The organism is Bacillus sp. AY18-3 (assembly GCF_008042305.1).
GTDB lineage: Bacteria > Bacillota > Bacilli > Bacillales > Bacillaceae_G > Bacillus_A > Bacillus_A wiedmannii.
Map to the genome: position 1 here is coordinate 1 of NZ_QKQR01000015.1, position 57,010 is coordinate 57,010.

Here is a 57,010-nt window from a genome sequence, read left to right on the forward strand (position 1 = left end):
GGTTTTTTTACTTTGTTCTCTACTTATTATACATTCTCTAAATAGAAGGATGCGTAGAGAGAATAGTTTTTATTGTAAGCATGTTAATGGATCAGTTAAGAGAGGGAATAACATTGGTAGGATTGTTGGAGTACATTAATAATAGAATGGTTGTTGACAAGGTCCGCCAAAACAAGGATAAGGTGTTGGCGGTGGGAAAGGTGGTGGATATGGTGGGTAATACGGTCTAGGACCGAAAGCTAATGCTCCACCGAGCAGTCCACCAGCAATCCCAGCTAGAAATGGAACACCAAAAAACGGAAAGAAGCGTGAGTCGCCTACTGGACCAATAGGTGCTGAACGGACTGGGATTGGTTGATAATATGGATACATGAACAAACCTCCTTTATTGGACTCATTTTTATCATATGGTAAATGAAACGTGGATGAGCGCGTACAAGAAAGGATATGTAAGAAAATAGGCGAATTATTACGAATGTTGGAGCGTAAAAATTGTAATTTCAGGTTTTGCCATAAATCGGAATGGGACGCGTGTTCTGCCAAGACCTCGATTGACATAGAGAGCTAAATCTTGAATCGTATAGAAACCTTCAACATAGTTTTTAGCAAGTGATGGGGTAATAATAGCACCTAAAAAGGGAATTTGTACTTGTCCGCCATGGCTATGACCAGAAAGTTGTAAGTTAACTGGATATTTAGCGATTTGTGGTGCAATATCTGGCTCGTGAACAAGAACAATGTTATAAGTGTTTTGCCTCGCGTGCTGTAGTGTTTTCTCTATTTTGGGTTTGCCTAGTAGTATATCATCAAGACCGAAAATTGAAATTTCACTATTATCCAGTAGACGAATTCTCTTTTCGCTATTTAGTAGTAGTTCAAATCCAGATTCACGCATGATGTGCTCGTAGTATTCCGTTCCATATCCGCCGTGATCATGGTTACCATAAATAGAAAATTTACCGAAGGGTGCTTGTATATTTTTTAAAATAGATGGAACGAAAGGAGTGTCAGTATATGTTTGATAATTATCAATGAGATCACCAGTGAAAAGAACAATGTCAGGTTTTACAGCATTAATTTTAGAAACAATTTGAGATAAATGTTGGAGAGAGAAATAGTATCCGAGATGTAAATCGCTAAATTGAAGAATCTTCATACCATGAAAACTTTTGGGTATGAGTTGTGATTTAAGTGTATGCTCTGTAAAAGAGAGTAAATGAGGCTCAATATATTTAGCGTAATAGTATCCGATGCTAGTGGTTATAAATGAATATAGACAAGTGCGCATTCCAGCTTTAAAAAAATCTCTTCTTGTAATTTTCTTCATAAAAATATGAGTATACCTATTTAACTTATATCACATGTTTTCGTTACATTTATAGGTTACTCAAATCTCCTTTCAGTTTATTTAAAATATATTTTAAATAATAAAAAAGTAGTATAGATTACGAAAAAAACGAATAAAAAGAAACCTCTTTACGTTAAAATATCAGAAAAGTTTAAAAATATAAAGATTTCTATTAAATAAAATGATAAAATGAATGTGTATTCATTTTTGGGAGGGGATGTATGTGAAAGAAAAGGTAGTTATTATAACAGGTGGATCGAGCGGAATGGGAAAAGGAATGGCGACCCGTTTTGCAAAAGAAGGGGCACGAGTTGTTATTACAGGACGTACAAAGGAAAAACTAGAGGAAACAAAGTTGGAAATTGAACAATTTCCGGGGCAAGTATTACCCGTACAAATGGATGTAAGAAATACTGATGACATTCAGAAAATGATTGAAGAGATTGATGAGAAGTTTGGTCGAATTGATGTTTTAATAAACAATGCAGCTGGAAACTTTATTTGTCCAGCAGAAGATTTATCCGTGAATGGCTGGAATTCAGTCATTAATATTGTATTAAACGGTACATTTTACTGCAGCCATGCTGTCGGAAAATATTGGATTGAAAAAGGCATAAAAGGGAATATCATTAACATGGTAGCAACATATGCATGGGATGCAGGTCCGGGAGTTATTCATTCGGCTGCTGCGAAGGCTGGAGTATTAGCAATGACGAAGACACTCGCTGTTGAGTGGGGCCGTAAATATGGAATACGAGTTAATGCTATCGCGCCAGGACCAATTGAACGTACGGGCGGTGCTGATAAATTATGGATTTCAGAAGAAATGGCTAAGCGTACGATACAAAGTGTTCCGCTTGGAAGACTGGGCACGCCAGAAGAAATTGCAGGTCTAGCTTATTATTTATGTTCAGATGAAGCTGCGTACATAAATGGAACTTGCATGACAATGGATGGAGGACAACATTTACATCAATATCCATTTTAAAAGGGATAAGAAAATGAATGTTTGATTCATATTCTCACGGTTAAATGTGACGGAATTGTGACATGTGAAAGAAAAGTATTTACAAGAGGTCATATATACGTTATATTTAAGACCTCTTTTTTCTTCATAGTAGAATTGCTAATTCCCCTTAGCATTTTACCCCTCTAATCCCTTCAGGAAAACTGAAGGGATTTTTTATTATTTTTCCGTAAATATCATGTTATAATTTTTGAAAAGTAAAGGGAGGGAAGTACATTGATAGATGCATTAGATGTAATGAGTAACTTGGATAAAGTCCTTCCTTATTATCAAGCTATTTTTAGTGCTGATGAGCATACTGTAATTGGATATGAGGTAGTAGGACGTATTCAAACAGAAGAGGGCATACAAAGTTTAGCTTCTTTCTTTCATGATGATTCTATTCCGAGTGAGTTTCAACTGGAAGCGGATAACATTATAGTAGAAAAAGCTTTAAATCGTTATTTAGAAAGTGATCAAAAACTATTATTATTTATACATCGGAATGCTAACGTATTAATGAACGATGATGATGAAAGTTTACTTCAACTTTTATTGATGTATGAAGAGCAAGGTTTAAATTTGAAACACATTGTTTTAGAAATTACAGAACATGAATGTAAAGAAGATATAGAGCAATTTAATCATTTGCTTATGTATTATCGTACATATGGTATTCAAATTTCGATTAATAAAGTTGGAACGGGTACAAGTAATTTAGAACGTATTAGCGTGTTAGCACCGGATATTTTAAAAGTAGATTTAACAAACTTAAGGCAAACTGCACTTTTACAATCTTATCAAGATATTTTATATTCTTTATCATTACTTGCTAGAAGAATTGGTGCAACATTGTTATATGAAGAAATAGATGCTTTTTATCAACTACAATATGCTTGGAAAAACGGTGGTAGATATTATCAAGGGAATTATTTGAAAGAGTGCTTACCTGATTTTATTGAAACGAATGTTTTGAAAGAACGACTTGGTAATGAGTGTCATCAATTTATTCAACATGAGAAGAAGAAATTACAAAAAATTTATAATTTAACAGAAATGTTACGTGATCGAATTGGTGATGTTCTAGCCAAACAGAAAAAGAATGAAGATATAAATGATTGGTTATTACAATTTAGCCAAAGTGTATCACAGTGTAGTTTCCGCATATTTATTTGTAACGAAGATGGTTTCCAACAATCAGGAAACGTTATGAAAAAAGATGGGGAATGGATTGTGATGCCTGAGTATTATATGAAGAACTGGAGTTGGCGTCCGTATTTTCTAGAAAATATTATGAAAATGCGTTTTGAGAATAAGGCAAGACTTTCAGATTTATATGCTGATATTGAAACCGGTGAGATGGTACGAACATTTTCCTTCCCAATTGATGATGAAAACTTTTTATTTATAGATTTATCGTATGAATATTTATATGAAGAAGATGTTTTATTTTAATGCACGAAGAGATTCGTGCATTTTTTGTTTGTTTTTATCATAAATTGGTAATAGTGAAAATGGTGATGAAAATGCTGTCTATCGTTGTAAAGATTTTACGAACGAAACCACCCCTGTCTTTGCATAATCATTGTTACAATGAATACTACAAAGACAAGTTTTCTTAAAAGGAAGGTGAAAAAATGAGGAAATATGGAATATGGTTAGTTCTATTTGTATGCGTTGCCTTTCTAGTTGGTTATAGTGTCACAACTGTTTTAGGAAAAGAGGAAGTGAAAGTCGATCGGGAAGAGGTGTTTACAACGATACAAAAGGGCTATGAAACCCAATTTTCAATTCGTGGGAAGCATTTGCCGATGAATAAGATGATAGAAACGTTATCACCATATTTTACAGAGAATTTCCTTCAAGTATTTACAGATGAAAATAGTAGAAGTGATAAACAAAGTGGTGAATATTTACTTCCAGCAAAAGAAGCGCCGTTTTCTTTTCATTCAGAAACGAAAATGTCATATGATGAAGAGCATAAAATTTTATATGTATATGAGCGGGCGAAAAGTGGACAATATCAAATTGTAACATTGCAAAGAGATCAAGGGAAATGGAAATTGGCCGGATATCATGAAAGCCAAGAACTTTTAACTGAAATAAAACGATTACAACAATTATAAAGTGAAACTGTAATTGGTGGGGATGTTCATCTCTCACTGAGTAATAGCTCGCACCAATCGGGCTATTACTGCCCACAAATAGTGGGATAAAAATAAGAATAGGTCTTTACCTATTCTTATTCAATATTGAGTAGCTGTTGTAATTTTTCAATTTGAAAACCAGCAACAACTTCTCCATCAATTACAACTGTTGGAGTTGAATACGAATCATAGCCGTATAAAAGACGATTGCGTGCAGCAGCGTCTTTTTTTACGTCAAATTCTTCATATACAACGTTATTATGCTTTAAAAATTCTTTCACAATGACACATGGCGGACAATCAGGTTGTGTGTAAACCTCAATTTTTCTCATTGTAATTCCTCCTTTTTTCTGTTTTTTATTATATTCTTCCAGTATAAAAATCGCAATAAAGAAGGGAAAAGATGTTCTTTCTGTTTTTTCCTTCGCATTTCGACAAATTTTTAGTTGAGTTTCTGGCCAATAACCTTTATCCTAGACTGTGGAACATTTTTTCTGTTATGACGGATAGAATGAGTATAGCTGTAAAACCTATTGGTAGGAAGATCAGAGAAAGGAGAGATTTCATGTCTCTACTCCAAGGAATTTTAACTCGACTTGTTAGTCTACAAGAACAAGCTGAAAGCGGTGAAGTAGCACAACGCTATTTTGAAGTGAACGGTGAGCGCAAATGTAGCGTGAAATTTTTCGATAAAAGTGAAATGTATGAGTTAGAAGTGTATCAACAAGGTGAAAAACCTCAAGTGTATCAATTCGATAATATCGATATGGTTGCAATTGAGATTTACGATATCATTTCTTGATACATATAAAAAAGGTGTTGCCATATGGCAACACCTTTTTTAGTTCTATTACTTTTTAGCATATATGTATAGGGAGTTTTCATTTTTCCTACAATGGTAATAAAGTGAAATTGTAATCAGTGGGGCTTCTTCGTCCTATACTGAATATTAGTCATCACCAATTGGTTGTTTACAGATAGCAAAAGCGAGATAAAAATAACGAGGAGGTGTGTTGTATGGAACGTTTACCAGTTGTGCTTTGTCCTAAATGTCACAATTCTGCTGAGATTATTCATGTATTAACAGCTCAATCGAATCAAAATGTAATTTATACGTGCCAAGTTTGCCATTATGTAATTCGAAATATTGAAACGAATAAAGGATAGGAAGTTATAATTTTTATTTTTGTCCCATACAATGAGAATACGAAAAGTCTGTCTAATTGAAAGGACGTGACTATGTGGCCGGTGAACATACATTTTATAATGTTTCAGAGAGACATTTAAATTTTGATATGGTCTTTAGCCGTATTTGTAGTTTCATTGAAAAGGATCCACGAAATTTATATCGCTTATCCATTGGGACAGACTCACAAGCACATCAAAAGGATACGAGGTTTATTACGGCAATTCATATTCATCGCGTTGGAAAAGGTGCCTGGGGGTGTTTACACCATAAATCAGTGAAAGATAAGCCAGCAACTTTACGTGAGAAAATATATTTAGAAACGCAGTTTAGCCAAGAGATCGCATGCCTATTTACTCCAAATCATATACAAACAATATGGGATTTATTGCATCCATATGCTCAAGAGGGAGCTGGATTTATAATGGAAATTCACTTGGATATCGGAAATGATGGTTTAACAAAAGAATTTATTCTAGATATGACAGCGAAAATTCAAGCGATGGGATTAACTGCAAAAATTAAGCCAGATGCTTATGCGGCGTTTAGTTATGCAAATCGATATACGAAATAAAAAACAATTTTTATATATCCTTTGCTAAAAACTGAATATTACATCTATTAAATAGGTTGGAAATTATATATAATAAGAGTAACGATGCGAGTATAAGGAGAGGGGTATATGAAAAGGGAATTTGTTTTAACAGAAGAAGAAGAGAGTTTGTTACTAGATATTCTATTTCAGCAAAATTATGCGAGTGAAATTTTAGCTGTGGAAATTACAGATATTGAGAATGGTTTAAAACAGACAGATGTGACACAATATAAAAAAATCACAAGGTTATTTTACAGATTAAAAAATAAGGGGTATTAAGCGCTACCGGGATGGTAGTCTTTTTTTTGTGTTGTATGCTAAAATAGCTGTGTAATTTTGTTTTTATTGAAATAAAGTAAGGACAAAATAATAATATGAAAACGCTGTCATAAAATATGAATAGATTCGGTGATTAAAAGTAGGAAAATGGGGGATGTAATATGATTAGTATTCCGAAAGACGAGTTTCAACAAATTTTTGTGAAAGATTTAATGATTTCATCAGAAAAAGTAGCACATGTCCAAATGGGGAATGGTTTAGAGCATGCTTTACTCGTTCTTGTGAAATCTGGATATTCGGCGATACCTGTTTTGGACCCGATGTATAAATTGCATGGGTTAATTAGTACTGCTATGATTTTAGATGGTATGTTAGGGTTAGAACGTATTGAGTTTGAAAGACTTGACGAAATGAAAGTAGAACAGGTGATGAAGGAAGACATTCCGGTTCTTAAGTTAGAAGATTCGTTTGCAAAAGCTTTAGAAATGACAATTGATCATCCTTTTATTTGCGCTGTCAATGAAGATGGGTATTTTGAGGGGATTTTAACACGTCGGGCTATTTTAAAATTGTTGAATAAAAAAGTAAGGCAACATAATCGATAATGTGAGAAAAGTGACTTCATAGAAGCGGAGAAGTCACTTTTTTTTCGTGCATATCAGTTGTGTATGTATTATATTTAAAAAGATAAAAAATATAAGAGTATATAGTTAAATTAAGGATGAAAAGCTTATTGAGATAAGGTGTATGGAAGCTAAGGAAAGAGGGAGAAAGTTGCAAATTGATGATTTTCAAATGATGGTTGTGTTAGCTCAGGAATCAAATATGAGAAAAGCGGCGGAACGTTTATTTGTTTCACAACCTGCGCTTAGTCAACGATTACAATCTATGGAGAAACAATGGGGAATGAAGTTTTTTATTCGCTCACAAAAAGGATTGACAATTACACCTGAAGGGGAAAAAGTCGCAAATTATGCAAAAGAAATGCTGCAAAAGGAAGAGGATATTAAAAGTGAGCTAGCTGTTTTTAGAACAGAAACTCACGGAACGTTAAAAATAGCTGTTGCATCAGTTATTGGTCAATATTGGCTTCCTCCTGTTTTGAAGAAGTTTGTACATAAATACCCTTCTGTGAAAATATCGCTGTTTACTGGCTGGAGTAGTGAAGTACAAAAGCAATTTTATGAAGGGGACGTTCATGTTGCTATATTGAGAGGAACACAAGAATATAAAGGTCAGAAGCAACAATTATTTGAAGATGAACTTTATTTAGTGGATAAAGAAATAAAAGATATTACGATGTTAAAAGAAACAAATAGACCATTTATTCAATTTAAAAGTGATTCGACTTATTATGGACAAATACAAAATTGGTGGTATGGTTTATTTTCTAATCCACCTAAGAGAACAATTGTGGTTGATCAAATTGAGACTTGCAAGCAACTCGTTTTAAATGGTATAGGTTATGCTCTTTTACCTTCTACTGTTTTAAAAGAAGTACAGGAAAATATGTATAAAACACCTGTTCAATTAACGAGAGAAACATGGTTATTGACGAGTGAATCGGCCAGACAATTGAAGCAAGTAAGGGCATTTTTAGAAATTATAGAAGAAATTCAAATGGAAAAATAGGATTATTATCTTGCTACTCGCTCTATCGTTTGGTAGAGTAACATTATAAATGGATTTAGGAGGCAACAAGAATGAAAATGATGGACGCTAACGAAATTATTTCGTTTATTCAAAAAAGTGAAAAGAAAACTCCTGTAAAGGTATACATAAAAGGGGATTTAAAAGAAGTAACATTCCCTGAAACGGTACAAGCATTTGTAAATAAAAAGTCTGGTGTATTATTTGGAGAATGGTCTGAAATTAAGACAATTCTTGATGAAAATAGCAAGCACATCGTTGATTACGTTGTTGAAAATGACCGTCGTAATTCTGCAATTCCAATGCTTGATTTAAAAGGTATTAAAGCTCGTATTGAGCCAGGCGCGATTATTCGTGATCACGTTGAAATCGGCGACAACGCTGTTATTATGATGAATGCAACAATTAATATCGGTGCTGTAATTGGTGAAGGTACTATGATTGACATGAACGCGGTACTTGGTGGACGTGCAACTGTTGGTAAGAACTGTCACGTAGGTGCAGGTGCAGTACTTGCAGGTGTTATTGAGCCGCCTTCAGCAAAACCAGTTATCGTTGAAGATGATGTTGTAATTGGTGCAAACGTAGTTGTGTTAGAGGGAGTTACAGTAGGTAAGGGTGCAGTTGTAGCAGCAGGAGCTGTTGTAACAGAAGATGTACCTCCATATACAGTTGTTGCCGGTACTCCAGCACGTGTAATTAAAGAGATTGATGAGAAGACAAAAGCAAAAACTGAAATTAAACAAGAGCTTCGTCAATTAAACCCAGAGAAATAAACACAAAAAAAAGCGTAAGAGCATAACAGGCTCTTGCGCTTTTTATAGATAGAGGTGCAAAAATGGCAGTAAGCAAATTCGTTCAAATTCGTAGAGACTTACACAAAATACCGGAAATTGGATTTAAAGAGTGGAAAACACAACAGTATATTTTAGATTACATAGGAACGCTTTCGAATGAATATGTGGAAGTGAAAGTATGGAAAACGGGTGTCATTGTTAAAGTAAATGGAAAAAATCCAGAAAAAATTATCGGTTATCGCGCAGATATAGACGGTTTACCAATTACCGAAGAAACTGGATATGAGTTTGCTTCTATTCATGAAGGAATGATGCATGCATGTGGACACGATTTACATACAACAATCGGTTTAGGCCTTCTAACAGCAGCTGTAACAGAAAGAATAGATGATGACCTTGTGTTTCTATTCCAACCAGCTGAAGAAGGGCCAGGAGGGGCTCTTCCTATGTTAGAGAGTGAAGAGTTAAAAGAATGGAAGCCGAATATAATTCTTGGTCTTCATATTGCACCTGAATACGCTGTAGGAACAATTGCCACAAAAGAGGGGCTATTATTTGCAAATACATCAGAGTTATATGTTGATTTGAAAGGGAAAGGTGGACATGCAGCCTACCCGCATACTGCAAATGATATGATTGTAGCGGCAAGTCACCTTGTTACACAACTTCAATCCGTTATTAGTCGTAATGTGAATCCTCTTGATAGTGCAGTGATTACAATCGGAAAAATAACAGGTGGTACAGTTCAAAATATCATAGCAGAAAAGTCTCGGTTAGAAGGAACGATTCGAACTTTATCAGTGGAATCAATGAGGCGTGTTAAAAGTAGGATTGAGGCAATTGTTGCAGGTATAGAAGCTTCCTTCCAATGTGAAGCTGTTATTGACTATGGAGCGATGTATCATCAAGTATATAACCATGAAGTATTAACGAGAGAGTTTATGCAGTTTGTAAGTGAACAAACTGATATGAATGTAATTACATGTACTGAGGCAATGACAGGGGAAGATTTTGGTTATATGCTTCAAGAGATTCCTGGATTTATGTTTTGGCTTGGGGTAAATTCAGAATATGGTTTACATCATGCAAAATTAAAACCAGATGAAGAGGTTATTGAGAAAGCTATCGCATTTTTAGATCAATATGTAAAGTGGAAAGGAACTAGAAAGTAAACTCGCTCGCCAACTTTGAAAAAACTTACAGTGGGTACTTGTTAGTTCCAAGACGAAAACATCTTTCATATTTGTTTTGGATACACATGGGCATACAAATGGATAAAGTAATGAGCAGCGGTTTTGAGCCGCTGCTCATTATTCATTATCGCTTATTGAGAAGATGATTAGTTAACTAGCTTATATATGTTTACATTTCGTGTAGAAAGTGTGTAAAATCAAGGTGAAACATAGAAAAAAGGGTGGGGAATTACGTGCAAATTAGCAGTGCAATGTTGTGTTTCGTCTTATATGCGTATGTTATTATTGCGGCGGTGTATTTTGGGATAAGTTTTTATGCCTACCGTTTAGTAGATAATCACGAATATGACGAAACATATAAATGGGTGAAAAGATATTTATCACCTGTATTAGAAATTATGAATGGGTTTGTGCTCTTTTTATTTATTGGATTAATTGCTTTCTCGACGAGTTTAGTAGGGAATAAAACGACATTATTTGTACTAGGTATCATTATTTTTATGTTGTTAGGGATACGGATTGGTAACACAGTGTTTTGGAATGAAAGAAAAGTAGATGGTTGGACTGGAATGTTAATCCCGTGTATGTTAGCGGCTATCGTGACAAACATAGAGCATGAGTATTATCAATTACATTTTTGGCTTATTATCGTTTTAACAATTCTTTCAGTTTTGTACATAAGTACGGTAGTACTCACATACATTGCACATGAAAAAGGTGATGTTAAAGGAACGCGCTTCTTTAGAGGGCGAGCATTATTTTGGAGTGTGCCAACGATGGCTGTTATAGGAATTATTGCGATATTAGTAAATGGATATCAATTTACTAATTGGCAACTGTTTTTAGAAAATTGGTGGATTTTCATTATTTCGTTTATCGCTTTTTTAGTTGCAACACATTATTTATTCCATCAACATCATTATATATTGGCATTGCTATTCGCATTTACACAACTATTATTTGCTTTCTTCGGACAAGAAACGTTATTATTCGTTTTTGAAACATTTAGTTCATTTGGAAATATATTTGTATTTGGTATGTTAATTTTCAGTATCGCATTTTATTTACAACAGTATTTTTATATGCAAAAACAGAAATAAGAATGATATACAGGTTTTTGTAGCAAATCTAAAGTATGTTACAATAAAAATACATAGTATTCGATGTTATTGGAGGAATTCCTGTGGGTGAAAAAGAGAAAGAATTTGCTGTCATTGGCCTTGGACGTTTTGGTGGAAGCATTTGCCGAGAACTCGCTCAATTAGGTATGGAAGTAATGGCAATTGATTCAGATGAAGATAAAATTAATGAGTTTGCAAATATAGCTTCACATGCTGTAATTGCAGATTCAACAGATGAGATGGTATTAAAAAGTCTTGGTATTCGTAATTTTGATCATGTAGTCGTTGCTATTGGAGACAATTTAAATTCAAGTATTTTAACAACATTAATTTTAAAAGAGTTAGGTGTAAAAAATATTACTGTAAAAGCTCAAAATGATTACCATGAAAAAGTGTTAAGTAAAATAGGGGCAGATCACATTGTGCACCCCGAGCGTGATATGGGAAAAAGGATTGCTAATAATATTGCATCAAGTAATGTATTAGACTATCTTGAGCTTTCAGATGAGCATAGTATTGTAGAGATTATTGCAAATAAAAAAATTGATGGTCATTCTTTAATCGAATTAGATATTCGTGCGAAGTTTGGATTGAATATTGTAGCGATTAAACGTGGTAAAGAAGTTATTGTATCTCCTCGAGCTACGGAAAATATTCAAGCGGGAGATATATTAATTGTAATTGGTCATGACGATGAAGTAGATCGTTTTAAACACTTTTTAAGATAAGAGAAAAGGACAATACCATGAAGGTATTGTCCTTTTTCTTATATTTCCATAATGATTGGTAAAATCATTGGGCGACGTTTCGTTTTCTCATATAGGAATGGTGCTAATGTGTCTGTAATTTCATTTTTAATTTCAGACCATTGTGTTGTTTTACGCTCCATTACTTTTTCTAAATGAGTTGTAATTAATGTTTGAGCATCATTAATTAAATCACTACTTTCGCGCATATACACAAAACCACGTGAGATAATATCAGGTCCTGCTGCAACTTTAAACTCTTTCATATCAATGCTTACAACTACAATAACAAGTCCTTCTTCAGAAAGAATACGACGATCGCGTAACACGATATTACCGATATCTCCAATACCATTTCCGTCAATATAGACAGATCCAGATGGTATTTTACCAGCTACGCTTGCTTCATCAGAACGAAGAGCAAGAACATCTCCATTATCCATGATGAAACAGTTTTCTTCTGGAATACCACAATCGTTTGCTAACTTCATATGCATACGTTGCATGCGGTATTCACCATGAATTGGCATGAAATACTTCGGTTTAATTAGACGAAGCATTAGTTTTTGTTCTTCTTGTCCACCGTGTCCACTCGTATGAATGTTTGACAGTTTTCCGTGGATTACATCAGCACCAGCACGATACAACATGTTAATTGTACGGCTTACACTAATTGTATTACCAGGGATTGGTGAAGAAGAGAAAACAACTGTGTCGCCAGGAATGATTTGAATTTGACGATGAGTACCATTAGCAATACGTGAAAGTGCCGCCATTGGCTCACCTTGACTACCTGTACATAAAATAACAACTTTATTAGCCGGTAGGCGGTTTAGTTGAGCTGTATCTATGAATGTATCCTTCGGACAGCGAATATAACCAAGGTTTTGTCCGATTTCAATCGCCGCTTCCATACTGCGACCGAACACAGCCACTTTACGATTGTTTTCAACAGCCGCTTCAACAACTTGTTGTAGACGATGGATATTTGATGCAAAGGTTGCAAAGATAATACGACCTTCTACTTTGCGGAAAATATCTTGAATACTATCACCAACACGGCGCTCAGACATTGTAAAGTTTGGAACTTCACTGTTTGTACTGTCAGATAAGAGACAAAGTACGCCGTCTTTTCCGATTTCAGCCATTTTTGTTAAGTCCGCTGGTTCACCGACTGGTGTGAAATCAAATTTGAAATCGCCAGTATGAACAACTTGTCCTTGAGGTGTTTTCACAACAACTCCGTATGAATCTGGGATACTGTGAGTTGTACGGAAGAAGGAAACAGATGTCTTTTTAAATTTAATAACATCATCTTCTTGAATTTCATAAAGTTTTGCTTTACGAAGTAATCCGTGCTCTTCTAATTTGTTTTTGATTAGTGCAATTGCTAATTTTCCGCCATAAATCGGGATGTTTACTTGACGTAATAAGTAAGGAATTCCACCGATATGATCTTCGTGACCATGTGTAATGAATAATCCTTTAATTTTATCTTCGTTTCGCACAAAATAAGTGTAATCTGGTATTACATAATCGATTCCGAGGAGTTCGTCTTCTGGAAATTTAATTCCAGCATCAATAATAATAATTTCATCTTGAAATTGAACAGCATATGTATTTTTACCGATTTCACCAAGTCCACCTAAAGCAAAAACGGCAGCTTGATCATTCTTTAGAAATTTCATATGACTATACGATTTCCGCTAATATTAAATCAGCGTTTTCTTTTTCATATTCAAGATGAGCACCAGTAACAGACTGAACGAACTCGATATTATATGCGAACTTATTTAATTTCTTACGAACATCCTTTTCAGACGTAGCCTCTAAATATAAAACTTTTGTATTTTCACGTACTGGAACCTCAGTCAATTTTACTTGATAAAATACTTTAAAAATCATTTGGAAAACCTCTCCTTGTCTATGTTTTGCATTATCTGTTACTTATTATAAAGCAAACAGTCACGATTTTCATGTTTTTTCGAATGAGAATGAAGAAAAAGCCCGAAATGGGCACAATTTAAGCGATTGTCTTTTTACGGACTAGATCTTTTAAATAACGCTTGAGCTTTTTCTTCATCTTCTTCAGCATGATTACTCCTTCCTTTCCTTATTTAAAACATGCATATTACTAGTGAAAACTCCGTCTCTGATATAAGAAAGAAGACAAAAGTGAATGTTGAATCTTGTCCTTTCTCATACAGGGAAAGTTATTCTATAGTAACGATTAGTAGCCGTTAGTTATAGGTATAGTATGAGAAAGAATAGAAAAGAAAATTCATACGAACAAGTATCCACATTTTTTACTAATATATATATGCAGGTTTCATAAATAAGGTCAGAAAGTGAACGCTTTCTTCACAGATGTTTAATATGTTATACTTTTTTTTAGAATTTGAAAAGCGATAATCAAAATAGGAATATAGAGTAACAGAAAGGATTTTGACAAATGAATGATAAAATTGTCTTTTTTGATATTGATGGAACATTATTAGATCATGATAAGAAGATTCCGCAATCTACACGAGATGCAGTAAGACATTTACAAGAGAAAGGTGTGCATGTAGCAATTGCGACAGGACGTGCGCCATTTATGTTTGAAGATATTCGTGAGGAACTCAATATACATAATTATGTTAGCTTTAATGGACAGTACGTTGTATTTGAAGATGAGGTAATATTTAATAACCCGTTACATCCAGCTGCCTTACATAAGTTTACTCAGTTTGCAAAACAAGAAGGATATCCACTTGTATATCTTGATCATCAAGAAATGAGAGCATCGGTGGAATATCATGATTATGTGAAAGAAGGTTTTGGAAGCTTAAATTTTGAGCATCCGGCATATGAACCTGATTTCTATGAGAAACGTAATATTTATCAAACACTTCTTTTCTGTGAAGTGAATGAAGAAGAAAAGTTTATTAATCATTATCCAGACTTTCATTTTATTCGCTGGCATGCATATTCAATGGATATTATTCCGAATGGTGGTTCGAAGGCAAAAGGAATTGAGAAATTCATTGAAAAATTAGGATTTAACCGTGAACAAGTGTATGCATTTGGAGATGGTTTAAATGATTTAGAAATGATCGAAGCAGTTGGGACAGGTATTGTGATGGGTAATGGTCATGAAGACTTGAAAAAACTTGCAAATCACGTGACAAAGGATGTTAGTGAAGACGGCATATATCATGGATTAAAATGGGCTGGATTGCTATAAGTGAATATGAAACCCATTTCATATAAAAAAAGGCGGAAGATTAACTTCCGCCTTTTTTTATTATCGCTCTAAAGGTTTTGAATCGTCAGGAGCAGCAAATGGATTTTCTTTATTAATGTGATCATAGAACATAACACCATTTAAATGGTCAATCTCATGCTGAAATACGATTGCTGGTAAACCTTTTAAACGTAATTTTACTTCTTCGCCGTTGATAGATGTTGCTTTCACTGTAATTCTTGTGTAACGAGGGACATAACCAGGTACTTCGCGGTCTACTGATAGACAGCCTTCCCCGCTTTGTAAATATGTACGTTCAACAGAATGACTAATGATTTTTGGGTTGAATAATGCATGACTATATAACGTACCGTCCGTATCAGTTACATGAACCGCAATCATTTTCTTCGAAATACCGATTTGTGGAGCCGCTAATCCGATTCCAGGGCGCAAACTATATTTTTCAGCCATTTCAGGATCTTGGCTATTTATTACAAATTCAATCATTTCTTTAAGGGTAGTTGTATCTTCTTCGCTCGCCGGCATTGATACCTCTTCTGCAACGTTTCGCAAAATAGAATCTCCTTCGCGAATTACATCTTTCATTGTAAGCATATGTAATCTCTCCTTTCTTCTTTAGTCTACCAAAGGAGGTGGAAAAAGTCATCGACAAGTAGGGAAGCACTTTGGAAAGTGTTTTACTATAGAATATTTATGTATGTAATAAAAAGAAAAGACGGCAAAGCCGTCTGTTTCTTTCCATAGTTGTTTCATTTTACATTAGCGAATGCAAGCGGCACCAACGATAATTAAAAGAATAAACAACACAACGATTAAGGCGAAGCCGCGTCCAGACCCGCCACAAGAACCGCCATAACCGTAGGAAGGATTTGAACAAGTTGGATAGCAATATGAGTATCCGTACATGAGATGACCTCCTTTATCATTTCCCGCTAACACTGCGGTTACTATAATGTATGGAGGGAAGGATAGAAATGTATGGGTAATTACCTATAAAAGGAAGAAGAGTTTGTATATTTTTGCTAAGAAGAGAGAAAAACTAAAGAGAATTAAATCGTTTACATATTATTCTAAGAGAAAAAATAAGTTGAAAAGGGAATAATATAACAGTAGGTTAATGCTTACTAATACAGATGTGAAAAATAAAAACACGTTTGTGTAGAAGAAACCTGCAGATTATTTATAAAAAAACGTATCCAAAGTAATTGACATCGTAATTAGAATAGTTGTAAACTAAAAAACGTGATCAAGATTGTATTAATATGTTTCTGAAAAAACATTAGTACAGATTGTTAGGTACACAAAATTATTCTCAACCGACAGATAAATTTGTTGGTTTACATTGTTGCGTTTTCAGTCTAGCTAATAGATAGTGAAAGCGTTTCAGAATATGGTTCAAGAGAGGAAGAGGTGAACGGAATGGGTACTAAAACAAAAAAGACCCTATTTAATGTTGATGAGCAAATGAAAGCTATCGCAGCTCAATTTGAGACATTACAAATTTTAAATGAAAAAGGCGAAGTTGTGAATGAAGCGGCTATGCCTGAATTATCTGATGATCAATTAAAAGAATTAATGCGCCGTATGGTGTATACTCGCGTACTAGATCAACGTTCTATTTCTTTAAACCGTCAAGGACGTTTAGGTTTCTACGCACCAACAGCTGGACAAGAGGCTTCTCAATTAGCAAGTCATTTCGCACTTGAAGCAGAAGATTTCATCTTACCAGGATATCGTGATGTGCCACAATTAGTATGGCACGGTTTACCATTATACCAAGCATTCTTATTCTCTCGTGGACATTTCATGGGTAACCAAATGCCTGAGAATGTAAATGCACTTGCTCCACAAATCATTATCGGTGCGCAAATCATCCAAACTGCTGGTGTTGCGTTAGGTATGAAACTACGTGGTAAAAAATCTGTTGCAATTACTTACACTGGTGACGGTGGTGCTTCACAAGGTGACTTCTACGAAGGTATGAACTTTGCGGGTGCATTCAAAGCTCCAGCAATCTTCGTTGTACAAAACAACCGTTATGCAATCTCTACTCCAGTAGAAAAGCAATCTGCAGCTAAAACTGTAGCACAAAAAGCAGTAGCAGCAGGTATTTACGGAATTCAAGTAGACGGTATGGATCCATTAGCTGTATACGCAGCAACTGCTTTCGCTCGTGAGCGTGCAGTAAACGGAGAAGGCCCTACTTTAATCGAGACTTTAACATTCCGTTACGGTCCACATACAATGGCTGGTGATGACCCAACTCGTTACCGTACAAAAGATATCGAGAACGAATGGGAACAAAAAGATCCAATCGTACGCTTCCGTGCATTCTTAGAAAACAAAGGCCTATGGTCTCAAGAAGTTGAAGAGAAAGTAATCGAAGAAGCAAAAGAAGATATCAAACAAGCAATTGCTAAGGCTGACCAAGCTCCAAAACAAAAAGTTACTGATTTAATGGAAATCATGTACGAAAAAATGCCTTACAACTTAGCTGAACAATATGAAATTTACAAAGAAAAGGAGTCGAAGTAAGCCATGGCTCAAATGACAATGATTCAAGCAATCACTGATGCTTTACGCGTTGAAATGAAAAATGACCCTAACGTACTTGTGTTTGGTGAAGACGTTGGTGTAAACGGCGGTGTATTCCGTGCTACTGAAGGTTTACAAGCTGAATTCGGTGAAGATCGTGTAATGGATACTCCACTTGCAGAGTCTGGTATTGGTGGACTTGCAGTTGGACTTGCATTAGAAGGCTTCCGTCCAGTTCCAGAAATCCAATTCTTCGGTTTCATTTATGAAGTAATGGATTCAGTTTCTGGTCAATTAGCTCGTATGCGTTACCGTTCTGGTGGACGTTGGACTGCTCCAGTAACAATTCGTTCTCCATTCGGTGGCGGTGTTCATACTCCTGAACTACATGCTGATAGCTTAGAAGGATTAGTGGCTCAACAACCTGGTCTAAAAGTTGTTATTCCATCTACTCCATACGATGCAAAAGGTCTTTTAATCTCTGCGATTCGTGACAACGATCCAGTTATCTACTTAGAGCATATGAAATTGTACCGTTCATTCCGTCAAGATGTACCAGAAGGCGATTACACAATTGATTTAGGTAAAGCTGATATCAAACGTGAAGGTACAGATGTATCTGTTATCGCTTACGGTGCTATGGTTCATGCTGCATTAAAAGCTGCTGAAGAACTTGAAAAAGAAGGTATCTCTTTAGAGGTAGTTGACTTACGTACAGTTCAACCATTAGATATCGAAACAATCATCGCTTCTGTTGAAAAAACAGGCCGCGTAGTTGTAGTTCAAGAAGCACAAAAACAAGCTGGTATTGCAGCTAACGTTGTAGCGGAAATTAACGACCGTGCAATCTTAAACTTAGAAGCTCCAGTTGTACGTGTTGCAGCTGCTGATACAGTATTCCCATTCTCTCAAGCTGAGAGCGTATGGTTACCAAACCATAAAGATATTGTTGAAGCTGTTAACAAAGTAATGAACTTCTAATTTTTAGCTTTTCATGTGCAAAAGAAATCAGCACATGCTGGTTTCTTTTGTACATATTCCATAATAATGAAATGAATCAGGGGGCTGAATTCCGTGGCATTTGAATTTAAACTACCAGATATCGGTGAAGGTATCCACGAAGGTGAAATCGTAAAATGGTTTATTAAACCAGGCGATGAAGTAAACGAAGACGATGTACTTCTTGAAGTACAAAATGATAAAGCAGTAGTAGAAATCCCTTCTCCTGTTAAAGGTAAAGTACTTGAAGTACTTGTAGAAGAAGGAACAGTTGCAATTGTAGGAGATACATTAATTAAATTTGATGCTCCTGGATACGAAAACCTTAAATTTAAAGGTGACGATCATGATGCAGCTCCAAAAGCTGAAGAAGCAGCAGTAGAAGCTCCAGCAGCGGAAGCTACTCCAGCAGCAACTGCAGAAGTAGTAAATGAGCGCGTAATCGCTATGCCATCTGTTCGTAAATATGCTCGTGAGAACGGCGTAGACATTCATAAAGTAGCGGGTTCTGGTAAGAACGGCCGTATCGTAAAAGCTGACATCGATGCATTTGCAAATGGTGGACAAGCAGTAGCAGCAACTGAGGCTCCAGCAGCAGTAGAAGCTACTCCAGCAGCAGCGAAAGAAGAAGCACCAAAAGCACAACCAATCCCAGCTGGTGAATATCCAGAAACTCGTGAGAAAATGAGTGGTATCCGTAAAGCGATTGCTAAAGCAATGGTTAACTCTAAGCATACAGCTCCTCACGTAACATTAATGGATGAAGTAGATGTAACAGAACTTGTTGCTCACCGTAAGAAGTTCAAAGCTGTTGCAGCTGACAAAGGTATTAAATTAACTTACCTTCCATACGTTGTTAAAGCTTTAACATCTGCATTACGTGAATACCCAATGTTAAACACTTCTTTAGATGATGCTTCTCAAGAAGTAGTTCATAAACATTACTTCAACATCGGTATCGCAGCTGATACAGACAAAGGTCTATTAGTACCAGTTGTTAAAGATACAGATCGCAAGTCTATCTTCACTATTTCTAACGAGATCAATGATCTTGCTGGTAAAGCACGTGATGGTCGTTTAGCTCCGGCTGAAATGAAAGGTGCTTCTTGCACAATCACAAACATTGGTTCTGCAGGTGGACAATGGTTCACTCCAGTTATCAATCACCCAGAAGTAGCAATCCTTGGTATCGGCCGTATCGCTGAGAAGCCAGTTGTGAAAAACGGTGAAATCGTTGCAGCTCCAGTATTAGCATTATCTCTAAGCTTTGACCATCGTTTAATTGACGGCGCAACTGCTCAAAAAGCATTAAACCAAATTAAACGTCTATTGAATGACCCACAATTATTAGTAATGGAGGCGTAATAACAATGGTAGTAGGAGATTTCCCAATTGAATTAGATACAGTCGTTGTTGGTGCAGGTCCTGGTGGATACGTTGCGGCAATTCGTGCAGCACAATTAGGTCAAAAGGTAGCAATTATCGAAAAAGCTAACCTTGGTGGCGTATGCTTAAACGTTGGGTGTATTCCTTCAAAAGCGTTAATCAATGCAGGTCATCGTTATGAGAATGCAATGCATTCTGATGACATGGGTATCACTGCAGAGAACGTAAAAGTTGACTTTACAAAAGTTCAAGAATGGAAAAACGGCGTAGTTAAGAAATTAACTGGCGGTGTTGAAGGCCTTCTTAAAGGTAACAAAGTTGAAATCATTCGCGGTGAAGCTTACTTCGTAGATGCTAACACATTACGCGTAATGACTGAAGATGCAGCACAAACGTATACGTTTAAAAATGCTGTTCTTGCAACTGGTTCTACACCAATCGAAATTCCAGGATTCAAATACTCTAAACGTGTTATCAACTCTACAGGTGCTTTAAGCTTACCTGAAATTCCTAAAAAACTTGTTGTAATCGGCGGCGGTTACATCGGTATGGAATTAGGAACTGCATATGCTAACTTCGGTACAGAAGTTACTGTAGTAGAAGCTGGCGACGAAATCTTAGCTGGTTTCGAAAAAGCTATGAGCTCTGTTGTTAAACGTGCTCTTCAAAAGAAAGGTAACGTAAATATCCATACAAAAGCTATGGCTAAAGGCGTTGAAGAAACAGAAACTGGCGTAAAAGTTAGCTTTGAAGTTAAAGGTGAAATCCAAACTGTAGAAGCAGATTACGTATTAGTAACTGTAGGTCGTCGTCCAAACACTCAAGAAATTGGTCTTGAGCAAGTTGGAGTTAAAATGACTGACCGCGGCATCATCGAAATCGATGAGCAATGTCGTACAAACGTATCAAACATCTATGCAATCGGTGATATCGTTCCTGGACCACCATTAGCTCACAAAGCTTCTTACGAAGGTAAAGTAGCTGTTGAAGCAATTAGTGGCCATGCATCAGCAATCGATTATATCGGAATTCCTGCAGTATGCTTCACTGATCCTGAATTAGCATCTGTTGGTTACACTAAGAAACAAGCTGAAGAAGCAGGAATGACAGTAGCTGTATCTAAGTTCCCATTCGCTGCTAACGGTCGTGCATTATCATTAAACAGCACTGACGGTTTCCTACAACTTGTAACACGTAAAGAAGATGGTCTTCTTGTAGGTGCTCAAGTTGCAGGTGCAGGCGCTTCTGATATTATCTCTGAGATTGGTTTAGCTATCGAAGCTGGAATGACAGCAGAAGATATCGCTCAAACAATCCACGCTCACCCAACATTAGGTGAGATCACAATGGAAGCAGCTGAAGTTGCTCTTGGAATGCCAATTCACATTGTAAAATAATTATAAAAAAACGTCTTCTAAATTTAGAAGACGTTTTTTTTTATTCTTTATTTTCAAATTGATACATTTTTTATTTGTACTAGTGTCATTATAAAGGAATAACACGATATCAGCATTTAGTTTTTCGAGTTCTTGTTTTACATTTTTGCTTGCCGCAAATCGTGGATCAATAAATTTTGTTTGTTCAAACTCTTGTGCAAATAAAGGATAAGTTGCATCTGCATAAGAATCTTTAATAATGACAGCATGTAGTTTGGTTTTTGCATCTGGATTTAAAATATTTATCTGTGCATAGTCTGTTTTGTAAACGGAACTATAGTCTGGTGAAAGCTTATTTTTGTCCACTGCAAAGAATTCCTTCATCGGCATTTTCATCGATTCTTCTGATTTTGGACCGAGATATACAGTGTAATTATCCCACATATTTGGGTTTTGCTTTAATTGTACATATGGGATTGTTTCAGGTGTTTCTATTAAATTATACAGTTGTTTATTCCAACTACCGATAAAGTGTCCATTCGGTTTTTCTATAGTTATTTTATAATCATCTCGATTAACAGCATTACCTTTAAATGTTTTAGATTCATTAGCAATGTGCTTCATTGTTTGCTCGTATGCATAAAATGCACCTTTCATATTCCAATGATGATCGGTCTTAAAGTATAGATCATCTAATTGTTCATGAGTAAATTCCTTTAGTGAAATTTTTCATAGTTAGCCCTCCTTTAGAAGCGGAAGTAAATAAATGGATTGTAAGTTGCATTCGTTAAATACATCATAGTTATGATTAAGACACTCAAGTAATAAAGTGGAGATAAAATGACTACCTTTTTATTTGCTAATTGATTCTTGATCCAAGAGAAAAATGGGGCGGATGTAATAATAGCAAGTATTAAAGATTCCCCAATAATTCATCACATAGAAATAACTCGTAATGTCAGTCAACGATCTATTTAATCCGAACATTGCTTGTGAAAATTTAGAACAGTAGCTAAAATTATCAGCGCGGAAGAACACCCAACCAATAATCACTAAAAACATAACGTATACGTGTTGAATCGGCCAACATAATTTTTGTAATAATTTTTCGAAACCAGCCTTTTCTAAAGCGATTAAACATCCGTAATAAATACCCCAAATCATAAATGTCCAACTAGCTCCATGCCAAAATCCGGTTAACGCCCATACAATGAAGAGATTACGATAGATTTTCCAAGTGGATAAGCGATTCCAACCTAATGGAATATAAACATAATCACGGAACCAAGAATGAAGTGAAATGTGCCAATGACACCAAAATTCAGAGATGGATTTTGAAATATATGGGTAATTGAAATTTTTTAAGAAATCAAATCCGAACATTTTTCCTAATCCGATTGCCATATCACTGTAACCTGAAAAATCGAAATAAATTTGTAATGTGTAAGCGATCGCACCAATCCAAGCGGTAGATACGCTCATTGTTGCTGGATCCATCGCAAATATTTCATCGGCAATAGCTCCTAATTGATTCGCAATTAAAACCTTCTTTCCTAATCCAATGATAAAATGACGAATTCCTTCTGAAAACTTATCAGCAGTAACTGTTCTAACATGTAATTGAAAAGCGATTGTATTATATCGAACAATGGGTCCTGCTACTAATTGTGGGAAAATAGTAAAGTATAGTGCAAGGTCAAATAGATTTCGCTGAGCTGCTACTTTTTTCTTATATATGTCAATAATATAACTCATTGCATGGAAAGTGAAAAATGAAATCCCAATTGTAAGGGGATTTTTTCTAGTACAATGTTTGTATGAAAAATGTCATTTATATTATCTACTAAGAAATTAGCGTATTTAAAATATCCGAGTATAGCAGTATTGACAACGATTGCTATAGTCAGAATAACTGTTCTATTTGTACTAGACAGTCGGTCTTTATTAAGCCATATTTCGAACCAATAGTTGATGAAAATAGAAAAAAGCATTAGGAAGACATATATTGGTTCTCCCCAAGCATAAAATAATAAACTAAATAATAGAAGAACTATGTTTTGTAATTCTTTCCGTACTGAGTAGTACACGAAAAGAATTGCAGGTAAAAAAAGGCATAAGAAAAACAAATTGCTAAATACCATGTATCATTAAATCCTTTCTATCTTTTCTCTTTAAGGAGTATGCCATGCGATGAATGAATAATCTATCTTATAGGAGATATGAGAGAATGTATTGTTAAAAACGAGGAATATTCGCATTAGAATGGTTGGAGAATTTGAAAAAGAAAAATACAACGATGAATTAGGTGGGATTTGGAAAAGTCTACCTTCAAAATGTTAAGAGGGAAGAGCTGAAGCATATAATAGGAAGAAAAAGGAGGTAACGCTATGAAAATTACACTAGCTTCATTTTTTCATCTAGTTTTATGGAGTGGATTTTCAGTAGTGTTATTATTGTCAAGTCGTGATAAACTTCATTATAAAATTTTTCTTTTTCTTATATTTTTGTACTTAGCGTATGTAATAGCGTATGTCATACTAAGTGCAAGGAGAAAAGCGATGCTTCTTACTTGCACAAATAGTATGATCTTTCTAATCATTTATTTTTGTTTTTAAATTAACGTTTATAGAAATACATTGTTCTTCCATTAAATAATTGTAATTCTCCTTCTAATTTCTTCGCTAGAAAACGGCAAAATTCATTTGCTTTTCCTTTATCACCGAATGTTGCATTAGGTGGTAAAGAAATCTGAATAAAAGATTGTTCCTTTTCTATACCAACACCAACATATATGGAGTCATATCGATCGTGAGTAGCTTGTAGTTTTAATGTTGTTGCTGATGTATCTAAAATTTCATAAGGAAAAGCGGTATTTGTATAAGCGTAATTAATTTGAACACCAGTTTTGGAAGTAACTGTTTTATAGTACTGAAAAAGTTGTTTTATATCATCTGTTGAAACAGTTTGTTGATTGGATTTAGGTACAAGCGTAATAAAGGCATGTTGCATATAAGTTCCTCCTAACTTAGTAGAATACTATCATTCTACATCCTACTGAATTTTTTGACAATTAAAAGGAGTATTCCTTTTTTTGTTTAATATACTAATGAAAGGTGATGTAGAAAGGTGGAAACCGATGTTTGAAAAATTGTATGATGAGCATGAAAGTGTGAAGGTACGATTTTTGGGGTTTATGACACATGATACTCGTTATGATTTTGGTGTTATTTATACAAATATGTTTTTTGGAAAGCTGCTCATTGTTTGTATGCAAACAGGAAGGTCTACTTTACTTGGAAGAGATGATGTAGAGAATGTGCAACATATACAGGAAGTTTTTAAATTAGGGTCAGAAGAGGAAGCAGCAGAGTTAGCTCAGTTTTTTAAATTTTTAGTCCCATCTACTTCTTTGCATGCGGAATATGAAGAATAATTAATGTAAAACAGTCGTACGTATAAATATGGCTGTTTTTTTTGTTCGAATATCGCATACTAATTTAAATTAAAAATATTTAATGTGTTATACTAAAAACCTATTGACGTAAAAAGTATAACATATTAAAATAAAGACAGAAAGTTAAGCGGTTACAAAAGTTTTTGGGATTATAAACTTAGGGGGAAATGAAAAATGGGAACGATCGTATGTCAAGATTGTGAAGGTACAATTGCACACTTCGAGGATGAGAAAGTAACGGTACTTTACGGGAAATGTGGATCTTGCGGATGTGATCACACAGAGCATACAAAAGCCCAATAATTGATAGGAAATGGACAGCTAAAAGTTTTTAGGACCATAAACTTAGGGGGAAATGAAAAATGGGAACAATCGTATGCCAAGTATGTGAAGGAACAATCGGACATTTTGAAGATGAAAAAACGACAGTGCTTTACGGAAAATGTGGTACAAATTGTGACTGTGCTAATAGAGACAAGGCGAAAGCTTAATTATAAATAAGTAGATTATTATTAAAACTCAGGGGGAAATGAAAAGTGGGAACAATCGTATGCCAAGTATGTGAAGGAACAATCGGACATTTTGAAGATGAAAAATCAACAGTACTATACGGAAAATGTGGATCTCATTGCGAATGTGACCATAAAGAACATACAAAAGCTTAAATAAGAAGAAGCGCCTACATATGTAGGCGCTTTTTTTAATAAATTGTAGTTGTATGGCCAACTGTTGCAACGATTGCATCATCTCTAATCGGAATAAATCCTATCGATGTCTGTGGAGTGCTAGGAGAGGCGTAGTGGCTCATGAGACGGCTATCAATACGGGTAATAGTATCGGTCAAGAAAGCTGAAATAAAAGCGTAAGGGACTCGTCGTTCATTTAATGAGTATATAATTTCCTCTTTTGTTTTTACACCTACGCCATGTCCGTAAAAAAAGAAATTTCCTAGATAGATTGTATTTTCTCCTTGCCACTCGATCGTAGCTGGATTCACTTGTGGATTTTTAAAATAAACGAGATCACCTGGAACAAGATCGCCACCCGTTTTTGTTATGAGCTTTAAATCTTGATCGTAGTCCCACGTATAAAGTAAAAGGTTTGCAAAGAGACGGTTGAAAGTTTCTTCCTCATATAATGATAGTAAAGCTTTGTAAAAAATAATGATCATAGCGGTGGCGCATTCAGTTCCATATAGTTTTCCGTTTTTGAAAATATCTTGTATGGCAATGGAAGGGGGTATGTTTGGTAGTAGCTCGAATCCTCCAAGTGGTGTTCTTTTCCAATACTGGGGGTTGCAAAAGGATTGTTGAAATGTGCGAAACTGAAATCCACTTTGAAAAAGTTCTAATGCAGAAGTAATAATATTCACTCGCAAATTTAGATCAAAGCTGAGTTCATCAGATGTTCGGAAGGAATAAATTTCTTGATTTCCTGCCATTATCGATAAAATTTGTTGTTTCTCAGCTGCAAATGGCTCATATTCATTTGTGATATAAGGATGTACAATAGAACGGCCTATTACAATCATAATAGTATCCCCACCTATACGTTACATTACTTAATATCGTATGGGAAAAGAGAAAAAAGGTGAAAGAAAAGCCTATCAACTGATAGGCTTGTACTCTTTAATCACACGTAATGTTTGTAATGTCATATCTTCAGGACCTTGTACAGGTAAACCCGCTTCTAAGTTTTTACGAATATACTCTAAGTTATCTTGTGTAATAATTTCCCCCGGAGTAAAGATTGGAATCCCTGGCGGATAAACCATAACGAAATCAGCTATAATACGACCTGCTGCATTTTCAAACGGAATGACTTCTGTTTCCGAATAAAAAGCATCTCGAGGAGAAAGTGCTAGCACTGGAATTTCTGGAATTTCTACTTGTATTTGAACACCTTTATCGGCTTTATTTCTAAATGTTGCTGCTAAATCTTGTAATGCTGCAATAAGCGTATTTGTCTCACTTTCTGTATCCCCAAAAGTGACAAGACATAGTATGTTGTATAAATCCGAGAGTTCTACTTCAATGTTATATTGCTCTCTAAGCCATACTTCAGCCTGATGGCCTGTAATACCTAAATCTTTTACAGATACAATTATCTTTGTAGGATCGTAGTTAAAAGTAGCATCTGTACCTAGCATTTCTTTCCCAGGACAGTAAAGATCCTCAACAGCATTAATAGCATCACGAACTTGTTCCGCTAATTGAATTGTTTGTTCTATGAGTGCTGTTCCTTCTGTAGCAAGACGTTTTCTAGCAACATCTAGGGATGCTAACAAGATGTAAGAAGTTGATGTAGTCGTAAGCATGCTAATAATAGATTGAACATGTTTAACGTTCACAAGGCCTTCCTTCACGTTAAGAATAGAACTTTGCGTTAAAGATCCTCCTAATTTGTGAACACTTGTTGCTGCCATATCTGCACCGGCTTGCATCGCTGACATCGGCAATTCATCGTGAAAATGAATATGAACACCATGAGCCTCATCAACTAGTACAGGGATATCATAAGAATGGGCTAATTGGACAATCTGTTCTAAGTCCGCAGCAAAGCCAAAGTATGTTGGATTAATAACAAGTAAGCCTTTCGCATCTGAATGCTCTTCAAGTGCCTTTTTGACAGATTGAATTGTGATTCCGTGTGAAATACCAAGTTTTGGATCGATTTCAGGATGCATGAAAATCGGTTTTGCACCTGAGAAAATAATAGCTGACATTACTGATTTATGCACGTTTCGTGGCACTAGGATTTTGTCACCAGGACCGCACACGCTCATCACCATTGTCATTATTGCACCACTTGTACCTTGAATAGAAAAGAAAGTATGATCTGCACCAAATGCAGCGGCTGCTAAATCTTGTGCTTCTTTAATCATACCTTTTGGATGATGTAAATCATCGAGCGGCGCAATATTAATTAAATCAATTGCTAATGCATTATGCCCAATAAATTCGCGAAATGTAGGATCCATGCCCTGTCCTTTTTTGTGACCAGGAATATGGAATTGAATTGGATTTCGCTTACTGTGCTCAACTAAAGCGGTAAACAATGGTGTTTCGTATTGGGACAATCTATACACCCCTTCTTTTTCATAATATTTATTAGAGTTTGTTTTATATAATCTTGTTCTAAAAAAGTTAAGTGCTTTTTAGAATGAGACTTGTTTTTCTGCCAATCACAAAAGCATTTTTGAGATGGTAGGTTCACTTTATTTTCTATAAAACAAAAGCATTATATCACCAATAATTATAGATGTATAGAAAAAATATTTTTACAGTGAGTATGTTAAATAGTTATTTCCAATTAACTTATAGAGGAAGACAATTCCATCACAATGAATAAATAGTGTATAATGCAAAGTGGCTATAGTGAAGAAGAAAAAAATCCCTTTAAGATAGCATATTGAAATAAGAAGAAATGATAAATGAGGTGCGAAATGGAATATCAATATCCGTTAGATTATAATTGGTCAAATGAGGAAATGGTTGTAATTGTGAAGTTTTATGAAGCAATTGAGAAAGCATATGAAAAAGGAATTATAAGAGAAGAATTAATGGGATTATATCGTCGTTTTAAAGAGATTGTTCCATCTAAAGCAGAAGAGAAGAAAATTGATAAAGAGTTTCAAGAAGTAAGTGGATATTCTATATACCGTGCGATTCAAAGGGCGAAAGAAACTGAAGAACAAAAGCTTGTGAAAATGTAAAAAAATTTTGAAAAATGAAAACTGAAGTGATATAATGTGATAACAACTAAAAACGGACAATATAAATTGTCCGTTTTCTACTATCGATTACAAAGTGCATATAAAGGAAGGAGTGATTGCATCGTAGATTCAATCTTAGCAAGGAATTGTTCGTTGGTCATTGCTGAAAACTCCTCTGGTGATATATGAATACCAACTAATAATTCTGCTTTTTTCACAGTAGCTAGACGTTCAATCATCTTTTGTAAGTCTTCTGTTTCAAGTGTTTTATGTAATTTTACACTTGGTTTAGTATGGTCAATGGACCAAACGAAGTCATTTGGAATATTTGTTTTTAAATCATTTAAATGTTCTAAGAAGGCGTGAGCCGTCTCCACTTTTTGTGGACACTCATAGATTAAACCAAAGTATATGAAGGCATGAGTACCCCATAATCCAATTTGGAAATGTGGCAGCATTTTATAACCGCGTTTATTTGTTGAAAAAGCAACCCAAGTATCGTTTGGTGGATTGACTTTGCGGCGTGCATGTTTTGCTACATGATAAAAAAAGTTCTCATCAGTTTGTTTGGATAAATACGTTGCAAACTGTTCCCCTAAAGCTTCAAGCTTAGGATGAATGTTCGTTTTAATTGCACTCATTCGTTCTTCGAGACCATCAACTGTAAAGACCTCAAAATCAGTTGACTTGAATGTTTGTAGTGTCATGATTGTTCCTCCAACTCCTATTTTGCTTTTATTTTAGCATAGCTTGTACTATTCATAAAAAAAACAGCACAAAAAAATTTAAATAAAAAAATATAATTTTGTTGCATAGATGATTTATCCAACATAGTATAGTATAAAACAAAAAATCAGAAAATTGAATCAATTCTAGTCCGAGGGCAGACGAATATTGGGAGGAGGCAAATAATATGAGACAGGTAATTAATGCGTTAAAGAGAACAGATGCTGAAAAGAGAATACCGGTGCTACGTTTGGAGCTAGATTATGAATTAGCAACTTTATATGATGCGATGATGGAAAATGATAAACTGAAAAAAGAAGAGTGTGTCCAAAAGTTAGAAGTGTTAAGACTTGAAATGATTCGTTTAGAAGCGTAATAATAGTATATGTATAAAAAATTAGTTGGTGCGAACCTTATAAAGGGTTCGTTTTTTCTGTGAACAGTATAGATCGGAGTGTTTAAACATGCAAGAAGTATGGAAAGACATCGATGCACACGCCAAACAGTGGATTCGAGATGCAGGAGAGTTTTTAATGGCATCAATGGAAAAAGCACTTATTATAGAAACGAAATCCAATGCAGCTGATTTAGTAACAAATATGGACCGAGAAATAGAACAGTTTTTAATTGGGAAAATTAAAGAAACATTCCCGAACCATAATATTTTAGGAGAAGAAGGTTATGGAGATGAGGTAACTTCTTCTGATGGGGTTGTTTGGTTAATTGATCCAATTGATGGCACGATGAACTTTGTTCATCAAAAAAGAAATTTCGCAATTTCAATTGGAATTTATGAGAACGGTATCGGAAAGGTTGGACTCATTTATGATCCAGTTCATGATGAATTATACCATTCGGTAAAGGGAGCTGGAGCATTTTGTAATGAAGTACCAATACCTTTATTGGAAAAAGGAACTGTAGAGCAAGGTATTGTAGCTTTAAATGCGATATGGCTTACTGACAATCCAATGCTTAATAAGGAAAGTATGATGGCACTGGTTAAGAAAGCAAGAGGCACGAGATCATATGGCTGTGCAGCGTTAGAGATGGTATACGTTGCAACAGGAAGAATAGATGCATATGTAACGCCGAGATTATCGCCATGGGATTTTGGTGGGGGACAGATAATTGTAGAGGAAGTTGGAGGCAAGGTGACAACTTTTTCTGGATCCCCGCTTTCTATCGTAGAGAAGAGCAGCGTATTAGTTGCAAAACCAGGAGTGTATGAAGAGTTGTTACGATTTATAGCGGAGTAACAAAAAAAGTAAGAGGCTGTATAAGCGCTTCTTACTTTTTGACGTTATTTCGATTTACGCATTTTTCTTTTTGTTACAAAACCGTATCCAACTGTAACAAATGTGCCGATAATGCAAATAATAATACCGATGGGACTATTTTCAGCAACCATAATGCCGATACCGATTAAGAAAATAACACCGATAATTGCAGTTAATAAAAAGCGATATTGAATGTGTTCCATTTCTTCACCCTCCAATCTCATTTTACTTTCACAAAAGTAAGAATACAACTATATTTTCATTCTTGATTTTATTTTGATTGCCATTGTATCCCCTTCGCTCTTATAATAGAGAAGGATTAAAAAGACATTAGGAGTTGGACATGTTGAAAAAACGACAAGATTTACGAAATATAGCAATTATTGCCCACGTTGACCATGGTAAAACAACACTTGTTGACCAGTTATTACGTCAAGCGGGGACGTTCCGTGCGAATGAACATATTGAAGAACGCGCAATGGACTCAAACGATCTAGAAAGAGAACGTGGTATTACAATTTTAGCGAAGAATACTGCGATTCACTATGAAGATAAAAGAATTAACATTTTAGATACACCTGGTCACGCTGACTTCGGTGGAGAAGTAGAACGTATCATGAAAATGGTTGATGGTGTTCTACTTGTTGTTGATGCATATGAAGGTTGTATGCCACAAACACGATTTGTTTTAAAGAAAGCTCTTGAGCAAAACTTAACTCCAATCGTTGTTGTAAACAAAATTGACCGTGACTTCGCTCGCCCTGATGAAGTAGTTGATGAAGTAGTTGACTTATTCATCGAACTTGGTGCAAACGAAGATCAATTAGAGTTCCCAGTTGTATTTGCATCAGCAATGAACGGAACAGCAAGCTTAGATTCAAATCCAGCAAATCAAGAAGAGAATATGAAATCATTGTTTGACACAATTATTGAACATATTCCAGCACCAGTTGATAACAGCGAAGAGCCACTTCAATTCCAAGTAGCACTTCTTGATTACAATGACTATGTTGGTCGTATCGGGGTTGGACGCGTATTCCGTGGTACAATGAAAGTAGGACAACAAGTTGCATTAATGAAAGTTGATGGAACTGTAAAACAATTCCGTGTAACGAAATTATTTGGTTACATTGGATTAAAACGTCAAGAAATTGAAGAAGCAAAAGCTGGAGATTTAGTAGCTGTTTCGGGTATGGAAGACATTAACGTAGGTGAAACGGTATGTCCGGTTGAGCATGAAGAGGCTTTACCATTATTACGTATTGATGAGCCAACACTACAAATGACATTCCTTGTAAATAACAGCCCATTTGCAGGTCGTGAAGGTAAATTCATTACATCTCGTAAAATTGAAGAGCGTCTTCGTTCACAATTAGAAACAGATGTAAGTTTACGTGTAGATAATACAGATTCTCCTGATGCGTGGATCGTATCTGGACGCGGGGAATTACATTTATCTATCCTAATTGAAAACATGCGTCGTGAAGGTTATGAACTACAAGTATCTAAGCCTGAAGTAATTATTAAAGAAGTTGATGGCGTAAGATGTGAGCCTGTAGAGCGCGTGCAAATCGATGTACCTGAAGAATACACTGGTTCTATTATGGAATCTATGGGTGCACGTAAAGGTGAAATGTTAGATATGGTGAATAACGGAAACGGTCAAGTTCGCCTTACTTTCATGGTTCCAGCACGTGGTTTAATTGGTTACACAACAGAATTCTTAACATTAACTCGTGGTTACGGTATTTTAAACCATACATTCGATTGCTACCAACCAGTACACGCTGGACAAGTTGGTGGACGTCGCCAAGGTGTTCTAGTTTCACTTGAAACAGGAAAAGCATCACAATACGGTATTATGCAAGTTGAAGACCGTGGTGTAATCTTCGTTGAACCAGGTACAGAAGTATATGCTGGTATGATTGTTGGAGAACATACTCGTGAGAATGACTTAACAGTTAACGTTGTAAAAATGAAACAACAAACTAATATTCGTTCTGCGACGAAAGATCAAACTTCAACAATGAAAAAACCACGCTTAATGACTTTAGAAGAGTCATTAGAGTACTTAAACGATGACGAGTTCTGTGAAGTAACTCCAGAATCAATTCGTCTACGTAAAAAGATTCTTGATAAGAGCGAGCGCGAAAGAGCTGCTAAGAAAAAGAAATCTGTAGAAGCGTAAAATAATAGAACAGCTACCTTTGAGGGGTGGCTGTTTTTTATTGTATTTATTTTTGGAATATTTACTCTTTTTTGTGGACAGTATTTTTTTTGCGGGTTACTCTTGTATTAAGTACATAAATAAAATTTGTTTCTTGTGAGAAAGGGGGATGAATGATGTTAGAAAGAATGTCGTTTTTTGCGAAATTATGTAAAGTTGATGAAAATCCGGAACTAGGGATGTGGTTGCTGTATGGCATCATTATTATATTAAGTGCACTTGTGTATAATTTAGGTTTTGCAAGAAAACTATCAATAATAAAAAATATAGTGATATATATATCGTTAGCGATTGGATGTACAGTTTTAACTTTCTTTGCAGTTTTTTTACCTGTTGGAGAGGGCCTTGTTGTAGCGGCAATTGTACTTGGGATTTATAGGTTGCGTTTACGTCAAGCGAGACAACAAAAAGCAGGGTGAGGGGGCAAATTTTTATGCGTTCAGTACAAGATGCGTTATATAATTGGTTAACAATTAAAACAGTTGCCGAAGCACGTCCAGATGATCGTGCTGCACAAGAAACGTATTTGTTATTTGAAAATATGATATATGAAGAACATAAATTAAAGAATGTGGAAGTTAAAAAGAATGAAGAAATGTATTTGATTACATATGAAATGAATGGAGAAAGAAAATCTGCAAGGTTTCCGTTAGAAGCTATTGATTGTTTTTTGGATCAAATGAATCGTGAACCTGAAAAATATAAATAAGTCCTTATCTATATGATTAAGGACTTATTTACATTTTACCAATCGTCTTCGACTTTTTTATCACGGTATAATCGGAAATTACCACTTGCATGACGTTCCATCGTACGTTCTGCAATTCGTTCCGAACATTCCATGCACATATATGTATGAATAGGGCGGTTACGTAGTTTTTTTGCCATAGGATTTTCATCATCTAACATATCTTTTTTATCACAAATCATACACTTGACTCTCATTTCGTCACCTCAATACGAATTCTATCAGTATAAGTATATCATGGAAGTGTAATATTTTTGAATAATAGCGGGAAAAAATAATATTTTCGCAATTCGAAAAATAAGTTATGATAAGGATATAGTAAGTATATTTGGAGGTGGAAATATGGCGAATGTAGTAGATCCTACATTAACAGATGATTTAGTACAAACGTTACGTAAAGAATGTATTGTTATGGTAGCAACAACAGACTTCGAAAAACAAGTTCCTAACGTAAGTGCTATTTCTTGGGTGTATGCAGTGAGTAAAACTAGTATTCGATTTGCAGTAGATCAACGTTCACGTATTGTGGAAAATATACGGCATAGTACTGGGCTAGTATTGACTATAATGGCGAATGAATCCGTATTTTCCATAAGTGGTGCAGGTGAAATTTTGACTGATAGAATGGAAGGCATTCCTCTAAAATTAACTGTAATAGAAGTAAATGTACAAGAAGTACGTGATGTTATGTTTTATGGAGCGAAGCTTGCAACTGAGCCAACCTATGAAAAAACATATGATATTCGCGCAGCGAAAAAGCTGGATAACCAAGTGTTAGTAGGAATAAAAGAGTTATAAATGTGATAAATAAGAAAATAAGTTATTAACTTTTGTAATCAGTTATTGTGATTTTATGTTAATAATTATAATTAAAAGTAATATATTGAATAGAAATGAATAAAAAATAAATAAAAGGTTTCATGGTTATGAATTTCGATTCTACCTCGTTTATACGGTACATATAATTATAACAATGGTTCGTCCATATTTTATGGATGAAACCCTTGTTCTACAAATTTAAAAGTGGAGTCAGGGGGTAACAGGTTGGATAAAATTTATGTGTTAGATACGAATGTACTTTTGCAGGATCCTTTATCTATTTTTTCATTTGAAACAAATGAAGTAGTGATTCCAGCAGTTGTATTAGAAGAGGTTGATTCGAAAAAACGTTATATGGATGAAGTAGGACGAAACGCTCGTTATGTATCTAAGTTAATAGACAAATTTCGTGAAATAGGAAAGCTGCATGAAAGTATTCCGTTAGAAAACGGCGGTACATTTCGTATTGAATTAAATCATCGTTCATTTGTTCAACTACAAGATATTTTTGTAGAAAAAACAAATGATAATCGAATTTTAGCTGTAGCAAAAAATCTATCTTTAGAAGAACAAGAAAAAGAGGACGGGAAGTCTGTTATTTTAGTAAGTAAAGACGTGCTCGTAAGGGTAAAAGCTGATGCAATTGGTTTGAAGGCGGAAGATTATTTAAGTGATCGTGTAATTGAAGTAGATAATATATATTCAGGATTTTTAGAAGGGTATATATCAAAAGAGCAATTAGATTATTTTTATGAAAAAGGTGAATTGCCTTTATCCGAAATTGCAAATCACCCTTTTTATCCAAATCAGTTTGTAGTAATGAAAGATGCATTAGGGGGATCTAGTTCAGCACTTGGCATTGTGGATCATTTAGGTAAGAAGGTAAAGAAACTTATTTTTCACAATGAACAAGTATGGGGGATACGACCACGAAATGTGCAGCAAATTATGGGGTTAGAATTGTTGCTTCGTGAAGATATTCCGCTAGTAACGTTAACGGGGAAAGCTGGTACAGGAAAAACATTACTCGCGTTGGCTTCAGGACTCATGCAAACGGAAGATTTAGGACTATATAAAAAACTACTCGTTGCAAGGCCAATTGTTCCAGTCGGAAAAGATATCGGTTATTTACCAGGAGAAAAAGAAGAAAAGTTAAGACCATGGATGCAACCGATTTTTGATAATCTAGAGTACTTATTTAATACGAAAAAGCCAGGAGAGTTAGATGCTATTTTAGCTGGAATGGGTTCGATTGAAGTAGAGGCCCTTACCTATATACGTGGGAGAAGTATTCCAGATCAGTTCATTATAATTGATGAAGCACAAAATTTAACGAAGCATGAAGTGAAAACGATATTAACAAGGGTAGGAGAAAAAAGTAAAATTGTATTAATGGGGGATCCTCAGCAAATTGATCACCCGTATTTGGATGAATATAATAATGGTTTAACATATGTTGTAGAGAAGTTTAAAGAGCAACGTATTAGTGGTCATGTAAAGTTTGTTAAAGGGGAGCGGTCTAATTTAGCTCAACTTGCAGCGGATTTATTATAAAAGGAGTGAGCTGAGGCTCACTCCTTTTTCTTCCAAGTATACACTTTAAATAATTGTAAATTTACGGATGTTACGGATTGGATTTTGTCTATTAGATCCATCATTGTAATATAGATGAACAGGTCCATCCTCTTTTAATGGCTTTCCTTTTTTTGAAAAACCAAGAATAGCATTTTCTACAGTTTCTAATGGAAGTATTATTGTTTGATCTACTGTTTCAATTTCGACTTGCGTAGCGTCCTCTGAAATTTCGGCATTAGCAAGAAATGGATGAAATGGTATACCGAACGTTCCAGTAATTAGTTGTTCTTTTTTATATTTCTTTACACTTTGTTGTATCGGTGGAAACGCAGCACCATCACGGATTTCGCGATCCCAATGCTCTGAAGTGTTTTTTAAATAAGCTTCTAGTTCTGAAGTGTTTTCTCTTGTTTCATCAAAGTAAGTTGTCAAATCTACTTTTCGATCATCAAAGATCCAAACAGTTGGATCGATAGTGATTGGAAAACGAACTTTTCCATTAATAAATAAAATTTCGCTCATTGTTGTTCCCCCATTTGTGTTATACTCCCACTTTTCAGTATAATAGCATTAGACACGGTTGTCACAAAAAATGTTTCTATTGCAATTTACTAAAACTATCGCTAATATTAATAGATAGGAGAGAGTAGGACGGAAACGGAGGGAATCAATTTGGCGTCTGAGACAGTATCAAATCATCAGGAAAAGGCACTAGCCCTTCTACAAGCGGATGCGGAGAAGATTTTAAGACTTATTAAGGTGCAAATGGACAATCTTACAATGCCGCAATGTCCATTATATGAAGAAGTGTTAGACACACAAATGTTTGGACTATCCCGCGAGGTCGATTTTGCAGTTCGCCTTGGTCTTATTGCAGAAGAACAAGGGAAAGCAATGTTAGGAGAGCTTGAACGTGAGTTATCTGCACTTCATGAAGCATTTACGAACAAACAACAATAACGGGTTCAAATAGGGGGGCTCAAACTGAAATAGTTTGGGCTTTTTATTTGTATAATAAAGCAGGAAGAATCAATGTACATATGGAATACAACAATAATTAAATTGAAACAGAAAGAGGAAATGAAATGAAAAGAGTATGGAAATCAATGGATTATTCATTATTACTTCCTCTTGTTATCTTATGTGTGTTGGGAGTTATAATGGTATATAGTTCTAGTTCTATTGTCGCGATTTCGTCGAAATATAACTGGCCAGCAGATCACTTTTTTAAAAAACAATTAGTTGCTCTTGCTATTGGAACCGTAATACTTGTGATTGCCGTTATAATCCCTTACAAATTGTGGAGGAAAAAAATAGTTCTTGCAGCGATGGGGTTAGGGAGTATTGGATTACTAACAGCAGCTTTCCTTTTCGGTAAGGTAATCAATGGTGCAAAAGGATGGATACTAGGTATACAACCAGCTGAGTTTGTAAAAATAGCAGTTATTATTACGTTAGCAAGTTTTTTTGCTAAGAAACAAGAGAGGCAAACCCCTTTTTTCCAAGGGATAATACCTCCCTTATTTGTTGTCGGTGGATCGATGGTGTTAATTTTATTACAAAATGACTTAGGAACTGACATATTAATAGGTGGAACAGTGTTAATTATGTTCTTCTGTTCAGGAGTTAATGTTAACTTGTGGATAAAAAGATTTTTATTAACATCTGTCGTGTGGATACCGGCGTTGTATTTTATTGGGGACTATAAATTAAGTAAATACCAAAAAGCTCGATTTTCAGTTTTTCTTGATCCATTTAGTGATCCTCAAAATGATGGATTTCAATTAGTTAATTCCTTTATTGGAATAGCTTCAGGTGGGTTAAATGGTAGAGGATTGGGAAATAGTATACAAAAGTATGGCTACTTACCAGAGCCGCAAACGGATTTTATTATGGCGATTATATCTGAAGAACTAGGTTTTATAGGTGTAGCTATCATTTTAATCTGTTTACTACTTATTATCATTCGTTCGTTTAGAGTAGCGCAAAAATGTAAAGATCCATTTGGAAGTTTAATTGCAATCGGAATTGCAAGTTTAATTGGGATACAAACTTTTGTTAATGTTGGTGGTATGTCTGGATTAATACCACTTACAGGAGTACCTTTACCGTTTATTAGTTATGGTGGTAGTTCTTTATTGGCTAATCTAATTGCGATGGGTATATTATTAAATGTTGCTAGTCATGTAAAACGACAAGAGAAACAACAAAATGAGATAATGAAAGAAAGAGAGCAAGATGGACCGCGTCTTGTTGTAGTAAAATAAAAAACACATTGCACTTTAGAGCGCGATGTGTTTTTTTATGTGCAAGAAACATTAAATAGGATACATTAATTGGTATATACACTAAAAAATATATCACATTAAATTAAATGTGATATACAATTAAGTTGTTAGAAAAGGAAGAGGTATGCTATACTATTTTTGTGAAACAAATTGATCAGAAAACTTATCATTTGTTAAAAAATAAGGTATGATGGATAAAAATAAAGTGAAGCTTTCTAAGTATAATATAATGTAGAAAGTGAAGAACTTCACGCTCTTTAGGGTGTGTATATATTTTATCTCTAGAGTGGTAGGAAAGTAGAGGGGGAAAATCATGACAAAGCTGCAACGTATTCAAAAAGTATTGGTAGCTAACCGTGGAGAGATTGCAATTCGTGTGTTTCGAGCTTGTTCGGAACTTGGATTAAAAACAGTTGCAATCTATTCTAAAGAGGATAGTGGTTCTTATCATCGTTATAAAGCCGATGAGTCCTATTTAGTTGGGGAAGGGAAAAAGCCAATTGATGCTTATCTAGATATTGAGGGCATTATTGAGATTGCGAAAAGTAATCATGTAGATGCAATCCACCCTGGATATGGTTTCTTGTCAGAAAATATTCAATTCGCAAAACGTTGTGAAGAAGAAGGGATTATCTTTATTGGTCCAAAGAGTAAGCATTTAGATATGTTTGGAGATAAAGTGAAAGCAAGAACACAAGCGCAGCTAGCACAAATTCCAGTTATTCCTGGTAGTGATGGGCCGGTAAATTCAGTAGAAGAAGTTGGAGAATTTGCTGAAAAGTATGATTACCCGATTATTATTAAAGCTTCCCTTGGCGGTGGCGGTCGTGGTATGCGTATTGTACGTAGTAGTGAAGAATTAAGAGAATCGTATAATCGAGCGAAGTCAGAAGCGAAAGCAGCCTTTGGTAATGATGAAGTATACGTTGAAAAATTCGTTGAAAAACCTAAACATATAGAAGTTCAAATTTTAGCAGATGAAGAGGGCAATGTTGTTCATTTATACGAGCGTGACTGTTCTGTACAACGTCGTCACCAAAAAGTGGTAGAAATTGCACCTAGTGTGTCGCTTTCAGATGATTTGCGTCAGCGTATTTGTGATGCTGCTGTGAAATTAACGAAAAATGTAAATTATTTAAACGCAGGAACAGTAGAATTTCTTGTAAAAGGTGATGAGTTTTACTTTATTGAAGTAAATCCGCGTGTTCAAGTTGAACATACAATTACAGAAATGATCACAGGGGTAGATATCGTTCAATCGCAAATTTTAATAGCTGATGGACATGCATTACATAGTAAAATGGTAGGTGTTCCGAAGCAAGAGGAAGTAGTTGTTCATGGATTTGCGATCCAATCTCGTGTAACGACTGAGGACCCACTAAATAATTTCATGCCGGATACAGGGAAAATTATGGCATACCGATCAGGCGGTGGTTTCGGTGTTCGTCTTGATACAGGTAATAGTTTCCAAGGTGCTGTTATTACACCGTACTATGATTCTTTACTCGTAAAAGTTACAACATGGGCACTTACTTTTGAACAAGCTGCTGCGAAAATGGAACGTAACTTAAAAGAATTCCGTATTCGTGGTATTAAAACAAATATTCCATTCCTAGAGAATGTAGTAAAACATAAAAACTTCTTATCAGGAGAATATGACACTTCATTTATTGATGCGTCACCTGAACTATTCCTGTTCCCGAAACGTAAAGACCGCGGAACAAAAATGTTAAATTACATTGGGTCAGTAACAGTAAATGGCTTCCCAGGAGTAGGGAAAAAAGAGAAACCAATTTTCCCGGATGCTCGTATACCGAATGTATTACACTCAGAGCCGGTTCAAAATGGAACGAAACAAATTTTGGATGAGCGTGGAGCGGACGGATTAGTAAAATGGGTACAAGATCAAAAGCGTGTACTTTTAACGGATACAACATTCCGTGATGCGCATCAGTCATTACTGGCGACGCGTATTCGTACAAAAGATTTACATCAAATTGCAGAGCCGACAGCGAGAATGTTACCGAACCTATTCTCAGCGGAAATGTGGGGTGGTGCAACGTTTGATGTTGCATATCGTTTCTTAAAGGAAGATCCATGGGAACGATTACTAGATCTTCGTGAAAAAATGCCAAACGTTTTATTCCAAATGTTACTTCGTTCTTCAAACGCAGTTGGTTACAAAAACTATCCGGATAATTTAATTCAAAAATTTGTGGAATGTTCTGCTCAAGCTGGAATTGATGTGTTCCGTATTTTTGATAGCTTAAACTGGGTAGAAGGTATGAGAGTTGCGATTGATGCTGTACGAGATACTGGTAAAATTGCAGAAGCAACAATGTGCTACACAGGAGATATTCATGATCCGTTACGTAGTAAATATGATTTAAATTACTATAAAAACTTAGCAAAAGAGTTAGAAGCATCAGGAGCACATATATTAGGAATTAAAGATATGGCAGGCTTATTAAAACCTAATGCGGCATATGATTTAGTTTCTGCATTAAAAGAGACGGTATCGATTCCGATTCACTTGCATACACACGATACGAGTGGAAATGGTATATTAACGTATACAAAGGCAATTGAAGCAGGTGTTGACATTGTCGATGTAGCAGTAAGTTCTATGGCTGGTCAAACGTCACAACCAAGTGCGAACACGCTATACTATGCATTAGGTGGAAACGAAAGACAGCCAGACGTTAATATAGATTCATTAGAAAAACTATCTCATTATTGGGAAGATGTACGTAAATACTACGCACCGTTTGAAAGTGGTATGAATGCACCTCATACAGAGGTATATATGCACGAAATGCCAGGCGGACAGTATAGTAATCTACAACAACAAGCGAAAGCGGTTGGTTTAGGAGATCGCTTCGATGAAGTGAAAGTAATGTACCGCCGTGTGAATGACATGTTTGGCGATATTGTTAAAGTAACGCCATCATCTAAAGTTGTCGGTGATATGGCATTATTTATGGTTCAAAATCACTTAACAGAACAAGATGTTTTAGAGCGTGGGCATTCTATGGACTTCCCAGGATCTGTTGTTGAAATGTTCTCAGGAGATTTAGGACAGCCATATGGTGGTTTCCCGAAAAAGTTACAAGAAATTATTTTAAAAGGGAAAGAGCCATTAACAGTAAGACCGGGTGAATTATTAGAGCCAGTAGATTTCGACGCGTTAAAAGAAGAGCTATTCCATAAGCTTGGACGCGAAGTGACGATTTTTGATGTAGTTGCATATGCATTATATCCAAAAGTATTTATGGATTACGAAAAAGTTGCTGAGCTTTATGGAAGTGTATCTGTGCTTGATACACCGACATTCTTCTATGGTATGAGACTTGGTGAAGAAATCAATGTGGAAATCGAACAAGGTAAAACATTGATGGTTAAACTAGTATCAATCGGAGAGCCTCAGCCAGATGGAAATCGTGTTCTTTACTTGGAGTTTAACGGTCAACCACGTGAGATAGTTGTGAAAGACGAAAGTGTGAAAGCAACAGTGGCACAACGTGTGAAAGGAAACCGTGAAAACCCAAACCACATTAGTGCAACAATGCCAGGAACGGTTATTAAAGTAGTTGTTAAAGAAGGCGATGAAGTGAAAAAAGGCGATTCTATGGCAATTACAGAAGCGATGAAAATGGAAACGACAGTTCAAGCGCCGTTCAATGGGAAAGTGAAAAAAGTATATGTTAACGATGGAGATGCAATTCAGACGGGTGACTTACTGATTGAATTAGATCACTAAAAAAGAAAAAGAGCTGTGTAAATGCAGCTCTTTTTTTTTATCCCGCTATTCGCCGGGCAGTAAGACACCCGCCTCAAAATTCAGCGAAAACAAAGAAGTTAGATGGGGGATCAACTGCCCATAAAAGCCTGATTGGTGCGGGCTAATAATCAGTGGGGGGTGAAGACCCCCACTGATTAAAGTTTCACTTTATTGCAAAAAATACCTTGCCAATTCAGCAAGGTATTTTAATTTAAATTTATTTTGTTTGTTTAGAAGTTGATTCAGCTTCTTTTGCATTCACTTTACTTCGTGTACCTAACATAACTAAATAGCATAGTACAGCAAACAAGCAAGAAATGAATAGTGAATGTAATAATGCCATTACTAAATTAGCATTTGTAAATACGACTAAAATTCCTACGATAGCTTGAAGTGTAACAAGGATAAATGAAATGATCCATCCCCAGTATACGACAGGCTGCTGCTTGTAATGGCGAATAGCGAGAATCATCGCGTATAGTATCCAAGCGAAAATTAACATCGCTGCAACCCTATGTCCCATTTGAACCCATTCATGTAGTTGAGTTGGCATAGGTCTATTTTTGCTACATAAAGGAAAGTCTGGACAGGCTAAGCTAGCTCGTTCGTGACGTACTAAAGCACCTGTGTAGACGACAATATAACTGTAAATTGTTACACCATAAATATGAAATTTCATTTTTTTGTCCATAATAAGTGAACGTGCATCAAATTTCTGATCAATTTCAAAGATAAGACACGTTAATAAAATGACAGAAGCAAATGAAATTAAGGAAATACCGAAATGGATAGCAAGTACAGCTGGCATTTGTCCCCAAACAACTGCTGCCGCTCCCATTAATGCTTGCGCAACTAAAAATACGAAGGATAAAATTGCTAACGTTTTTGTTTCGCGCACATGTTTATAATATTTCCAGGACAAAATACAAAGGAGAGTGACAAGAATTCCTGCTGATCCTGATGTAAGGCGGTGACTTAGTTCAATAATAGTTTCCATTGATAAATTAGATGGAACAAATTCACCGTTACAAAGTGGCCATGATTTACCGCACCCTTGGCCAGAACCTGTTTTTGTAACTAAGGCGCCTCCTAGTAAAACTATTAATAAATCAAGACTCGTAATGACTGCTAACCATTTAATAAAGCGTTGCAATCTATTTCACCATCTTTCTGCTATGAAGTTATTGCGAAATATTTTCATTCCATTATGTATAGAATAAAAAGCGCTAGTTCCTATGATATATAAAAAATAATAAAATAGCAAAGAAATGGCGGGGGCAGACAGGGGAGAGAAAATGGGTGTGGAAATAGGATATATAAGGGGATTTTTAGGTGAAAAACAGGCTATTTTGAAAAGATATGGGGAGAATACGTGTTAAATATGACAAAAAAGTTTATTATAGAAGGTAACATCATGTTATGATAAGGACAAGTAAGAATTAAGTTTTTATATTCGACACAAAAAGTTCATGTTTTCTTCACAAAATGTTCGGGAAATATGATTTAATATATTGGAGTATGGGCGTAGATTAGTAGTAGAATGGATTAACAATATTTCTACTGTAATAATATTGCTATATAGAAGCGGAATATTTCATTCGAAATAGGCGCAAAAAGAAAGATGAAAGTTTTAAGAGGGGGTTAAAGTGATGAGCCATGCAACAAGTGAGCTGCATGATGAGTCAGCTGTTACAAGTGTACCGGAAACAACTCGGCTACAAGATTTATCAGCGCTCGTTAAAATGGGGATTGTAAACTCAAATACACTTACTGTATTTACAGGATTTTGGTTGGCATTACATTTTAATGGATTAAGTGTGATGGACAATCTGGATAAGTTATTCTTTACAATCGTTGGTTCTGGATTAATTATGGCAGGGGTATGTTGTTTAAATAACTACATTGATCGAGACATCGACCCGTTAATGGAAAGAACAAAAACCCGTCCAACAGTTACTGGGAAGTATAAACCGGGATTTGCACTTACATTTGGACTAGTTATATTACTTCTTGGATTTGTATTTTTATTATTAACAACACCAATGGCAGTATTAATGGGGTTTATTGGTGCTTTCACATATGTTGTCTTATATACGTTATGGACAAAGAGAAAGTATACACTAAATACTGTTGTAGGTAGTATATCTGGAGCAGTTCCACCTTTAATTGGATGGGCAGCAATCGATCCATCTTTAGGCCATCCAATTGCTTGGATGTTATTTTTAATTATGTTTATTTGGCAAATCCCACATTTCCTCGCATTAGCGATGAAACGTGTTGATGAATATCGAAATGCAGGAATTCCAATGCTTCCTGTAGTTCATGGATTTGAAATTACGAAACGCCAAATTATGATTTGGACAGTATGTTTATTACCACTACCATTTTATATGAGTGGACTAGGGATAACATTTATGGTAATTGCAACATTGTTAAACATCGGATGGATCGTTTTAGGATTTTATGGCTTCCGTAAGCAAGATGACATCAAATGGTCCGTACAAATGTTTGTTTATTCCCTAAATTATTTAACAATCTTATTTGTATCAATGATTGTAGTTACATTCTTCTAAGACAACGACATAATTGGATTTCTTTACGTTGAGATTTACTTTACTTAACTATAAAGTACAATCTAATTCACAAGGAAAGTGGGGGTTGTTTGTATGAAGAAACAGTGGCGACTGCTTTCGTTCGTTTCACTGCTGGCTTTACTGTTAGGGGGATGCGGTAAAGCCTTTCAATCTACTTTAATTCCGCAAGGAGAAGTAGCAAAAATGCAATATGATTTGCTCTTACTAGCAACTGCGATTATGGTAGGAGTAGTACTAGTAGTTACTATTATTTTCTTATATGTAATTGTGCGTTTCCGACAAAAGAAAGGTCAGGAAGATTATATTCCAGAGCAAGTTGAAGGGAATCACAAACTAGAAATTATTTGGACAGTTATTCCGATTATTCTTTTGTTAATCTTAGCTGTTCCGACGGTTACATATACATTCAAACTTGCTGATGTAAGTGCGATGGAGAAAAAGAATATTGATAAAGATACTATCGTTGTTGATGTAACAGCGAATCTTTATTGGTGGGAATTTTCTTATAAATCAGAAAAAATAGTAACTTCTCAAGATTTAGTCATCCCCACAGGTAAGAAAGTGTATTTGAATTTGAAGGGTGCCGATATTAAACATTCGTTTTGGGTTCCATCTTTAGCTGGGAAAATGGATACAAATACAGACAATGTGAACAAAATGTGGTTAAAGGCAGATAAATCGGGCACTTATAATGGTTTTTGTACAGAATTTTGCGGCCCATCACATTCTTTAATGCAATTCAAAGTGAAAGCTTTAGATGAAAGCGAGTACAAAAAGTGGCTTGCTGATATGAAGAAGATTGATGGGAAGAAAGAAGTAGCTTCAACAAAGGCGCAAGAGGGCCAAGAAATATTTAATAAAAGCTGTATTGGTTGTCACGCAGTTGGATCTAATGATAGTAGACCACCTTCCGCTCGTATCGCACCAAACTTAGCAAACTTTGCGGATCGCGATATGGTTGCCGGTATTGCCGAAAACAATGAAGAAAACTTAAAAAAATGGCTGAAAGATCCTGAAAATATGAAACCAGGAAATAAAATGACTGGTAAATATGGCAACTTAACGGATGATCAAATTGATGCATTAAATGCATACTTACAAACGTTAAAAGTTGAAAAGTAAAGAGGGATTATTCGCGAAGGGGAGGTTGAAAACGTGAGTTCTGTAGCAAAAAAACAGGGGATGGGTGCTGTCATATGGGATTATTTAACGACAGTAGACCATAAAAAGATTGCCATTCTCTATTTAATTGCAGGTGGATTGTTTTTTATAATAGGCGGAATAGAAGCTCTATTTATTCGCCTTCAATTAGCGATTCCTAACAACGCTTTTCTTGTTGGGGATGCTTATAATCAAGTATTAACGATGCACGGTACAACAATGATTTTCCTCGCAGCTATGCCACTCGTGTTTGCATTTATGAACGCCGCTGTACCACTTCAAATTGGTGCACGTGATGTAGCGTTCCCGTTTTTGAATTCACTCGGATTTTGGTTGTTTTTCTTTGGTGGAGTATTTTTAAATTTAAGTTGGTTTTTAGGTGGAGCACCTGATGCAGGCTGGACATCTTATGCATCTTTAGCTTTAGCCTCTAAAGGCCATGGTGTTGATTTTTATGTACTCGGCTTGCAAATCTCCGGTATTGGTACATTAATTGGAGGTATTAACTTCCTTGTAACCATTATTAATATGCGTGCGCCAGGAATGACGTATATGCGTATGCCGATGTTTACATGGACGACATTTGTAACATCTTCTCTAATATTATTCGCTTTTCCGCCGTTAACTGTAGGATTAGGACTTTTAATGTTAGATCGTTTATTTGGAACAAGTTTCTTTAATCCAGCATTGGGCGGGAATACGATTATATGGGAGCATTTATTCTGGATTTTCGGTCATCCAGAAGTATACATTCTTATACTCCCAGCTTTCGGAATATTCTCAGAAATCTTCGCGACATTTTCGAAAAAACGATTATTTGGTTATTCGTCGATGGTGTTCGCGACAGTATTAATTGGATTCTTAGGATTTATGGTATGGGCGCATCATATGTTTACTGTTGGACTTGGTCCAGTTGCAAATGCTATTTTCTCAGTTGCAACAATGGCGATTGCAGTACCGACCGGTATTAAAATATTCAACTGGCTCTTTACGATGTGGGGAGGAAGTATTCGTTTTACGACACCGATGATGTGGGCAGTAGCTTTCATTCCATCATTCGTAATGGGTGGAGTTACAGGTGTTATGCTAGCATCTGCACCAGCGGATTATCAATTTCATGATAACTATTTCGTAGTAGCTCACTTTCATTATGTAATTGTCGGCGGTGTTGTATTTGGTTTACTTGCAGGAGCTCATTATTATTGGCCACTGATGTTTAATAAAGTATTGAATGAAACGTTAGGAAAGATAACATTTTGGCTATTCTTTATCGGTTTCCATTTAACGTTCTTCATACAGCATTTCCTTGGTTTAATTGGTATGCCACGACGTTACTACACATATCTTGAAGGCCAAGGGTTGGAAATGGGGAATATGATTAGTTCTATTGGAGCGGTATTTATGGCTCTTGGAACGATTGTTCTTCTATTCAATGTAATTAAAACGACAGTTTCAAAAGAAAAGGCTGGTCGTGATCCATGGGATGCACGTACATTAGAATGGACAATGCCAGCACCAACACCAGAATATAACTTTAAACAATTACCATTTGTTCGCGGGTTAGATCCGTTTTGGATTGAAAAACGTGAAGGGAATAAAGAGATGACAGCGGCGGAACCAATTGGTGATATTCATATGCCAAATCCATCGTTTTCACCATTTATCATTTCTTTAGGATTGTTTATAGCGGCATTCGGTGCAATGTATATGCAGGGTGGAAAAGATAAGTTTTGGTTATTAGTAGCAATTATCGGTTTAATCATTACATTTGGTACAATGTTCCTACGTTCAGTAATCGATGATCATGGATATCATATTCATAAGGAAGATTTAGAAGATAAGGGGGGCAAGGCATAATGCATGTAGATGAAAAATTAACGAATGAAACATTTCCAGCAGAGCCTGAAAAAGCAACCCTTGAGGGAAAAAATAAGTTCGTCGGTTTTTGGTTATTTCTTGGAGGCGAAACAGTATTGTTCGCTTCCTTGTTTGGCACATATTTAGCGTTAAAGAATTCTACAAATGGTGGACCAACATCTCAAGAGATGTTCCAAATGCCACTCGTTTTCATTATGACGATGCTTTTATTAACGAGTAGCTTAACGAGCGTATATGCGATGTATCATATGAAAAACTTTAACTTTAAGAAAATGCAACTTTGGCTATTAGTAACAGTGTTGCTAGGTTTAGGGTTTTTAGCATTTGAGATATATGAGTTTTATCATTATACGCATGAATTTAAGCATACTATGAGAAGTAGTGCATTTGGTTCCGCGTTTTATGCTCTTGTTGGTACACATGGTCTCCACGTATTGTTTGGATTATGTTGGATTTTAACATTAATCTTTAGAAATGCGAAGAGAGGTCTAAATTTATACAATGCACCGAAGTTTTATGTTGCATCGATTTATTGGCACTTTATTGACGTAGTTTGGGTGTTTATTTTCACTGTAGTATATTTGATGGGAATGGTGGGATAAACAATGGCGATAAAGCAAATGAATAATCCTAAAGTTGATCTTGTTTATCGGAAGAGAAAAAGTGCGGAGGAAATGAAGCATCAAGTTATTACATTTGCATTAATGATTTTTTTAACATTAGTTGCATTTGCAGCAGTCGCATATCCGAAAACTTTTAGTCCGACTTTCTCAGTACCATTTATTTTACTATTAGCAGTGGTACAAGTAATTTTTCAATTGTATTATTTTATGCATATGAGTCATAAAGGACATGAAGCGGCAAGTTTCTTTCTTTATTCTGGTCTGTTGATCGGGTTAATTACAATTTTAGCTTTTATGACAATTGTGTGGATTTGAAAAGTGAAGAATAAGGGAGCTTGTGTCGTCACAGCTCCCTCTTCATGTTATGTGAAAGGATAACCTTAAGAAGGTAGGTGTGACAATGAGTAACTTGTGGATATTTGGTTTTCAAGCTCTATGGAGTCCAATCTTTTTACTATTTATGCTTTCGATCCTTATCGGGTACTTTTTAATTATTGGGCCATATAGAATGCGATTTGAACATGCGAAAAAGGTAAGTAAGAAGCAAGTTTTTTATTTTACGACCGGGATTGTTCTTTTGTATTTTGTAAAGGGAGGGCCTATTGATTTAATCGGTCATATTATATTTAGTGCACATATGTTTGAAATGGCAGTTATGTATATTGCAGTTCCACCGTTATTGTTGCTTGGTATACCAGTTTGGTTATATCGTTATATTACTTCTTTTAAGTTCGTTCAAATTATATTGAAGATATTTGCTAAGCCACTTATTGCATTGTTTGTATTTAATGGCCTGTTTTCTTTTTATCATTTACCAGTTGTTTTTGATACAGTAAAACAAAGTCAAATTGCTCATCCTATTTGTCTCGCTATATTGTTCTTTACGGCAATCATGATGTGGTGGCCGATGCTAAATCCATTACCAGAATATCAAACGTTAAGTGATATAAAGAAACTGGGTTATATGTTTGCTAACGGTATATTATTAACGCCAGCTTGCGCGTTAATCATTTTTGCGACGGCGCCATTATTTGCAACGTATACGGATCCGGCTGCTTGGATGAAGGCGATGGAACTATGTGTACCAGCGGGAACTTTATCGGATTTAAATATAACTGGACCAGAATTTTTACACTGGATGCCAGTCGTACAAGATCAACAAACAGGTGGCATCATTATGAAAATTGTCCAGGAAATAGTGTACGGTACGATTATTGGTTATGTATTTTTTAGGTGGGCACGTAGAGAGCGTGAAAAAGATAAAGAGCAGTTGCAACAATTACCGCCATATTTACAGACTAAGTAAAAAAGTGTATGGGTTTCCATACACTTTTTTAGTTTTAGTAAACTATAAAAAGATTGAATTTTCAATTTATTCATGTTAAGTTAGTGTAGGCATGTACTAAAAGTGGATATAAGATTTACTACTAGCTTTAATACGTAATGATTCCATGTGTAGTGCAAGTTTTTTAGAGAGTTACAAATTTATATTGTTATCTTTAATAAACAAGAACTATTTTAAGGGGGAATTTAAATGGGTAGTAGTGGAAGTATGGTAAAGCCAATTAGTGGTTTTTTAACAGCATTAATACAATATCCAGTACCGGTAGTAGAGTCACGTGCAGACATTGATAAACAAATTAAACAGATCATAAAAACAATTCATTCAACTAAATCAGGGTATCCTGGATTGGAATTGATAGTATTTCCAGAATATAGTACACAAGGGCTTAATACAAAAAAATGGACTACAGAAGAGTTTTTATGTACAGTTCCTGGGCCAGAAACAGACTTGTTTGCTGAGGCATGTAAAGAGTCTGAGGTATATGGTGTTTTTTCTATAATGGAAAGAAACCCTGATGGTGGAGAACCGTATAATACAGCAATAATTATTGATCCACAAGGTGAAATGATTTTGAAGTATCGTAAGCTAAATCCTTGGGTGCCAGTCGAACCTTGGAAAGCTGGAGATTTAGGCTTACCTGTTTGTGATGGACCTGGAGGAAGTAAATTAGCTGTTTGTATTTGTCATGATGGTATGTTTCCTGAAGTAGCTCGTGAAGCAGCTTATAAAGGTGCAAATGTCTTGATTCGTATTTCTGGATATAGCACACAAGTTAGTGAACAATGGATGTTAACTAATCGTTCGAATGCATGGCAAAACTTAATGTATACATTGTCAGTGAACTTAGCGGGTTATGATGGGGTATTTTATTACTTTGGTGAAGGACAAGTTTGTAATTTTGATGGGACTACTTTAGTGCAGGGACACCGAAATCCTTGGGAGATTGTTACTGCCGAAGTATATCCAGAGCTAGCAGATCAGGCTAGATTAGGATGGGGTCTCGAAAATAATATATATAATTTAGGTTCAAGGGGATATGTAGCGACTCCTGGAGGGGTGAAAGAAAACCCGTATACGTTTGTAAAAGATTTAGCTGAAGGTAAATATAAGGTTCCTTGGGAAGATGAGATTAAAGTAAAGGATGGAACTATTTATGGGTATCCAGTCAAAAAGACGATTCATTCTTAAGTAAGATAAATAGAAAAAGCGCATCAATATGATGCGCTTTTTCTATTTACTCAATGATTTGGAACTCTTTTAACTCTTTTTCGATATTTTGTAGGAGTTGTTCGCTTTTTTGAAGTACATTCGTTGGGAAAGTTTCACCATCACCATATTCAACGCCGTGAGGATAATAATGTTTTCCTAATAAGGGAGGAAGTAGCTTTATTTCAGCGTGTCTGCTACCAACATCACCTTCAACAGCCAAACCTTGTACGCGCAAATAATAAATATCATTTAATATTTCAAATTTATAATCGTATGTAACTCGTTCATAATCCCACTGTCCAGCAAGTACAAAATGGTTCTTTTCCATAATCTCTGTTAATAGTGTTAAATCAACGACTGCCCCATTAAATTTCGTATTTGTAAATTGCATATAATACCTCCTCTTTTCATGTTACATCATTATTTTTATAATAGTATGAATAATAAGAAAGTGCAATTCATATTGAGAGAAAAGGTAGAATCCAGACTTTTTTTGCGAAAATATGATATAGTGAAAAGAGTACGGTACACACAAAAAAGGAAAGAAAAGGATTTGTGTATATCTCAATTTTATGTTTTGTGCAGGAGGTATATCGATTGAAGAAATTATTGCGTATCGTAATGATTACATTTTTAATTTTAGCTGTTGATTTATACGGGAAATTACTCGTTTCACAATATATATTAACCCCATCTCAATCAAAGCAAGAAAATAAAATTGTGAAAAAGAAAAAACAAGTAAATGAAGACTCTTCCGATACTGTTTTAAATATGATTGGTGGGGACTCTGAAAATTTATTAGCAAAATGGGGCGAACCATCTCGAATAGAGCCATCTGCTTACGGATATGAATGGTGGGTATATAATCAAGATTTAACTAAGTATGTTCAATTTGGAGTTGCAGAACGAAAAGTTGTAACGGCGTATGTTGCTGGTGAGCAGGTTAAGGTGCCGCCTTATTATATAAATGAAAAGTATGAAGAAGTGTATAAAAAGAATCCACTCTCGCATGAGATTTCGTTAAAAAGAGGGAAAAATAGTTATCAATTTGAGTTATCTGACACGGAAGTGATGGAACAACCATTAATACCTGTAGAAGATGGCTGGGCACAATTATATTTTGATCATTTTACACATGAGCTTGTTGGTGTTCGTTATATGGATGATGAAACGTTATTACGCCAAAGACCGTATCAGCTTGTTTATTCGGGTGAATTACTAGCTGAACAACCATTGACTCCAGATAAAATGAAACAAATAGAGAATGGGAATATGCAACAAATTTTTGATTTAACAAATATTATTCGAAGTCGCCATAAGTTACCGCTGTTAGCTTGGGATCAACAAACAGCAGAGGTGGCTATAGGGCATAGTAAAGATATGAAGGATAATAATTACTTTTCACACGATTCACCTACACTAGGTACGTTAGGAGATCGTTTACAGCGCGGGAAAGTAGGGTTTCAACTTGCTGGTGAGAACATAGCGGCGCAACATAGTGATGGAATTGCGGCGGTGCAAGGTTGGTTAAATAGTGAAGGGCATAGAAAGAATGTATTAAATGAACAATTTACAGGATTAGGTGTTGGGGTATACGATAAGTTTTATACACAAAACTTTATTCGAAAATAAAGTGAAATTTTAAGTTGTGTAGGGGAAACCTCACGTTTAAGTACTTCGTATTCACTGAAGTGTAGGTCGGAATCTTACCGTATGCAAATAGCAGGATAAAAAGGTGCATGAATCGTCTAAAAATAGGCGAACCATGTGCCTTTTTTTTTCTTACTATATAGTAGATATACATGAAGAGGTGAGGATTATGCCAACAACAAAAGGACCGTTACATCCATCGGTTCAACAGTTTAAAGAGTTTGTAAACCATCACCCTAAAATGGTTCATGAGGTTAGAAGTGGTCACAAAACTTGGCAACAGTTTTATGAAGAATGGTACTTACTTGGTGAAGAAGATCCGATATGGGCAACTTTTAGGCCTGATGGAGCGCCAGCTTTTTCTTCGGTAAAAGAAAATAAACAAGAAAAAGAAAAAGAAAAAGATAATCGAACTGAAGAGGAAAAAACTGCTGATGTGATGGGACAAATGCTTTCTTTCTTTAAAAAGCTAGATGTGGAACAGATGCAACACCATTTAGCTAATGTGACGAGTGCTATTGGTAGTGTGCAACAAGTTTTTCAACAATTTCAAGGGAAGCCCGCGCGGCAAGAAGAAAGTACTTCCGAAAATAATCCATTTTTCTTTCAGAAGGATTAGGGGGAAAGCGGATGAGAGCAGAAATTATGGAGTTTATAAAGGCTGATGAGGATTTATCTCGCTATATTAGGGAGCAACCGTACTGGTATAGAAAACTAACGCGAAACCCTGAAGAAAAAGAGGCATTTGAGTTAGCGGCTATGCAGCATTTCAAAAAAACGATACCAGATAAAGTTGAGAAATTTCAAAACCAATTGGCAGTTGCCTCCATTATGATCGATATGTTTCAGTATATGAAGCAGCAAAATACAACATAATTGGAAGGGAAAACTATGTCCGTCATGCAGAACTTTTGATACAATAGAAGCGGATTATTTAAAAAGGAGTTGCAGCATGAGCATGACGGAAATTTGTTTAGTACGACATGGACAAACTGATTGGAATTTTCAAGAGATTATTCAGGGACGTGAAGATATTCCACTTAATGAAGTGGGAAAGAAGCAAGCAAGTCAAAGTGCAGTTGCTTTGCAAGCGGAAGCATGGGATGTAATTATAAGTAGCCCATTAATTAGAGCGCACGAAACAGCTAAGGAAATTGCAGGGGCTGCAGGATTGCAATCGATTTTATTAGATGAGCGATTTGTTGAACGTAATTTTGGTGAAGCTTCTGGGAAGCCGGTTGCGACTGTTAGGGAGCTAATTGCAGAAGGTAAAGTAGAAGGTATGGAGCAAGATGAAGAGATTGTAACCCGTTGCTTTGCTGCTATAAAAGATGTTGCAGAAACCCATTCTGGCAAACGTATTATCATTGTAGCTCATTCACATGCGATAAAAGCAATTTTACATGCAATTGCACCGGAAGATATTTCGTTTAAGACACCATTAAAAAATGCATGTATTAGTTATGTGAAAGAAAATAGTGGGAAATGGGATGTTCTGAAATATAATATTGCGGAACATATTAATGTATAAGTATGTGCTGGGATTATACGGAAAATAGTTAGAGTGATATCTTTCTGTTTAGTGAGACACTTCAATTAGTAGTTCTATTCTAAATGTGGTATGATGAATACTCGGAGGTGTCTCTCATGATTGTAGCGACGCTGGAAAGCGTATTGATATTAGATAAGGCAGAGCAGCTTGCAAAAGCGATTATCTGTTCAGATATAGCAGAAGACTATCGTAAGTGTTATAAAGAATTGCATGAAGATATGGAAGTTCAGACGTTAATTCAGCAATTTACAGCGATGAAAGAACGATATGAAGAAGTGCAACGTTTCGGTAAATACCATCCTGATTATACTTTCGTTTCGACGAAAATGAGGGAGTTAAAGCGTTCTGTAGACTTACATGATAAGGTTGCAGCTTTTAAAAGAGTAGAAACAGCTTTGCAAAAGTTGTTAGATGAAGTTAGTGTAGCAATCGGTTCTGAGGTATCTTCTTCCATCAAAGTTCCAACAGGAAATCCATTTTTTGATGCTGGTGGCTGTGGTGGCGGTTGTGGTACCGGCGGAGGTTGTGGCTGTAAAACGGGGTAAATTACCCCGTTTTTTAGAAGATAGAAGAAAACGTATACAGAGTTTGTCCTGTAATGTCATAAATTTCTGATTGGTTTTCATAAAATATAAAATATATGTTTTTAAAAGGAGAAGATGGAGAAGATTATGTTCGGGCAACGACAAAGTATGATTGTTTATTTACATTCATTGAAACATGCCAAGATTTTAAGGAAATATGGTAACATACATTACATATCAAAACGCTTAAAATACGCAGTAGTATATTGTGATATGGAACAAATTGAGCATATGATGCAAAAGTTGAACAAACTTCCTTTTGTGAAGAAGATAGAACAGTCGTACCGCCCGTATTTAAAAACGGAATTTGAAAATTCACGTCCTGATCGGGCAAAAGAATACGATTATAGTTAATAGAAAAAATCCCCTGCTAATTTTAGTAGGGGATTTTTTTACTTGAAATAACACTTTATTTCATTGGAGGAATGAAATTATTCATTCGTAAAATACCAATTAAATGATTGAAAAACAGTTCTTTTTCTGGGAAAGTTGTGGATGGTTTTACCGTAAAGGTAGTCACTTTTCTTCCTAGTTGTTCTGCCGTTTCTTCAAATAAAATGACGCGTTTACTTTTTTTATTTTCAAGTACAGGAATGCCTTCACGACATATGTATAATGGTTGGAAATCACCAGTAGTAGTTGGTTTTAATATTACAACAAGTGAGCACACTTTTTTTTCATTTTTAATCGTTTCAAATTGTAACATATGTGTTATACGTTCTTGATTTGCTTTGGCAATTTCAAGTAATTCATATAAATCAGAGTAGCCTTCTCCGAGTTCTATAAAGCGTTGAATCATATTTTTTCCTCCTCTTTCTTTTACTTACTGTACCATCTCACTTTTTAAATGAAAAGTAGACAAAGAAAAAAAACCCTGCAAAGCAGGGCCCTTCTTATACTAGCATGTACTAGTAAGAAGGCAAAGGGAGAGGAGAAACCGGAGGAAGAACTTATGGGGAAACGTAAGTCTTCTCCGCGGTTGGCAACAACATCGAAGGTGATGTTGTTATAATTATTTATGTCCAATCTAAATGAAGATATACATCATGAAATTAAATTTTATGTTTGGCTTTTTATTTTTCTTTTTTTTATTTTATGATAGGATAAAAAAGATAAAGTGAAACGAATATACATAATGGGTTCGTGTTAGCGCATGGTGGGATGAATACATAAAAATGCAGAGCGGTTATTTTAAGCCAAAGTTCTCCTATTGTTCGTTGAGAAATGAATGGAAAATTTCATGGAATAGTATAGTTTGGTAGCGGTTACCGAATGGAGAAAGGTTTTCTATAATTGCTCGATAGATTGAAATAAAGGTAGTGACAACAGATGAGAGTAGTTTCAGGAAAATGTAAAGGGCATCCACTAAAAGCGGTGCCAGGTAATACAACACGTCCAACGACAGATAAAGTAAAAGAATCAATCTTTAATATGATAGGTCCTTATTTTGATGGTGGTATCGCTCTTGATTTATTTGGCGGTAGTGGTGGTCTTGGAATCGAGGCTATAAGTAGAGGGATTGATAAAGCAATTTTTGTTGATCGAGATAATAAAGCGATAAAAGTAATCCATCAAAATTTAGAAAGTTGTCGAATACAGGAACAAGCTGAAGTATATCGAAATGATGCAGAACGTGCGGTAAAGGCTCTTATAAAACGTGAAATATCATTCGATCTTATATTAATTGATCCTCCATATAAAGATCAAAAAATTGTATCTTTAATTAGTGTGATGGATCAACATGGATTGCTACATAGAGATGGATTAATTATGTCAGAGCATGGTAATGATGTGGTTTTACCTGATTCTATAGGGAGTCTTGTAAAAGTAAGAGCTGAAAATTATGGGATTACAGCAATATCGATTTATAAGTATGAAGGTGAGGGGACGGAATGACTAGTATAGCTATTTCTTCGGGAAGTTTTGATCCAATTACCCTTGGGCATCTGGATATTATTAAAAGGGGAGCAAAAGTATTTGATGAGGTATACGTAGTAGTTTTAAACAACTCGTCAAAAAAACCGTTCTTTTCAGTTGAAGAGCGCTTAGATTTAATTCGAGAAGCAACAAAGGATATCCCGAATGTAAAAGTAGATTCACATAGTGGACTACTAGTGGAGTATGCGAAAATGCGTAATGCAAACGCGATTTTGCGTGGGTTACGAGCGGTTTCTGATTTTGAATATGAGATGC

The 57,010-nt window shown here is 35.5% G+C and carries 66 protein-coding genes and 2 pseudogenes (1 of these 68 cut by a window edge); 49 read left to right on the top strand and 19 right to left on the bottom strand.

What is annotated here, in order from left to right; genetic code table 11:
- Positions 1–135: 135 nt before the first annotated feature.
- Positions 136–372, bottom strand: coding sequence for a hypothetical protein (locus DM800_RS14395; protein WP_147787100.1), 237 nt, complete (start codon positions 370–372; stop codon positions 136–138).
- Positions 373–469: 97 nt separating this feature from the next.
- Positions 470–1,327: a metallophosphoesterase gene (locus DM800_RS14405; RefSeq protein ID WP_048546146.1), complete on the bottom strand. Its 858-nt coding sequence runs from the start codon at positions 1,325–1,327 to the stop codon at positions 470–472.
- 244 nt (positions 1,328–1,571) lie between these two features.
- Here DM800_RS14405 and fadH point away from each other — a divergent pair, with 244 nt between their 5' ends.
- The 3 genes from fadH (at position 1,572) to DM800_RS14420 (ending at position 4,480) form a co-directional block, all read left to right on the top strand.
- Positions 1,572–2,336, top strand: a complete 765-nt coding sequence (fadH, locus tag DM800_RS14410) for a 2,4-dienoyl-CoA reductase (protein WP_000660912.1) — start codon at positions 1,572–1,574, stop codon at positions 2,334–2,336.
- Between the two features lie 255 nt (positions 2,337–2,591).
- On the top strand, positions 2,592–3,809 hold the full coding sequence (locus DM800_RS14415; RefSeq protein WP_000564300.1) for an EAL domain-containing protein: 1,218 nt from the start codon (positions 2,592–2,594) through the stop codon (positions 3,807–3,809).
- Positions 3,810–3,991: 182 nt separating this feature from the next.
- A complete protein-coding gene (locus DM800_RS14420) occupies positions 3,992–4,480 on the top strand; it encodes a DUF3993 domain-containing protein (protein WP_001233813.1) in 489 nt (162 codons plus the stop codon).
- Between the two features lie 116 nt (positions 4,481–4,596).
- On the opposite strand, the gene DM800_RS14425 is transcribed toward DM800_RS14420, so the two are convergent.
- Positions 4,597–4,833: a glutaredoxin family protein gene (locus DM800_RS14425; RefSeq protein WP_147787101.1), complete on the bottom strand. Its 237-nt coding sequence runs from the start codon at positions 4,831–4,833 to the stop codon at positions 4,597–4,599.
- 233 nt (positions 4,834–5,066) lie between these two features.
- Between DM800_RS14425 and DM800_RS14430 the strand changes: the two genes are divergently transcribed.
- The 10 genes from DM800_RS14430 to DM800_RS14470 all read left to right on the top strand — a co-directional run bounded on the left by DM800_RS14430 (position 5,067) and on the right by DM800_RS14470 (position 12,050).
- Positions 5,067–5,303, top strand: coding sequence for a YkuJ family protein (locus tag DM800_RS14430; protein WP_000055151.1), 237 nt, complete (start codon positions 5,067–5,069; stop codon positions 5,301–5,303).
- Positions 5,304–5,518: 215 nt separating this feature from the next.
- On the top strand, positions 5,519–5,668 hold the full coding sequence (locus DM800_RS29225; RefSeq protein ID WP_087985092.1) for a hypothetical protein: 150 nt from the start codon (positions 5,519–5,521) through the stop codon (positions 5,666–5,668).
- A 74-nt stretch (positions 5,669–5,742) separates the two neighbouring features.
- The gene (locus tag DM800_RS14435) at positions 5,743–6,261 is read left to right on the top strand and encodes a ribonuclease H-like YkuK family protein (protein ID WP_000896655.1); all 519 of its coding nucleotides are present in this window, start codon (positions 5,743–5,745) and stop codon (positions 6,259–6,261) included.
- 108 nt (positions 6,262–6,369) lie between these two features.
- Positions 6,370–6,561, top strand: coding sequence for an antirepressor AbbA (gene abbA, locus DM800_RS14440; protein WP_048546142.1), 192 nt, complete (start codon positions 6,370–6,372; stop codon positions 6,559–6,561).
- Between the two features lie 161 nt (positions 6,562–6,722).
- Positions 6,723–7,166: a cyclic-di-AMP-binding protein CbpB gene (gene cbpB, locus DM800_RS14445; protein ID WP_000623572.1), complete on the top strand. Its 444-nt coding sequence runs from the start codon at positions 6,723–6,725 to the stop codon at positions 7,164–7,166.
- A gap of 142 nt (positions 7,167–7,308) precedes the next feature.
- The gene (locus tag DM800_RS14450; protein ID WP_002008407.1) at positions 7,309–8,193 is read left to right on the top strand and encodes a LysR family transcriptional regulator; all 885 of its coding nucleotides are present in this window, start codon (positions 7,309–7,311) and stop codon (positions 8,191–8,193) included.
- A gap of 71 nt (positions 8,194–8,264) precedes the next feature.
- Positions 8,265–8,987, top strand: coding sequence for a 2,3,4,5-tetrahydropyridine-2,6-dicarboxylate N-acetyltransferase (gene dapD, locus DM800_RS14455; protein WP_000783245.1), 723 nt, complete (start codon positions 8,265–8,267; stop codon positions 8,985–8,987).
- A gap of 62 nt (positions 8,988–9,049) precedes the next feature.
- On the top strand, positions 9,050–10,180 hold the full coding sequence (locus tag DM800_RS14460) for an N-acetyldiaminopimelate deacetylase (protein WP_000301171.1): 1,131 nt from the start codon (positions 9,050–9,052) through the stop codon (positions 10,178–10,180).
- Between the two features lie 254 nt (positions 10,181–10,434).
- Positions 10,435–11,301 (top strand): cytochrome C oxidase assembly protein, encoded by an 867-nt coding sequence (locus DM800_RS14465; RefSeq protein ID WP_147787102.1) that lies wholly within the window; start codon positions 10,435–10,437, stop codon positions 11,299–11,301.
- A gap of 83 nt (positions 11,302–11,384) precedes the next feature.
- Positions 11,385–12,050 carry a potassium channel family protein gene (locus DM800_RS14470; RefSeq protein ID WP_000504032.1) on the top strand — a complete coding sequence of 222 codons (666 nt, stop codon included), beginning with the start codon at positions 11,385–11,387 and terminating at the stop codon, positions 12,048–12,050.
- 38 nt (positions 12,051–12,088) lie between these two features.
- Here DM800_RS14470 and rnjA read toward each other — a convergent pair whose 3' ends face one another.
- Both rnjA and DM800_RS14480 read right to left on the bottom strand, forming a co-directional pair.
- The gene (gene rnjA / locus DM800_RS14475; protein ID WP_000670370.1) at positions 12,089–13,756 is read right to left on the bottom strand and encodes a ribonuclease J1; all 1,668 of its coding nucleotides are present in this window, start codon (positions 13,754–13,756) and stop codon (positions 12,089–12,091) included.
- 4 nt (positions 13,757–13,760) lie between these two features.
- A complete protein-coding gene (locus DM800_RS14480; RefSeq protein ID WP_048546139.1) occupies positions 13,761–13,973 on the bottom strand; it encodes a DNA-dependent RNA polymerase subunit epsilon in 213 nt (70 codons plus the stop codon).
- 547 nt (positions 13,974–14,520) lie between these two features.
- Here DM800_RS14480 and DM800_RS14490 point away from each other — a divergent pair.
- Positions 14,521–15,294 (top strand): Cof-type HAD-IIB family hydrolase, encoded by a 774-nt coding sequence (locus DM800_RS14490; protein ID WP_000998280.1) that lies wholly within the window; start codon positions 14,521–14,523, stop codon positions 15,292–15,294.
- A gap of 60 nt (positions 15,295–15,354) precedes the next feature.
- Here the strand turns inward: DM800_RS14490 and def are convergent, their stop codons facing one another.
- Both def and DM800_RS14500 read right to left on the bottom strand, forming a co-directional pair.
- Positions 15,355–15,909 carry a peptide deformylase gene (gene def / locus DM800_RS14495; protein WP_076539891.1) on the bottom strand — a complete coding sequence of 185 codons (555 nt, stop codon included), beginning with the start codon at positions 15,907–15,909 and terminating at the stop codon, positions 15,355–15,357.
- Between the two features lie 165 nt (positions 15,910–16,074).
- The gene (locus tag DM800_RS14500) at positions 16,075–16,221 is read right to left on the bottom strand and encodes a YjcZ family sporulation protein (protein ID WP_000274561.1); all 147 of its coding nucleotides are present in this window, start codon (positions 16,219–16,221) and stop codon (positions 16,075–16,077) included.
- A gap of 513 nt (positions 16,222–16,734) precedes the next feature.
- On the opposite strand from DM800_RS14500, the gene pdhA reads away from it, so the two are divergent.
- The 4 genes from pdhA to lpdA all read left to right on the top strand — a co-directional run bounded on the left by pdhA (position 16,735) and on the right by lpdA (position 21,632).
- A complete protein-coding gene (gene pdhA, locus DM800_RS14505; RefSeq protein ID WP_000536893.1) occupies positions 16,735–17,850 on the top strand; it encodes a pyruvate dehydrogenase E1 component subunit alpha in 1,116 nt (371 codons plus the stop codon).
- 3 nt (positions 17,851–17,853) lie between these two features.
- Complete coding sequence (gene pdhB, locus DM800_RS14510) at positions 17,854–18,831, top strand: pyruvate dehydrogenase complex E1 component subunit beta (protein ID WP_000068162.1); 978 nt, start codon at positions 17,854–17,856, stop codon at positions 18,829–18,831.
- A gap of 93 nt (positions 18,832–18,924) precedes the next feature.
- Positions 18,925–20,214, top strand: a complete 1,290-nt coding sequence (pdhC, locus tag DM800_RS14515) for a pyruvate dehydrogenase complex dihydrolipoyllysine-residue acetyltransferase (protein ID WP_000863412.1) — start codon at positions 18,925–18,927, stop codon at positions 20,212–20,214.
- A gap of 5 nt (positions 20,215–20,219) precedes the next feature.
- Complete coding sequence (lpdA, locus tag DM800_RS14520) at positions 20,220–21,632, top strand: dihydrolipoyl dehydrogenase (protein ID WP_000260106.1); 1,413 nt, start codon at positions 20,220–20,222, stop codon at positions 21,630–21,632.
- A 40-nt stretch (positions 21,633–21,672) separates the two neighbouring features.
- Here the strand turns inward: lpdA and DM800_RS14525 are convergent.
- Positions 21,673–22,328: pseudogene (locus tag DM800_RS14525) on the bottom strand (DHHW family protein); the annotation flags it as partial.
- A gap of 29 nt (positions 22,329–22,357) precedes the next feature.
- Positions 22,358–23,752 (bottom strand): annotated as a pseudogene (locus tag DM800_RS14530) (MBOAT family O-acyltransferase).
- A 246-nt stretch (positions 23,753–23,998) separates the two neighbouring features.
- Between DM800_RS14530 and DM800_RS14535 the strand changes: the two are divergent.
- Positions 23,999–24,226 (top strand): hypothetical protein, encoded by a 228-nt coding sequence (locus tag DM800_RS14535; protein WP_048546134.1) that lies wholly within the window; start codon positions 23,999–24,001, stop codon positions 24,224–24,226.
- Between the two features lies 1 nt (position 24,227).
- On the opposite strand, the gene DM800_RS14540 is transcribed toward DM800_RS14535, so the two are convergent.
- Complete coding sequence (locus tag DM800_RS14540; protein ID WP_001163318.1) at positions 24,228–24,620, bottom strand: DUF1885 family protein; 393 nt, start codon at positions 24,618–24,620, stop codon at positions 24,228–24,230.
- A 127-nt stretch (positions 24,621–24,747) separates the two neighbouring features.
- Here DM800_RS14540 and DM800_RS14545 point away from each other — a divergent pair, with 127 nt between their 5' ends.
- From DM800_RS14545 to DM800_RS14560, 4 genes are all read left to right on the top strand, one after another.
- A complete protein-coding gene (locus tag DM800_RS14545) occupies positions 24,748–25,044 on the top strand; it encodes a DUF3055 domain-containing protein (protein ID WP_088064496.1) in 297 nt (98 codons plus the stop codon).
- Between the two features lie 195 nt (positions 25,045–25,239).
- Positions 25,240–25,368: a GapA-binding peptide SR1P gene (locus DM800_RS14550; RefSeq protein ID WP_000536778.1), complete on the top strand. Its 129-nt coding sequence runs from the start codon at positions 25,240–25,242 to the stop codon at positions 25,366–25,368.
- 59 nt (positions 25,369–25,427) lie between these two features.
- On the top strand, positions 25,428–25,556 hold the full coding sequence (locus tag DM800_RS14555; protein WP_000536801.1) for a GapA-binding peptide SR1P: 129 nt from the start codon (positions 25,428–25,430) through the stop codon (positions 25,554–25,556).
- 45 nt (positions 25,557–25,601) lie between these two features.
- Positions 25,602–25,730, top strand: coding sequence for a GapA-binding peptide SR1P (locus DM800_RS14560; protein WP_000536796.1), 129 nt, complete (start codon positions 25,602–25,604; stop codon positions 25,728–25,730).
- Between the two features lie 35 nt (positions 25,731–25,765).
- Here DM800_RS14560 and DM800_RS14565 read toward each other — a convergent pair whose 3' ends face one another.
- Both DM800_RS14565 and speA read right to left on the bottom strand, forming a co-directional pair.
- Complete coding sequence (locus tag DM800_RS14565; protein WP_000635322.1) at positions 25,766–26,596, bottom strand: protein-glutamine gamma-glutamyltransferase; 831 nt, start codon at positions 26,594–26,596, stop codon at positions 25,766–25,768.
- Positions 26,597–26,671: 75 nt separating this feature from the next.
- Entirely contained in the window at positions 26,672–28,144 is a 1,473-nt protein-coding gene (gene speA / locus DM800_RS14570; RefSeq protein WP_000084901.1) for an arginine decarboxylase, read from the bottom strand.
- A 366-nt stretch (positions 28,145–28,510) separates the two neighbouring features.
- Here speA and DM800_RS14575 point away from each other — a divergent pair, with 366 nt between their 5' ends.
- Positions 28,511–28,780 (top strand): UPF0223 family protein, encoded by a 270-nt coding sequence (locus DM800_RS14575; protein WP_000456567.1) that lies wholly within the window; start codon positions 28,511–28,513, stop codon positions 28,778–28,780.
- A gap of 80 nt (positions 28,781–28,860) precedes the next feature.
- Here DM800_RS14575 and DM800_RS14580 read toward each other — a convergent pair whose 3' ends face one another.
- Complete coding sequence (locus DM800_RS14580) at positions 28,861–29,487, bottom strand: YktB family protein (protein WP_000175087.1); 627 nt, start codon at positions 29,485–29,487, stop codon at positions 28,861–28,863.
- A 206-nt stretch (positions 29,488–29,693) separates the two neighbouring features.
- Here DM800_RS14580 and DM800_RS14585 point away from each other — a divergent pair, with 206 nt between their 5' ends.
- Positions 29,694–29,882 carry a hypothetical protein gene (locus DM800_RS14585; protein WP_001250166.1) on the top strand — a complete coding sequence of 63 codons (189 nt, stop codon included), beginning with the start codon at positions 29,694–29,696 and terminating at the stop codon, positions 29,880–29,882.
- Between the two features lie 88 nt (positions 29,883–29,970).
- The gene (locus DM800_RS14590) at positions 29,971–30,762 is read left to right on the top strand and encodes an inositol monophosphatase family protein (protein ID WP_087985084.1); all 792 of its coding nucleotides are present in this window, start codon (positions 29,971–29,973) and stop codon (positions 30,760–30,762) included.
- A 44-nt stretch (positions 30,763–30,806) separates the two neighbouring features.
- Here the strand turns inward: DM800_RS14590 and DM800_RS14595 are convergent, their stop codons facing one another.
- Positions 30,807–30,986, bottom strand: coding sequence for a DUF5325 family protein (locus tag DM800_RS14595; RefSeq protein WP_000400128.1), 180 nt, complete (start codon positions 30,984–30,986; stop codon positions 30,807–30,809).
- 140 nt (positions 30,987–31,126) lie between these two features.
- Here DM800_RS14595 and typA point away from each other — a divergent pair, with 140 nt between their 5' ends.
- From typA to DM800_RS14610, 3 genes are all read left to right on the top strand, one after another.
- Positions 31,127–32,971 carry a translational GTPase TypA gene (gene typA, locus DM800_RS14600; RefSeq protein ID WP_000914755.1) on the top strand — a complete coding sequence of 615 codons (1,845 nt, stop codon included), beginning with the start codon at positions 31,127–31,129 and terminating at the stop codon, positions 32,969–32,971.
- Between the two features lie 155 nt (positions 32,972–33,126).
- Positions 33,127–33,429 (top strand): YlaH-like family protein, encoded by a 303-nt coding sequence (locus tag DM800_RS14605; RefSeq protein ID WP_000893656.1) that lies wholly within the window; start codon positions 33,127–33,129, stop codon positions 33,427–33,429.
- A 14-nt stretch (positions 33,430–33,443) separates the two neighbouring features.
- Entirely contained in the window at positions 33,444–33,719 is a 276-nt protein-coding gene (locus DM800_RS14610) for a hypothetical protein (RefSeq protein ID WP_046956451.1), read from the top strand.
- Between the two features lie 35 nt (positions 33,720–33,754).
- Here DM800_RS14610 and DM800_RS14615 read toward each other — a convergent pair whose 3' ends face one another.
- A complete protein-coding gene (locus DM800_RS14615; RefSeq protein ID WP_001995040.1) occupies positions 33,755–33,955 on the bottom strand; it encodes a YlaI family protein in 201 nt (66 codons plus the stop codon).
- 145 nt (positions 33,956–34,100) lie between these two features.
- On the opposite strand from DM800_RS14615, the gene DM800_RS14620 reads away from it, so the two are divergent.
- Together DM800_RS14620 and DM800_RS14625 are read left to right on the top strand one after the other, a co-directional pair.
- A complete protein-coding gene (locus DM800_RS14620; RefSeq protein WP_000024571.1) occupies positions 34,101–34,556 on the top strand; it encodes a PNPOx family protein in 456 nt (151 codons plus the stop codon).
- Between the two features lie 246 nt (positions 34,557–34,802).
- A complete protein-coding gene (locus tag DM800_RS14625; RefSeq protein WP_000358079.1) occupies positions 34,803–36,131 on the top strand; it encodes a PhoH family protein in 1,329 nt (442 codons plus the stop codon).
- 45 nt (positions 36,132–36,176) lie between these two features.
- Here DM800_RS14625 and DM800_RS14630 read toward each other — a convergent pair whose 3' ends face one another.
- Complete coding sequence (locus DM800_RS14630) at positions 36,177–36,674, bottom strand: molybdopterin-binding protein (RefSeq protein WP_001289801.1); 498 nt, start codon at positions 36,672–36,674, stop codon at positions 36,177–36,179.
- Between the two features lie 150 nt (positions 36,675–36,824).
- Here DM800_RS14630 and DM800_RS14635 point away from each other — a divergent pair, with 150 nt between their 5' ends.
- From DM800_RS14635 to pyc, 3 genes are all read left to right on the top strand, one after another.
- Entirely contained in the window at positions 36,825–37,112 is a 288-nt protein-coding gene (locus DM800_RS14635) for an Fpa/YlaN family protein (RefSeq protein WP_000135698.1), read from the top strand.
- A gap of 125 nt (positions 37,113–37,237) precedes the next feature.
- The gene (ftsW, locus tag DM800_RS14640) at positions 37,238–38,419 is read left to right on the top strand and encodes a putative lipid II flippase FtsW (RefSeq protein ID WP_147787103.1); all 1,182 of its coding nucleotides are present in this window, start codon (positions 37,238–37,240) and stop codon (positions 38,417–38,419) included.
- A 334-nt stretch (positions 38,420–38,753) separates the two neighbouring features.
- Positions 38,754–42,200 (top strand): pyruvate carboxylase, encoded by a 3,447-nt coding sequence (pyc, locus tag DM800_RS14650; protein ID WP_048546114.1) that lies wholly within the window; start codon positions 38,754–38,756, stop codon positions 42,198–42,200.
- 238 nt (positions 42,201–42,438) lie between these two features.
- Here the strand turns inward: pyc and ctaA are convergent, their stop codons facing one another.
- Positions 42,439–43,374, bottom strand: coding sequence for a heme A synthase (gene ctaA, locus DM800_RS14655; RefSeq protein WP_001188735.1), 936 nt, complete (start codon positions 43,372–43,374; stop codon positions 42,439–42,441).
- 496 nt (positions 43,375–43,870) lie between these two features.
- Between ctaA and ctaB the strand changes: the two genes are divergently transcribed.
- The 7 genes from ctaB (at position 43,871) to DM800_RS14690 (ending at position 51,010) form a co-directional block, all read left to right on the top strand.
- The gene (ctaB, locus tag DM800_RS14660) at positions 43,871–44,794 is read left to right on the top strand and encodes a protoheme IX farnesyltransferase (protein ID WP_000017546.1); all 924 of its coding nucleotides are present in this window, start codon (positions 43,871–43,873) and stop codon (positions 44,792–44,794) included.
- 93 nt (positions 44,795–44,887) lie between these two features.
- The gene (gene coxB, locus DM800_RS14665; RefSeq protein ID WP_000745278.1) at positions 44,888–45,937 is read left to right on the top strand and encodes a cytochrome c oxidase subunit II; all 1,050 of its coding nucleotides are present in this window, start codon (positions 44,888–44,890) and stop codon (positions 45,935–45,937) included.
- A 60-nt stretch (positions 45,938–45,997) separates the two neighbouring features.
- Positions 45,998–47,833 (top strand): cytochrome c oxidase subunit I, encoded by a 1,836-nt coding sequence (gene ctaD / locus DM800_RS14670; RefSeq protein WP_170956742.1) that lies wholly within the window; start codon positions 45,998–46,000, stop codon positions 47,831–47,833.
- On the top strand, positions 47,833–48,456 hold the full coding sequence (gene ctaE / locus DM800_RS14675; RefSeq protein ID WP_000557858.1) for a cytochrome c oxidase subunit III: 624 nt from the start codon (positions 47,833–47,835) through the stop codon (positions 48,454–48,456). Before ctaD ends, ctaE begins: the two co-directional genes overlap by 1 nt.
- A gap of 3 nt (positions 48,457–48,459) precedes the next feature.
- Positions 48,460–48,792 (top strand): cytochrome c oxidase subunit IVB, encoded by a 333-nt coding sequence (ctaF, locus tag DM800_RS14680; RefSeq protein WP_000985692.1) that lies wholly within the window; start codon positions 48,460–48,462, stop codon positions 48,790–48,792.
- Positions 48,793–48,877: 85 nt separating this feature from the next.
- Positions 48,878–49,783, top strand: coding sequence for a cytochrome c oxidase assembly factor CtaG (gene ctaG, locus DM800_RS14685; protein WP_000069010.1), 906 nt, complete (start codon positions 48,878–48,880; stop codon positions 49,781–49,783).
- A 228-nt stretch (positions 49,784–50,011) separates the two neighbouring features.
- The gene (locus tag DM800_RS14690; RefSeq protein WP_000535797.1) at positions 50,012–51,010 is read left to right on the top strand and encodes a formamidase; all 999 of its coding nucleotides are present in this window, start codon (positions 50,012–50,014) and stop codon (positions 51,008–51,010) included.
- 46 nt (positions 51,011–51,056) lie between these two features.
- Here the strand turns inward: DM800_RS14690 and DM800_RS14695 are convergent, their stop codons facing one another.
- A complete protein-coding gene (locus DM800_RS14695; RefSeq protein WP_001160938.1) occupies positions 51,057–51,422 on the bottom strand; it encodes a YugN family protein in 366 nt (121 codons plus the stop codon).
- A gap of 206 nt (positions 51,423–51,628) precedes the next feature.
- Between DM800_RS14695 and DM800_RS14700 the strand changes: the two genes are divergently transcribed.
- The 6 genes from DM800_RS14700 (at position 51,629) to DM800_RS14725 (ending at position 55,171) form a co-directional block, all read left to right on the top strand.
- Entirely contained in the window at positions 51,629–52,663 is a 1,035-nt protein-coding gene (locus DM800_RS14700) for a CAP domain-containing protein (protein ID WP_000735384.1), read from the top strand.
- Between the two features lie 187 nt (positions 52,664–52,850).
- Complete coding sequence (gene ylbD / locus DM800_RS14705) at positions 52,851–53,300, top strand: YlbD family protein (RefSeq protein WP_001143337.1); 450 nt, start codon at positions 52,851–52,853, stop codon at positions 53,298–53,300.
- Positions 53,301–53,311: 11 nt separating this feature from the next.
- Positions 53,312–53,557 (top strand): YlbE-like family protein, encoded by a 246-nt coding sequence (locus tag DM800_RS14710; RefSeq protein WP_001200991.1) that lies wholly within the window; start codon positions 53,312–53,314, stop codon positions 53,555–53,557.
- An 82-nt stretch (positions 53,558–53,639) separates the two neighbouring features.
- Positions 53,640–54,212 carry a histidine phosphatase family protein gene (locus DM800_RS14715; protein ID WP_033657734.1) on the top strand — a complete coding sequence of 191 codons (573 nt, stop codon included), beginning with the start codon at positions 53,640–53,642 and terminating at the stop codon, positions 54,210–54,212.
- Positions 54,213–54,328: 116 nt separating this feature from the next.
- Positions 54,329–54,778 (top strand): YlbF/YmcA family competence regulator, encoded by a 450-nt coding sequence (locus tag DM800_RS14720; protein ID WP_000634355.1) that lies wholly within the window; start codon positions 54,329–54,331, stop codon positions 54,776–54,778.
- A gap of 126 nt (positions 54,779–54,904) precedes the next feature.
- On the top strand, positions 54,905–55,171 hold the full coding sequence (locus tag DM800_RS14725; protein ID WP_002080814.1) for a YlbG family protein: 267 nt from the start codon (positions 54,905–54,907) through the stop codon (positions 55,169–55,171).
- A gap of 55 nt (positions 55,172–55,226) precedes the next feature.
- Here the strand turns inward: DM800_RS14725 and DM800_RS14730 are convergent, their stop codons facing one another.
- Entirely contained in the window at positions 55,227–55,616 is a 390-nt protein-coding gene (locus tag DM800_RS14730; protein WP_000616012.1) for a DUF7147 family protein, read from the bottom strand.
- A gap of 530 nt (positions 55,617–56,146) precedes the next feature.
- Here DM800_RS14730 and rsmD point away from each other — a divergent pair.
- Together rsmD and coaD are read left to right on the top strand one after the other, a co-directional pair.
- Complete coding sequence (gene rsmD, locus DM800_RS14735) at positions 56,147–56,713, top strand: 16S rRNA (guanine(966)-N(2))-methyltransferase RsmD (RefSeq protein ID WP_001266975.1); 567 nt, start codon at positions 56,147–56,149, stop codon at positions 56,711–56,713.
- Positions 56,710–57,010 carry the 5' portion of a pantetheine-phosphate adenylyltransferase gene (gene coaD, locus DM800_RS14740; RefSeq protein ID WP_000200598.1) on the top strand. Its footprint extends 191 nt past the window's final position, so only the first 301 of its 492 coding nucleotides appear in the window; its start codon is at positions 56,710–56,712; its stop codon lies beyond the right edge, outside the window. The genes rsmD and coaD overlap by 4 nt, the downstream gene beginning before the upstream one ends.

Excerpts from the sequence above, each read along its gene's own strand:
- DM800_RS14420 (WP_001233813.1), top strand. The coding sequence starts at position 3,992 with ATGAGGAAATATGGAATATGGTTAGTTCTATTTGTATGCGTTGCCTTT.
- pdhB (WP_000068162.1), top strand. The coding sequence starts at position 17,854 with ATGGCTCAAATGACAATGATTCAAGCAATCACTGATGCTTTACGCGTT.
- DM800_RS14405 (WP_048546146.1), bottom strand. The coding sequence starts at position 1,327 with ATGAAGAAAATTACAAGAAGAGATTTTTTTAAAGCTGGAATGCGCACT.
- DM800_RS14585 (WP_001250166.1), top strand. The coding sequence starts at position 29,694 with ATGAGACAGGTAATTAATGCGTTAAAGAGAACAGATGCTGAAAAGAGA.
- ctaB (WP_000017546.1), top strand. The coding sequence starts at position 43,871 with ATGAGCCATGCAACAAGTGAGCTGCATGATGAGTCAGCTGTTACAAGT.
- DM800_RS14565 (WP_000635322.1), bottom strand. The coding sequence starts at position 26,596 with ATGATTGTAATAGGCCGTTCTATTGTACATCCTTATATCACAAATGAA.
- DM800_RS14730 (WP_000616012.1), bottom strand. The coding sequence starts at position 55,616 with ATGATTCAACGCTTTATAGAACTCGGAGAAGGCTACTCTGATTTATAT.
- DM800_RS14500 (WP_000274561.1), bottom strand. The coding sequence starts at position 16,221 with ATGTACGGATACTCATATTGCTATCCAACTTGTTCAAATCCTTCCTAC.
- DM800_RS14450 (WP_002008407.1), top strand. The coding sequence starts at position 7,309 with ATGGAAGCTAAGGAAAGAGGGAGAAAGTTGCAAATTGATGATTTTCAA.
- DM800_RS14395 (WP_147787100.1), bottom strand. The coding sequence starts at position 372 with ATGTATCCATATTATCAACCAATCCCAGTCCGTTCAGCACCTATTGGT.
- DM800_RS14540 (WP_001163318.1), bottom strand. The coding sequence starts at position 24,620 with ATGCAACATGCCTTTATTACGCTTGTACCTAAATCCAATCAACAAACT.
- DM800_RS14575 (WP_000456567.1), top strand. The coding sequence starts at position 28,511 with ATGGAATATCAATATCCGTTAGATTATAATTGGTCAAATGAGGAAATG.
- rsmD (WP_001266975.1), top strand. The coding sequence starts at position 56,147 with ATGAGAGTAGTTTCAGGAAAATGTAAAGGGCATCCACTAAAAGCGGTG.
- DM800_RS14490 (WP_000998280.1), top strand. The coding sequence starts at position 14,521 with ATGAATGATAAAATTGTCTTTTTTGATATTGATGGAACATTATTAGAT.
- cbpB (WP_000623572.1), top strand. The coding sequence starts at position 6,723 with ATGATTAGTATTCCGAAAGACGAGTTTCAACAAATTTTTGTGAAAGAT.
- coxB (WP_000745278.1), top strand. The coding sequence starts at position 44,888 with ATGAAGAAACAGTGGCGACTGCTTTCGTTCGTTTCACTGCTGGCTTTA.
- DM800_RS14595 (WP_000400128.1), bottom strand. The coding sequence starts at position 30,986 with ATGGAACACATTCAATATCGCTTTTTATTAACTGCAATTATCGGTGTT.
- DM800_RS14710 (WP_001200991.1), top strand. The coding sequence starts at position 53,312 with ATGAGAGCAGAAATTATGGAGTTTATAAAGGCTGATGAGGATTTATCT.
- DM800_RS14590 (WP_087985084.1), top strand. The coding sequence starts at position 29,971 with ATGCAAGAAGTATGGAAAGACATCGATGCACACGCCAAACAGTGGATT.
- ylbD (WP_001143337.1), top strand. The coding sequence starts at position 52,851 with ATGCCAACAACAAAAGGACCGTTACATCCATCGGTTCAACAGTTTAAA.
- typA (WP_000914755.1), top strand. The coding sequence starts at position 31,127 with ATGTTGAAAAAACGACAAGATTTACGAAATATAGCAATTATTGCCCAC.
- DM800_RS14610 (WP_046956451.1), top strand. The coding sequence starts at position 33,444 with ATGCGTTCAGTACAAGATGCGTTATATAATTGGTTAACAATTAAAACA.
- DM800_RS14580 (WP_000175087.1), bottom strand. The coding sequence starts at position 29,487 with ATGACACTACAAACATTCAAGTCAACTGATTTTGAGGTCTTTACAGTT.
- DM800_RS14545 (WP_088064496.1), top strand. The coding sequence starts at position 24,748 with ATGTTTGAAAAATTGTATGATGAGCATGAAAGTGTGAAGGTACGATTT.
- DM800_RS14430 (WP_000055151.1), top strand. The coding sequence starts at position 5,067 with ATGTCTCTACTCCAAGGAATTTTAACTCGACTTGTTAGTCTACAAGAA.
- DM800_RS14725 (WP_002080814.1), top strand. The coding sequence starts at position 54,905 with ATGTTCGGGCAACGACAAAGTATGATTGTTTATTTACATTCATTGAAA.
- DM800_RS14620 (WP_000024571.1), top strand. The coding sequence starts at position 34,101 with ATGGCGAATGTAGTAGATCCTACATTAACAGATGATTTAGTACAAACG.
- dapD (WP_000783245.1), top strand. The coding sequence starts at position 8,265 with ATGAAAATGATGGACGCTAACGAAATTATTTCGTTTATTCAAAAAAGT.
- pyc (WP_048546114.1), top strand. The coding sequence starts at position 38,754 with ATGACAAAGCTGCAACGTATTCAAAAAGTATTGGTAGCTAACCGTGGA.
- lpdA (WP_000260106.1), top strand. The coding sequence starts at position 20,220 with ATGGTAGTAGGAGATTTCCCAATTGAATTAGATACAGTCGTTGTTGGT.
- DM800_RS14630 (WP_001289801.1), bottom strand. The coding sequence starts at position 36,674 with ATGAGCGAAATTTTATTTATTAATGGAAAAGTTCGTTTTCCAATCACT.
- DM800_RS14690 (WP_000535797.1), top strand. The coding sequence starts at position 50,012 with ATGGGTAGTAGTGGAAGTATGGTAAAGCCAATTAGTGGTTTTTTAACA.
- DM800_RS14715 (WP_033657734.1), top strand. The coding sequence starts at position 53,640 with ATGACGGAAATTTGTTTAGTACGACATGGACAAACTGATTGGAATTTT.
- DM800_RS14555 (WP_000536801.1), top strand. The coding sequence starts at position 25,428 with ATGGGAACAATCGTATGCCAAGTATGTGAAGGAACAATCGGACATTTT.
- ftsW (WP_147787103.1), top strand. The coding sequence starts at position 37,238 with ATGAAAAGAGTATGGAAATCAATGGATTATTCATTATTACTTCCTCTT.
- DM800_RS14605 (WP_000893656.1), top strand. The coding sequence starts at position 33,127 with ATGTTAGAAAGAATGTCGTTTTTTGCGAAATTATGTAAAGTTGATGAA.
- def (WP_076539891.1), bottom strand. The coding sequence starts at position 15,909 with ATGCTTACAATGAAAGATGTAATTCGCGAAGGAGATTCTATTTTGCGA.
- DM800_RS29225 (WP_087985092.1), top strand. The coding sequence starts at position 5,519 with ATGGAACGTTTACCAGTTGTGCTTTGTCCTAAATGTCACAATTCTGCT.
- abbA (WP_048546142.1), top strand. The coding sequence starts at position 6,370 with ATGAAAAGGGAATTTGTTTTAACAGAAGAAGAAGAGAGTTTGTTACTA.
- ctaD (WP_170956742.1), top strand. The coding sequence starts at position 45,998 with ATGGGTGCTGTCATATGGGATTATTTAACGACAGTAGACCATAAAAAG.
- ctaG (WP_000069010.1), top strand. The coding sequence starts at position 48,878 with ATGAGTAACTTGTGGATATTTGGTTTTCAAGCTCTATGGAGTCCAATC.
- DM800_RS14460 (WP_000301171.1), top strand. The coding sequence starts at position 9,050 with ATGGCAGTAAGCAAATTCGTTCAAATTCGTAGAGACTTACACAAAATA.
- DM800_RS14695 (WP_001160938.1), bottom strand. The coding sequence starts at position 51,422 with ATGCAATTTACAAATACGAAATTTAATGGGGCAGTCGTTGATTTAACA.
- ctaE (WP_000557858.1), top strand. The coding sequence starts at position 47,833 with ATGCATGTAGATGAAAAATTAACGAATGAAACATTTCCAGCAGAGCCT.
- DM800_RS14615 (WP_001995040.1), bottom strand. The coding sequence starts at position 33,955 with ATGAGAGTCAAGTGTATGATTTGTGATAAAAAAGATATGTTAGATGAT.
- DM800_RS14720 (WP_000634355.1), top strand. The coding sequence starts at position 54,329 with ATGATTGTAGCGACGCTGGAAAGCGTATTGATATTAGATAAGGCAGAG.
- ctaF (WP_000985692.1), top strand. The coding sequence starts at position 48,460 with ATGGCGATAAAGCAAATGAATAATCCTAAAGTTGATCTTGTTTATCGG.
- DM800_RS14535 (WP_048546134.1), top strand. The coding sequence starts at position 23,999 with ATGAAAATTACACTAGCTTCATTTTTTCATCTAGTTTTATGGAGTGGA.
- DM800_RS14480 (WP_048546139.1), bottom strand. The coding sequence starts at position 13,973 with ATGATTTTTAAAGTATTTTATCAAGTAAAATTGACTGAGGTTCCAGTA.
- DM800_RS14425 (WP_147787101.1), bottom strand. The coding sequence starts at position 4,833 with ATGAGAAAAATTGAGGTTTACACACAACCTGATTGTCCGCCATGTGTC.
- rnjA (WP_000670370.1), bottom strand. The coding sequence starts at position 13,756 with ATGAAATTTCTAAAGAATGATCAAGCTGCCGTTTTTGCTTTAGGTGGA.
- DM800_RS14550 (WP_000536778.1), top strand. The coding sequence starts at position 25,240 with ATGGGAACGATCGTATGTCAAGATTGTGAAGGTACAATTGCACACTTC.
- pdhA (WP_000536893.1), top strand. The coding sequence starts at position 16,735 with ATGGGTACTAAAACAAAAAAGACCCTATTTAATGTTGATGAGCAAATG.